Source organism: Pseudomonas sp. FYR_2 (assembly GCF_043106425.1).
Lineage (GTDB): Bacteria > Pseudomonadota > Gammaproteobacteria > Pseudomonadales > Pseudomonadaceae > Aquipseudomonas > Aquipseudomonas monteilii.
On the sequence record NZ_JBICMM010000037.1, the window covers coordinates 1 to 57,671 of the forward strand.

Genomic DNA, 57,671 nt, shown 5'->3' on the forward strand with positions numbered 1-57,671 from the left:
GGCGCCGATGGCCTGTTCAGCGTCACCCTTAACCCTGCCCAGGCCAATGGCGAAGCGTTGGACGTTCGGTTGGTGGACGCAGCTGGCAACACTTCTGCGCCGCTGCAATTCGATGCCCCGGATATCACACCACCTGCGGCGGTGAGCAACATCGTGGTCGGCAGTGGCGGCCTGGGCCTGAGCGGGCGTGGCGAAGCCGGCGCCACCGTCGAAGTGCGTGATGCCAACGGCACGGTGATCGGCACAGGCGTAGTGGGTGCCAACGGCACCTTCCTGATCGACCTTGACCCGGCCGCGCAGCCCGGCGAACAACTGAGCCTTGTGCAGACCGACCCCAGCGGCAACGCCTCCGAAACGCTGCAGTTCGAAGTCCCGGTAACCACCGCCCCGGCCAGCCCCAGCGACCTGGTGTTCGCCGAGGACGGCACCCGCATCAGCGGCACGGCGCCTGCCGGCACCCGCGTGGAAGTGCACGACGCCAACGGCACGCTGATCGGCAGTGTCGTGGCCGGCCCAGATGGCAGCTTCACCGTCGTTCTGGCCCCGGCCCAGGCCAATGGCGAACTGCTGGACGTCGTGGCCATCGACGATGCGGGTGTATCGTCACTACCCACGCAAATCACCGCGCCAGACATTACCGCGCCGACGGCCCCGAGCGAACTGGCCGTCAACCCCGATGGCACTGTCGTCACCGGCCGTGCCGAACCGGGCAGCACCGTGCGGGTACTGGCCGCCGATGGCACTACCGTGTTGGGTAGCGTCGTGGTTGGCGCAACCGGCAGCTTCAGCATCACCCTCAACCCACCGCAAGTCGACGGCGAAGTGCTGCAAGTCACCGCCACCGATGCGGCAGGCAACACCTCGACGGCAGGCTCAGTCACCGCGCCAGACATCGACGGTGGCGACATCACGCCACCCGACGCACCCACCAATCTGGTGGTCGGCCTGGCCGGCAGCCAGCTGAGCGGGCGTGGCGAAGCCGGCACCACCGTGCAGGTACGTGACGCCGCAGGTACTGTGCTGGCAACCGGTACGGTCAGCCCCGACGGCACATTTACGGTGACCTTGGCTCCTGCCATGAACAACGGCAGCACCTTGCAAGTCACCCTCACCGATGCCGCTGGCAACGTCTCGCAACCCGGTTCAGTCACTTCGCCGGACTTGCAGGCCCCTGCGCAACCTACTGACCTGGCACTGGCCGAGGGCGTCACCTTCACCGGACGCGGCGAACCCGGTGCCACCGTGCAGGTGCGCAATAGCGCCGGCACGGTGATCGGCACCGGCCTGGTCAACGCTGACGGTACCTTCAGCGTCACTTTGTTCCCCGCCCAGGCCAATGGCGAGGCGTTGGATGTGCGGGTGGTGGATGCCGCCGGCAACAGCTCGGCGCCACTGCAGTACGATGCCCCCGACATCACCCCGCCTGCTGCTGTCAGCAATGTCGTGGTCGGTGCCAATGGCCTGGTGCTCAGCGGTCGCGGCGAAGCGGGTGCAACCGTCGAAGTGCGTGATGCCGGCGGTACCGTCATCGGCACCGCCACGGTCGGCGCCAACGGCACCTTCACGGTCAATCTCGACCCTGCAGCCCAGCCAGGCGCCGTGCTGAGCCTGGTACAAACCGACCCGAGCGGCAACGCGTCCGAAGCCTTGCAGTATGAAGTGCCAATGACTACTGCCCCCGATAGCCCAAGCGGCCTGGTGGTTGCCGCCGATGGCACCAGCCTCACCGGCTCTGCCCCGGTGGGCAGCCGTGTGGAAGTGCGTGATGGCAATGGCATCCTGGTAGGCAGCGTGGTGGTGGGCGGCGATGGCACCTTCACCGTCATCCTCAACCCGGCCCAGGCCAACGGCGAACTGCTGGATGTAGTGGCCATCGACGGCACAGGGGCATCGTCGCTGCCGGTGCAGGTCAGCGCGCCAGACATCACCGCGCCAGCCGCGCCAAGCGAACTCGCGATCAATGCCAACGGCACCGTTGTCACCGGCCGGGCCGAAGTGGGCAGCACCGTGCGCGTGCTGGCTGCCGACGGCACTACGGTGCTGGGCACGGCGGTGGTGGGTGCGACCGGTAGTTTCAGCATCACCCTCACACCGGCACAAGTGGACGGTGAAGTGCTGCAAGTCACCGCCACCGACGCCGCCGGCAATGCCTCCGGCGCCGGTAGCGTCACGGCGCCCGACATCGACGGTGTCGATACCACGCCCCCCCTGCCACCGACCAACCTGGTCGTTGGCCTGGCCGGTGGCCAGCTGAGCGGCCGTGGCGAAGCGGGTGCCACCGTGCAGGTGCGCGATGCCCAAGGCAACGTGCTGGCCAGCGGCACGGTCAACCCGGATGGCACCTTCCAGATCGCCCTGACGCCACCCGTCAACGATGGCAGCACCCTGCAAGTGGTGCTGACCGATGCCGCCGGCAATGCCTCCACGCCAGGCACGGTGGCCTCCCCAGACCTGCAGGCGCCTGCTCAGCCCACCGGCCTCGAGCTGGCCAGCGGCGTTACCTTGACCGGTAGCGGTGAACCTGGCGCCACTGTGCAGGTACGCGACACCTCAGGCACCGTGATCGGCACCGGTGTGGTCAATCCAAACGGCAGTTTCAGCATTACCCTGTCCCCCGCCCAGGCCAATGGCGAAGTCCTCGACATCCGCCTGGTGGACGCCGCCGGTAATACCTCTACGCCGCTGCAATTCAATGCCCCGGACATCACCCCGCCTGCGCAAGTCAGCAATATCGTGGTCGGTGCCGATGGCCTGACCCTGAGCGGTCGCGGTGAGGCCGGTGCCACCGTTGAGGTGCGGGACACCAATGGCACACTGATCGGCACAGGTACGGTGACCGGCAACGGCACCTTCGTGCTCGACCTCGACCCGGCCGCGCTGCCGGGCGAACGCCTGAGCCTGGTGCAGACCGACCCTAGCGGCAACGCTTCCCAAGCCTTGACCTTCGACGTACCGCTGGTGACCACACCGGCCAGCCCGAGCGACCTGGTGTTCGCGGCGGACGGCACCAGCATCAGCGGTTCGGCGCCAGTCGGCAGCCGTGTGGAAGTGCACGATGCCAATGGGAATCTGGTCGGCAGCATCGTGGTGGGTGCCGGGGGCACCTTCACCGTTGTGCTCACCCCAGCCCAGGCCAACGGCCAGCTGCTGGATGTGGTCGCCATCGACACCAACGGGGCCTCATCACTGCCGGCGCAGGTGACTGCGCCGGATATCACCGCCCCTGCCGCACCAAGTGAGCTGGCCGTCAGCGCCGATGGCAGCGCAGTGACCGGGCGCGCCGAAGCCGGCAGCACCGTACGCGTGCTGGCCGCCGACGGCACTACCGTGCTGGGCAGTGTCGTGGTGGGCCCCAGCGGGGCCTTCAGCATTGGCCTCACCCCGCCGCAAGTGGCAGGCGAACAGTTGCAGGTAACCGCCACCGATGCCGCAGGCAATGCCTCCACGGCCGGTACCGTTACCGCGCCGGTCATCGATAACGGCGGCGATACCACGCCGCCGGCGCCAGCCACCAACCTGGTGATCAGCGCCGATGGCCGCATGGTTTCCGGCCGCGGCGAAGTGGGTGCCACCGTCAAAGTGCTCGACGACCAGGGCCAGGTGCTGGTGAGCGGCACCGTTCAACCCGATGGCAGCTTCAACGTGCAATTGCCAACCCCAGTGGTGGATGGCTCCTCCCTGCAGGTGACCTTGACCGATGCTGCCGGCAACGTCTCCACACCTAGCCCACTGACTGCGCCAGACCTTGTGGCCCCCCTGCAACCAACGGGCCTGGTGTTGACCAATGGCGATACCCTGGCCGGCACTGCCGAAGGCGGCGCCCGGGTAGAGGTGAAAGACGCCTTGGGCAACCTGATCGGCAGCGCCATCGCCCAGCCGGATGGCAGCTTCAGCCTGACCCTGAACCCGCCACAGGCCAATGGCGAAACACTGTCCATTACCGTGACCGATGCGACAGGTAACACCTCTGTACCGCTGAGCTATGTGGCCCCGGACATCACGGCGCCGACACTCGTCACTGACGTGTTAGCCGCCGATGGCAGCCTGGCCGTGTCTGGCCGTGGCGAACCCGGTGCCACGGTGGAAGTGCGTGATGCGCAGGGCACGGTGCTCGGCACCGGCACCGTCGCGCCAAATGGCACCTTCGTGGTCGACCTCGAAACGCCGTTGGTGGCGGGCGAAACCCTGGTGCTGGTACAGACCGATGCCGCCGGCAATACCTCGGTAGGGCTTAGCGTGACGGTTGCCGATGCACCGCTGCCTGAGAGCCCGAGCGGTGTCGTGGTGAGCGCAGATGGCGCCAGCGTCTCCGGTACCGCACCGACGGGCACGCAGGTGCAGGTGCGTGACGCGCAGGGCAATGTGCTGGGCAGCGCGCAGGCAGGCCCGGACGGCAGCTTCACCATCAGCCTGACCCCGGCTCAAGCCAACGGCGAAACCCTGGATGTGGTGGCTGTGGATGGTGCCGGAAACGCGTCACTGCCGACCCAGGTCACCGCCCCTGACATCACGCCACCCAATGAAGCCACCCAACTGCAACTGAGCGCCGATGGCAGCCTGCTCACTGGCCGCGGCGAGCCGGGCACCACCGTGCAGGTCATCAGCGCGCAGGGTGTCGTGCTGGGCAACGCCCAGGTCGGCGCTGACGGTGTGATCAGCGTGGCGCTCAACCCACCGCAAACCGACGGCCAGGAACTGGACGTGGTGCTGCGCGACGCGGCCGGCAATACCTCGACCGCCACCGTCATCGCACCCGATCTGGATGGCCCGCTGCAACCTTCCGGGATGGCCATCGATACTGCAGGCATTCACCTGACCGGCCTGGGCCAAAGTGGCTCCATCGTCACCGTGCGCGATACCAACGGCAACGTGCTGGGCACCGCCATAGTGGGTGCAGACGGACACTTCGATGTCACCCTCAATGCGCCACAGCGCAATGGTGAGAGCCTGAGCGTCGAGGCCACCGACAACCTGGGCAACAGCGCCGGGCCGGTAAGCTTCACCGCCCCCGATTCCACGCCGCCGCAGGCGGTCACCAACCCGACCATCGATGGCACAGGCACCACCGTCACCGGTAGCGGCGAACCTGGCGCCACCGTGACCGTACGCGGGCCGGATGGCAGCGTGCTGGGCAGTGCCGTGGCAGGGCCGAACGGTGCATTCGAAATCACCCTCACTCCGCCACAGACCAACGGCCAGGCGCTGACCGTGGAGCAGCGTGACCCAACCGGCAACCTGTCGGCGGCGGCCGACCTCCCGGCACCGGACACCGAGTTGCCGGCGACCCCGACCGGCCTGACCCTGTCTAGCGATGGCAGGACCATTACCGGCAGTGGCGAGCCGGGTGCGCAGGTGAGTGTGACCAATACAGCAGGTACCGTACTGGGCACCGCCACGGTTCAGCCAGACGGCAGCTTCCTGGTGAGCATCAACCCGCCCCAGCTCAATGGCCAGACGCTGTCTGTGAGCCAGGCGGACAGCGCCGGCAACGACTCGCCCGCCGGCACCGTGACCGCGCCTGACTTCGAGGCGCCGCTGCCGGCGCAAGGCCTAGGCCTGGATCCGACCGGTACCCTGCTCAGCGGCCAAGGCGAGGCAGGCACCACCGTAGAGGTTCGCAACGCGGCAGGCGACCTGCTGGGTACTATTCAGGTGGCGCCCGACGGCACGTTCGAAGTACTGCTCGCCCCCGCTCAGACCAACGGCGAAGTATTGTCGGTGGTCTTGATTGATGGCGGCGGCAATACCTCGCCATCGGCCAGCTTCACCGCCGATGACAGCAGCGCGCCAACAGCGCCGGGCGGCCTCACCATCACCCCAGGCGGCAACGCCATCCAGGGTACTGGTGAAGCTGGGTCCACGGTGGAAGTGCGGCTTACCGACGGCACCCTGGTAGGTACCATTGTCGTACCGACAGGTGGCAGCTTCACAGTGCCACTCTCGCCCGCCCAACTGGACGGTCAGTCACTCAATGTGACCCTGACCGATACGGCCGGCAATGTGTCCCTGCCCGGCCAGATCAATGCGCCGGACATCACGCCACCGGCAGCGCCCACGGGTGTGCTGGTCAGTCCGGACGGCAGCACCGTCACCGGCAATGCGCCTGGCGCCACCTCAGTGTCCGTGAACGACGGGAATGGCAATGTGGTTGTGGTGGCCGTCAATCCGGACGGCAGTTTCAGCGTACCGCTGAATACCCCGCTGACCAATGGCCAGACTGTCACCGTGGTGGTGACCGATGCAGCCGATAATGACGCTGCTCCGGTCTCCGTCAACGCCCCGGACACCACCAACCCGGATGCGGCCACCGGCCTGACCGTGAGCCCGGATGGCAGCACCGTGGGGGGTAGCGCGGAACCTGGCAGCACCGTGGAAATCCGCAATCAGGATGGTAGCGGCGTGCGCGGCACGATAACCGTCGGGCCAGACGGCACCTTCGTGGTGGACGTCAACCCACCGCTGACCAGCATTGAAACCGTCGATGTGGTGGTGATCGACCCTGCCGGCAACGAATCCCTCGAAGTGCCACTTGCCGGCCCGACCGGCACCGAGGTGGCCACACCTTCGGCCCTGTCCATCAGTGCCGACGGCTTCCTGCTGACCGGCCAGGGGACGGTAGGCTCGCTGATTACCGTGACCTCCGGGGGCACCACCCTGGGCACCGCCACGGTCGGCAGCGACGGCACCTTCCGTGTGTTCTTCCAGAGCGCCCAGCTCAACGCCCAGATCTTGCAGGTCAGCGCCAAGGCTACCGTCGATGGCCTGCCTTCGGTGCCAGCCATTGTCGTGGCCAACGACACCACCGCGCCAAACGCACCGACCCAAGTCGTACTCAATGCCACCGGCAGCACGCTGACCGGCCAAGGCGAAGTGGGTGCTACCGTGCGCGTGACCGATGCGCAGGGCAACCTCCTGGGAACCGCGCCCGTCGGCAGCAACGGCCTGTTCAGCATCGATTTCTCGCCAGCTGTCGCCAACGGCCAGAACCTGATCGTGACCCAGGCCGACGCGGCGGGTAACGTCTCGCTCGCGGCCACCCTGCAAGCCCCTGACCTGCAGGCACCGCTGGCCGCCAGCAACCTCAGCCTCAACAGCGCGGCCACCGTGCTCAGCGGCGAGGGTGAAGCCGGCGCCACCGTGACCGTACGCGATGCCAGTGGCGCCATCCTGGCCACCGGCACCGTCAACCAGAGTGGGCAGTTCCAGATCACCCTGCCCAGCGCGCAAACCAGCGGCAGCGCGCTGCAAGTCACCCTCAGCGATGCCGCCGGTAACATTTCCGGCCCGGCCAGCCTGGCGACGCCAGACCGCACGCCGCCTGCCGCCATCACCAACCCGGTGCTGAGCCAGGACGGCCGGCAGCTATCCGGCAGCGGCGAAGTGGGGGCTACCGTGCAGGTGCGCAACGCCGCTGGCACTTTGCTGGGCACGGCCACGGTGGGCGCCGACGGTCGCTTCACCGTGACCTTCGACACCCCGCAAGCCACCGGCCAGGCCATCGGCGTGACCCAAGTGGATGCCGCCGGCAACACCTCGCCAGCCGTCAATGTGGCAACCCCGGACCTGACCCCACCGGCCCCACTCACCAACGTGGTGCTGAACAACAACGGCCTGACCCTGACCGGCCTCGGCGAAGCCGGTGCCACAGTCACCGTGCGCGGCCCGGATGGCACCATCATCGGCACAGGCCTGGTGGCCGCCAACGGCAGCTTCACCCTCACCCTCAACAGCGCCCAGCTCAACGCCCAGCACCTGAGCGTTACGCAGACCGACGCGGGCAACAACACCTCTGCCGCCGTGGCCGTTACCGCGCCGGACTTCACCCCACCGGCTGCACCGACTGCACTGGCCCTCGCCGCCACCGGGCTGCAACTGTCCGGTAACGCCGAAGCCGGCAGCACCGTGACCGTGCGCGATGCCAGCGGCAATGTGCTGGGCACGGCGACCACCGGCAGCAACGGGACCTTCCAGGTCACCCTGAACAGCGCCCAGACCAACGGGCAGACCCTGCAGGTAACGGCTACCGACGCGGCTGGCAACGTTTCACCGGCCGCGCCTTACACCGCAGCCGATACCACGCCGCCGGCGGCCGTGACCAACCTGGCGGTGTCTGCCAGTGGCACTACCCTGACAGGCAATGGCGAAGCCGGTGCGACCGTCACCGTACGGGCACCCGACAACACCGTGCTGGGCACCGCCACGGTCGGCAGTGACGGCCACTTCAGCGTCACCCTGTCACCAGCCGCGATCACCGGTGAAAGCCTGAGCGTGGTCCAGGCGGACGCCGCACAGAACGTCTCCCCGGCACAAAACGTCACCGCGCCGGGCCTTCTGGCACCGGCGACACCGGACAACCTGGTACTGGCTGCCGACGGCCTGTCGGTGACCGGTACCGCTACGGTAGGCAGTACGGTCAAGGTGTATGGCCCCAACGGCGTATTGCTGGGCAGCAGCCCGGTAGCCAACGACGGTACCTTCACCGTCAACCTCGGCAGCGCCCAGGCCAACGGCGAACGGTTGGAGGTAAGCGCCACCGGCAGCGACGGCGCAGTGTCGCTGCCGGCGACCCTGCAGGCACCGGACACCACCGCACCGCAACCACTGACCAACCTGGTGCTGTCCAACGACGGCCTGATACTCACTGGGCGCGGTGAGCCAGGTGCCACGGTCACCGTGATCGGCGAAGGGGGGATCGACCTGGGCGCCGCCTTGGTGGATGCCAGCGGCAACTTCAGCGTCAACCTCAGCGCCCCGCAGATCAACGGTGAACAGCTCAGCGCCAGCCAGTCCGATGTAGCCGGCAACGAGTCCAACAGCGTCAGCCTGACTGCCCCCGACCGCGTGGCGCCAGATGCGGCTGGCAACCTGGCCTTCGCCGGCGGTGGCAGCCTGCTCAACGGTACCGGTGAAGCGGGGGCCGCTGTTCGCGTGCTGGCCGCCGACGGCACGGTGCTGGGCAACGCAACGGTCCGCGCCGACGGCACCTTCCAGGTCAACCTCGCCTCGCCTCAGGCCAACGGCCAGCAGGTGCAGGTGGTGCTGACCGATGCCGCCGGCAACCAGTCCGCCGCCAGCGCCATCACTGCACCGGACACCACTGCACCCGCAGCACCCACCGCGCTGGCAATATCCAGCGATGGCGTGACCATCACCGGCCGCGGCGAAGTGGGCGCGCTGGTCACCGTCACCAACCCGGCAGGCCAGCCCATCGGCAGCGCCACCGTCGATGCCAGCGGGCACTTCACCATCACGCTGAGCCCGGCCTTGGGTAACGCCGAGCTGCTCAGCTTCACCCAGGCCGATGCCACCGGCAACGTGTCGGCCGTGGCCACCCTGCAAACCCCGGACTTCACACCGCCAGCTCCCCTTACCGCCGTGGTGATCAACGCCGACGGCAGTGTGGTCAGCGGCCTGGGCGAAGCAGGCGCGACGGTCACCGTCAGCAATGCCGCCGGCACCGTGCTGGGTACCGGCACAGTGCTGGCAGACGGCACCTTCCGCGTCGAGCTATCGCCCGCGCAAATCAACCACCAGGTGCTGTCGGTGCAGCAGGCCGACCCACCCGGCAACATCAGCTTGCCGGTCACCGTTCAAGCACCGGACCATACGCCACCCGCCGCCGCAACCGCGCTGCAGCTCAGTGTGGCAGGCGATGAACTGGGCGGTGTCGGCGAAGCGGGCGCTACCGTGCGCGTGTATGTCGGCACCACACAGATTGGCACTGCCGTGGTGGCTGCCAATGGCACCTTCGTGGTCGAACTCAATACCCCGCAACTGAATGGCCAACTGCTGCAGGTCACCCTGACCGACAGCAGCGGCAACGTATCGACGGTCAGCACGGTCACGGCACTGGACATCACCCCGCCGGCCACCGTGATCGCCAGCCTCAACGACAGCGGCACCCAACTGATCGGTACCGCCGAAGCCGGCACCCGCGTCACCGTGGTCAACAACAACGGCGACCTGCTGGGCCAGGTGACAGTCGACCCGGACGGCACCTTTGTGCTCGACCTGAACAACCCGCAAATCAATGGCCAGGTACTGACGGTGATCGCCCAGGACGCCACCGGCAACCCGTCGGCGCCCTTGCAGGTAACCGCACCAGACCTGACAGCGCCGGTGCAGCCAGGCAACCTGCTGCTCAACCCGGCAGGCACGTCGATGACCGGTACGGCGGAAGCCGGCTCCACCATCACTGTTCGCGGCCCTGACAACAGCATCGTGGGTACGGTGGTGGTGGGTGGCAACGGCGAGTTCACCGTTGTCATCAATCCGGCACAGAACAACGGCCAACTGCTGACCGTGGTGTCTACGGACGCGGCCGGCAATGCCTCGGTACCCGCCAGCTACCAAACCAACGACACCTCGCCACCCGCCGTGGTGACCAACCTGGCGATCGACAATACCTATAGCTCGTTGACCGGCAGGGGCGAAGCCAATGCCACGGTCACCGTCAGAGTCGGTGGCCCTACCGGCACCGTGATCGGGACCGGCGTGGTGGACGCCGCTGGCAACTTCCAGATAAACCTTTCGCCGACGCCGGGCTCAGCCGCCTTCCTCTCCGTGAGCCAGTCAGACGGTACCAATACCTCTGACGCCGTGACATACGTCACCCCTCTGGTGCCGCCCCCCGAACCACCGACCAATGCGATTCTGGGCAGCGACGGCCTTACCTTGACCGGTACGGCCGCAGCCGGCGCAAGCATTCGCGTCTACGATGCCGCAGGCAACCTGATCGGTTCAGGCCTCGCCAACATCGGAACGGGTAGCTTCAGCATCACGCTGAACGCGGCTCAACTCAACGGCCAGCACATCTCGGTGACGGCAGTTTCGCTGGTGGGCGGCGAATCGCAGCCGCTCTTCCTGCAAGCGGCCGACATCACTCCACCGGCCAACCCGGTGGTTACCAGCCTGTCGGCCAATGGCCTGGTGCTCACCGGTACCGGTGAGGCCGGAGCCACGGTGACCGTGCGCGATGCCAGCAACAACGTGCTTGGAACGGCGTTGGTGAATGGCGGTGGCGTGTTCACCGTCAACCTCAACGCGGCGCAGCTCAATGGCCAGGTACTGGGCGTGAGCCAGACCGACGCTGCAGGGAACACGTCTGGCAGCACCAGCTACACGGCCGTTGATGTCCAGCCGCCAGCCGTGCCGACCAACGTGACCATCAACAGCCTAGGCACGGTGCTGACCGGTAACGGCGAAGCAGGTGCTACCGTCACCGTGCAAGGCCCGAGTGGCCAGGTGGGTACCGGCGTGGTGCAAGCCAACGGCACCTTCAGCATCACCCTGACCTCGCCACAGAATGACGGGCAATTGCTGGTGGTGCGCCAGACCGATGCAGCCGGCAACCTGTCCGCCAGCACCAGTTTGACTGCACCGGACACCACGCCACCCGCAGCACCGGTGGCGGCCATCAATGCCAACGGCACCTCGGTCAGCGGCTCTGGCCAGGTCGGCAGCACCGTCACCGTGCGCAACAGTGCCGGCACTGTCCTGGGCACCGCAACGGTGGGCGCCAATGGTCTGTTCGTGGTCAGCCTCACGGCCGCACAAATCGACAACCAGGCGCTCAGCGTCACCCTGACCGACAGTGCCGGCAACGTGTCTACCGCTACCGCGCTGACCGCACCAGACCTGACCCCGCCCGCAGTGGCCGGCAACCTGCAGATCAGTGCCGACGGCAGTACCCTCACCGGTACCGGCGAAGCAGGCGCCACCGTCACTGTGCGCAGCGCCAGCGGTACCGTGCTGCAAACCGCGACCGTACAACCGAACGGCAGCTTCACCGTGACCCTGAGCCCGCCTCAGGACAACGGCCAGGTCCTTTCGGTCGGCCTCACCGACACGCGTGGCAACGTATCGGGCAACGTCACCATCACCGCGCCCGATGTGGATGCCAACGCCCCGGTCATTGCCAGCGACAACCTGGCAACGGCAACGGTCAACCTGGTACCGGTCACCGCGACCAAGACCTACACCGACAGCTTCACCACGCTGCTGTCGGGCTTCACCAAGACCTACACCTGGACCGTAGCCGCTGGCACCACGGTGGACCCGACCCTGACACTGACCACCAACAGCGTACTGGCGCTGCTCAACAACTCCACATTCACCCTGCAAGTGAAAGACGCGACGGGCGCTTGGGTGACGCTGGCTACCGGCAACACCCAGGGCCTGCTCGACCTGATCGTGCTGCCGCTGGGGCTGCAGGTCGATATCGGTACACTGCAAGCCGGTGACTACCGCCTGACCGTGGGCAGTGGCGGCATTGGCCTGATCACCAACGTGACCACTTCGCTGGACATCACGGCCACCAGCCTGACCCAGTTCACCGGGGCTGGCACCGCCACCACCGGCAACGTCATCACCGATGTGGGCACCGATGGCACTGTGGACGCACGTGGCCCGGACAGCGCCGCCGTGCTCCAGGTGTTCAAGGACGGCAGTTATGTCGCGGCCGGCAGCGCCACCACGGTACAAGGCCTGTACGGCACACTGGTGATCCGTGCGGACGGCAGCTACACCTACACGCCAAACGGCAGCCCGAGCAGTGTCGGCAAGGTCGATGTGTTCAGCTATCAGCTGGTGCACGCGAACGGCCTGTCCGACTCTGCCAACCTGTATGTACGTATCGACAGCCCGCAGGCCACGGAGGTGTGGAGCAACATCAACTACGGTGCGCCGGCCACGGTGGTGGATGCCGTCAACGACGTCGGCTTCAGCTACCTGACCCTGGTCAACCGTGTGGACACCAGCAGCAGCTCGCTGGGCACGCTGAGCCTGCCGGTGATCGGCACGCGCCAGGCTACCTACACCACCTCGGTTGCTGCCGATACCACGGCCAACCTGCAGGTGGTGGTCAACTCCACCAACCTGTTGAGCCTGCTCAACGGCACCACCATCGAGTTGCTCAAGCTCAATCCGGCCACCGGCCAGTATGTGCTGGTGCAGTCGGTGCCTGGCAGCTCATTGGTCAGCCTGCTGGGTGGCGGTGCGGCTTATACCTTCCAGAACCAAGGGACGGGCACCTACCACATACGCGTTACAGCGGGCGGCATAGGCTTGCTCAGTTCCCTCACCACCAGCGTGAACGCCACCACCACGCACCTCACCGAGTTCGTGGTCAGCAGCGCGACCACGGCAACCGGCAACCTGCTCGCAGATGACACCGTGGGTTCAGCCTTGACCGTGCTGAGTGTGCTGACGGCAGCCAACACCTTCACCATCCCGGGCTATAACGGAGTGAGCGTGGCGGGTACCTACGGCACGCTGCTCGTGCATGCCGACGGCAGCTACACCTACACCCTCAACTCTGGGCTCACGTCGACAGCCATCGGCCAGCACGACACCTTCACCTACGAGCTGACCCACCCCAACGGCACCACCGACACCGCTACGCTCACCATCAATCTGGACAACGCCGCCGGCCTCACCAGCACGATGTCGTTGCTCTCCGATACCGGTGACGAAGGGGTAGCACTCGCCAGTGTGGCCGCTTCGGCTTCCACAGAGGTGATCGCCGGCACCGACGGCAATGACCATCTCGATGGCAGCCAGGGTGGCCATATCACCCTGCAGGGTGGCGCAGGGGACGACACCCTGGTGGTGGTTGACCAGAACTTCGCCAGCGTCGAGGGTGGCACAGGGACCGACACCCTGCTGTGGGACGGCGGCGATGCCAGCATCGACCTGGGCAACCTGGCCGACCGGGTGCATGACATCGAAGTCATCGACCTCAACGACACCAGCGCGGTCGCGCTGACCCTGAACCTGGCGGACGTGGTGGCCATCACCGAAACCGGCAACGACACACTGATCATCAAGGGGGACGACAAAGACACGGTTCACATGACAGACAACTGGACGCTGGTCGGGAACCAAACCGCCGACGGTATCGACTATAACCAATACACGGCCCAGGAGGATCCGAGCCATCACCTGTGGGTGCAGAACGGTATCCATGTGGTCTGAGGCCGCTGCAAACCCGCCGGGCACGCGCCCGGCGGCATGGACGACCAGCAAGTAAGGGAACTATGTGAAGCGAAGCAGTCCGCTGTCACCGCTGTTGCTGGGCGCCTTCGGGTTCCTGGTGCTGAACTTCCACCCGGCCGCCCAGGCAGCCGACGACATCGACCCACAACTGCGCCAGATCGGGCCATCGCTGCTACGCGATGCGCCCGAAGCGGTGCCCGCCCGCCCCGCTATCGGCATGGCCCCAGTGGCCAGTGGCGAGCGCCTGGGGCTGACCGACGCGGTGCTGCAAGCCGCGCAATGGCATCCCAGCATCGCCGAAGCCATCGGCAACCTGTACAAGCAGGGTGAAGGCATCAACGTCGCCCGTGCGGGGTATTACCCGCAGATTTCCGGCGGTATCCGCACCGGTTATGACACCGGTTACGGCGGTGACCGGAACAGCCAGGCACTGAACCTGTCGCTCAAGCAGATGCTCTACGACTTCGGCAAGGTCGACAATGCCGTCAGCGCGGCCCAGGCCGCCGCCGCCCGTGCCCAGGCCAACATCCTGCTGGTGGTCGACGAACTGGCCCGCGACACGGCCTACGCCTGGATCGAAACCCGACGCTACGAACAACTGATGACTATCGCCCGCGACCAGATTCGCGGGGTCGGCGACATTGCCAGGATGGCCCGCCAGCGCAGCGACATGGGCGCCAGCACCCGCTCCGACGTGGTGCAAGCCGAGTCCCGCGTGGAAAGCGCCCGCGCCACGCTGGAGGAATACCAGTCGCAATACGAACGTTGGCGTTCCACCCTGGCGGCCCTGATGGGGCGCGTTACCCCGCCAGCGCTGACCGAGCAAGCACCGCCCGAGCTGAACCAGGCCTGCAAACGGCCCTCGCAGGGCGATGACCGCCTGCCCGCCGTGCTGATGGCCCTGGCCCAGCGCGCCCAAGGTCAGGCCGAACTGGCCCAGGCCAAGGCCGAAGCCTACCCGACCCTGTCGTTGCAACCCCAGGTCAACCACTACCTGGACGACGACTACAACCGCGACAACGCACGCCTGGACCGCACCCAGGCCGGCATCTACCTGAACGTCGAAGTGCCCATCTACCAGGGCGGCGCCATCAGCGCCCGCACCCGCGCTGCCGGCCATGCGCTGACCGCCGCCGACTCTGCCGAGGATGCGGCACGCCTGCAGGCCCGTCGCGGCCTGGCCGAGGCCATGGCGCAAACCTCCGGGCTCGGGCGACGGCTGACGTCGCTGGAGGCACGCCAGGTCAGCATCCAGGAGGCGCGCATGCTCTACGGCCGACAGTACCTGGACCTGGGCACGCGGCCCCTGCTCGACCTGCTCAACGCCGAGCAGGAGATCTACCAGTCACGCTTCGAACTCGCCGGCACCCGCTCCGACCTGCTGCGCCTGGATGTCGACTGCCTGTACAACACCGGCGCCCTGCGCACGGCCTTTGGCCTTGAGGGGCGCAACCTGCAAGGGGTGGAGATCCAGCCATGACCGATTCCATCAATGTGACCCTGCCCAACCAAGCGCCCGCTGCTGCGCCCGAAGCGGCTCACCGGCCAGACCTTGGGCCATGGCTGGAGGTGATGCTGCAAGTAGCGCATCACTACCGCCTGGACGTGTCGCCACAACGCATTCGCCTGGCCGCCGTCGAGGACGCCCGCCCGCTGGACGAAATCCTCCGCCACATGGCGCGCCAGGCTGGCCTGGCCCTGCGCTTCGTGCGCTTCGATGCCAAGGGCTTGCGGCAATGGCGAACCCCGTTGGTGCTGGAGCTGGACGATGGCCAGCTGGCGGTGGTCGAGTCGGTCACTGAAGAGGACGACCTGGCGGTGGTATTTGCCGGCGACCAGGGCCTGACCTCACGCCTGCCGCGTGACAGCCTCAAAGGCCGCATTAACCGTGTCGCCCTGCTGCGCCCGGCGCGGCCGCTGCGCGACGTGCGCACCGACGGCTACACCGCGCCCTACGACCGCCACTGGTTCGCCCGCATCGTGCTGCGCGACCTGCGCCCGTATGGGCAAGTGATGGTCGCCTCGCTGGTGGCTAACGTGCTGGCCCTTGCGGGGGTGCTGTTCTCGATGCAGGTGTATGACCGGGTAATCCCGGCCGAATCGCTGCCCACCCTGTACGTGCTGTTTGGCGGTGTGGTGCTGGCGTTGGTGTTCGACTTCAGCATGCGCCTGCTGCGCCTGAAGGTGACCGACCTGCTCGGCAAGCGCGCCGACCTGCGGGTGAGCGACCTGGTCTACGGGCATGCCTTGCGCCTGCGCAACTCGGTGCGGCCGAAGTCCACAGGGTCGTTCATCTCGCAACTGCGCGAGCTGGAATCGATACGCGACCTCATCACCTCCAGCACGGCCACGGTATTGGCCGACCTGCCGTTCTTCCTGCTGTTCCTGCTGGTGTTCTGGTTGATCGGCGGTGTGCTGGTGTTCATCCCGCTGGTCGCACTGCTGGCCATGGTAGTGCCCGGGGTGCTGGCACAGCGGCGCCTGGCGCGGCTGGCCAACGCCTCCATGCGCGAGTCGGCGCTGCGCAACGCCATGCTGGTGGAAAGCATCCAGGGCCTGGACGAAATCAAGGCACTGCAAGCCGAAGCGCGCTTCGAGCGGCAATGGAACCAGTACAACGCGGCCTGCGCCCACACCAACCTGCGCCTGCGCACCCTCACCAATGGCCTGGTGACCTGGACGCAGAACGTACAGGGCGCCGTGTTTGCCGTGGTCATCGTGATCGGCGCGCCCATGGTGATCGCCGGCGACCTCACCACCGGTAGCCTGGTGGCGGCGTCGATGCTGTCGTCACGGATGATGGCACCGCTGGCGCAACTGACCCATGTACTGACCCGCTGGCAGCAGGCCAAGGTGGCCCTGCAAGGGCTGGACAAGCTGATGCAGTCCCCGGTCGACCACCCCGAAGGCGAGGCCCGCGTACACCTGCCAGCCATTCGTGGCGAGTACCGCCTGCGCCAGGCCAACTTCCGCTACAGCGAAGAATCGCCACCGGTACTGAATATCGGCCAACTGGACATCCAACCGGGCGAGCGCATTGCCGTGCTCGGGCGCAATGGCGCCGGCAAGTCGACCCTGCTGCAAGCCCTGGGCGGGGCCATGGACCTGGTGCAAGGCGAAGTCAGCCTGGACGGCATCGCGATGGCCCACCTCGACCCTGCCGACCTGCGCCGTGACGTCGGCCTGCTGCCGCAATACGCTCGGCTGTTCCACGGCACCCTGCGGGAAAACCTCACCCTGGGCGCCGGCCAGGCCAGCGACCAGGAACTGGTGGCCGCGCTGGCGGCCACCGGCGCACTGGACTTCGTGCGCCGCCTGCCCAAGGGCATGGACCACCTGATTCTGGAAGGTGGCCTGGGTTTGTCGGGCGGCCAGCGCCAGGCCCTGGTGCTGTCGCGCCTGCTGGTGCGCCAGCCACAGGTTTTGCTGCTGGACGAACCCACCGCCTCGCTGGACGACATGACCGAGCGCAAGCTGCTGGATAACCTCGAACGCTTCTGCCAGGGCCGCACCCTGGTGATCGCCACGCACCGCCTGAGCGTACTGCAACGGGTCGACCGCATCCTGGTGCTCGACGGCGGGCGCATTGTCATCGATGACACGCGCGATGCCGCGCTGGCCAAACTGCAAGGAGCCCAGGCATGAGCAACCATGAACTTCCGGCCTCCTATCTGGATGGGCAGGACGACCAGGCGGTGTTCCGCGCCGGACGTATCATCACGATTTGCGCAGTGATGCTGGCCGCGTTCCTGGCCTGGGCCGCCTGGTTCGAGGTGACCGAGGTGTCCACCGGCACCGGCAAGGTCATCCCCAGCTCGCGGGAGCAGGTGATCCAGTCCTTCGAGGGCGGTATCGTGGCGCAGATGAGCGTGGCCGAAGGCGACTTGGTCGAGCGCGGCCAGGTGCTGGCACAGCTCGACCCGACCAAAACCGCCTCCAGCGTTGGCGAAAGTGAAGCCAAGTACCGCGCCGCCAAGGCCAGCCAGGCCCGCCTGCAGGCGGAGGTAACCGGCAAGCCGCTGACCTTCCCCGACAGCCTGCGCGACTCGCCCGAACTGATCGACGCCGAAACCGCGCTTTACCAGACCCGCCGCCGCGGTCTGGAGCAAACCCTGGCGGGCATCCAGGACTCACTGCAACTCGTGCGCAGCGAACTGAAGATCACCGAAAACCTGGCCAAGATGGGCGCTTCCAGCCGGGTTGAAGTGATCCGCCTTAACCGCCAGCGTTCAGAGCTTGAACTGAAAGCCAACGAAGCCCGCTCCGACTACCTGGTGCGGGCCCGGGAAGAACTGGCCAAAGCCAGCGCCGAGGCCGACAGCCTGTCGGAAGTGGTGCGCGGGCGCAGCGACTCGCTTACCCGCCTGACCTTGCGTTCGCCGGTGCGCGGCATCGTCAAGGACATCGAGGTCAACACCCTGGGTGGCGTGGTGCAGCCCGGGGGCCAGGTGATGAAGATCGTGCCGATGGACGAACGCCTGCTGATCGAAACCCGCATCGCCCCGCGTGACATTGCCTTCATCCACCCGGACCAGGCGGCCAAGGTCAAGATCAGTGCCTATGACTATTCGGTGTACGGCGGGCTGGATGGCAAGGTGGTGGGCATTTCGCCGGACACCTTGCAGGATGAAGTGAAGCCCGAGATCTACTACTACCGGGTGTTCATCCGTACCGAGCAGGACAGCTTGCAGAACAAGGCCGGCAAGCACTTTGCAATTGTACCGGGGATGGTGGCCACGGTGGATATCCGCACCGGGGAGAAGACCATTCTGGATTACCTGATCAAGCCACTGAACCGGGCCAGGGAGGCCCTGCGCGAACGCTAGAGTACGACGTGATTTTTGTGTTGCTGGTGCGACCGAGCGCCGCCCGCGCGGCGCATCGCGAGCTCCTACGTTTGTTTCCGGCCAATTTTTTCTGTGGGATTTGTGCGCGAACGCCTTGGCGCATGGCTCGATATCGTGTCGTACAAACAAGGCGGGCGCGCGGGCCTGGCACAGCCATAACTGGCCCGAAAAAAACGTAGGAGCGAGCGCAGCTCGCGATGCGCCGCGCGGGCGGCGCTCGGTCGAGTCGACAACAAAAAAAAAAGGCGAACCCATCAACTTCCATCACCACCCTAAAGCCATCCACCAAAGGGCCGATAACCGGTTATCCCCCGTTCCCCACCGAAGGTCACCATGGCCACGCAAAATGCCCGCGCGGACTCGCTGTCCCTGCTGCTGTTCACCCTGCGCAGCGGCAAGCTGATGGCAATCAACCTGCTCAAGGTCAGCGAGATCATCCCCTGCCCGCCGCTGACCAAGCTGCCCGAGGCGCATCCCCACGTAAAAGGCGTGGCGACCCTGCGCGGCCATTCGCTGTCGGTCATCGACCTGTCCCGCGCCATTGGCGAGCGACCTCTTGCCGACCCGGACGCCGGCTGCCTGATCGTCACCGAGATCAGCCGGTCGCGCCAAGGCCTGCATGTGCAGGCGGTCAGCCGCATCGTGCATTGCCTGAGCACCGACATCAAACCGCCGCCCTTTGGTTCAGGCAACCGCTCGTTCATCACCGGCGTAACCCGGGTGGACAACACCCTGGTGCAGGTGCTGGACATCGAAAAAGTCATCCATGCCATCGCCCCACCCGTGGCCGAACCGCCCCATGGCACCTTGAGCGAAGAAGACGCCAGCCTGCTGGCCGCCGCCAATATCCTGGTGGTGGACGACAGCCAGGTAGCCCTGCAGCAGTCAGTGCACACCCTGCGTAACCTGGGCATCGAATGCCACACTGCGCGCAGCGCCAAAGACGCCATTAACGTGTTGCTGGAACTGCAGGGTACGTCGCAGGAGATCAACATCATCGTTTCCGACATCGAAATGAGCGAAATGGACGGCTACGCCTTCACCCGCACCCTGCGCGAAACCCCCGATTTCCAGCACCTTTACGTGCTGCTGCACACCTCGCTGGACAGCGCCATGAGCAGCGAAAAGGCAACCCAGGCCGGGGCCAACGCCATCCTTACCAAGTTCTCCTCACCGGAGCTGACCGATTGTCTGGTGGTGGCCGCGCGTACCGTGGTGTTCACCGAGCGCTGATATATTCAGCGACAACTTCCCCGGCTTGCCGCCGGGGGTGAGTCGGGCATAATTCGCGCCCCTCGTAAAAAAACTGCCGGAACCGCGTATGAAGTTCTTCAGCTCCATCCTGATCAGCTGCGTCCTTTTCAGCGGTAGCGCACAGGCCTCCAGCAGCCAGGCCTGGAACGAGCAGCGCCAACAGATGCTCAAGGCCTGCCTGGCTGCCAGCCAGTTCAAGGACGCCCACGCCCGTGGCAAGCCCGCCGAGTTCGATGACCAGGTGGGCATGAACGCCCTGCTGATCGAAGGCGTGTACCCACAGAAGCACATGCAGCAGCGCACCGGCACCGAGTTGTGCCTGTACGATCGCCAGCACCAGCGTGCCTTTGTCAGCGAGTGGAGCCCGGAGGCCAAGTGAGCGACAGCTTGCGATTCGGCTGTACCGGTTGCGGCAAGTGCTGCACGGGCCACCATGTACCGTTGACGCTTGATGAAGCGCGACGCTGGGCGGACGATGCCGGTCAGGTAGTGGTGCTGATCGAGGCGTTCATCACCGACGGCCCCGGCATGCCGGCTGATCAGCGCGAACATGTACTGCGCCGCTCCCATCCCGTGCACTGCGGCGACGGCGAAGCACGCGTGTCGGTGACCTTTGCCGCCTTCAACCCCGGGCGCTGCCGCAACCTCGACGACAACGACCTTTGCACCATCTACGACCAGCGCCCGCTGGTCTGTCGCATCTACCCGGTGGAAATCAACCCACACATTCCGCTGCGCCCGGACAACAAGGACTGCCCGCCAGAAGCCTGGCAGCAGGGGCCGGAACTGATCCACGGTACGCAACTGGTCGATGCGGAGCTGGAAGCGCTGGTACAAGCCTCGCGGCAGGCCGACCGGGATGACATTGCGGCTAAGGTGGCGGTGTGCCAGGCGCTGGGCATGACCACCAGTGCGCTCAAGGGTAATGGTTTTACGGCTTACCTGCCGGACATGGGGGCGTTTGCCACTGCGCTGGCGCAGGTGCATGGGGATGACGGGGGACAGTGGACCTTGCATGTGCAGGATGAGGCGCTGGTCGCGAGCTTGCAGGGGCTTGGTTTGCGCACTACCAGCGAAACTCCGGTGTATTACGCGTTCATTGGCTTCTAGCCTGACTCACTGCGAAAAGGCATACACGGTAATTGTGGGAGCGGGCGTGCCCGCTCCCACAGGAATCGCGCAAACTTTCACACAAGCCAGTAGCGCACTGACCTTAAGGCCCGAAACTGACAGCGCTGTCAGCCAGCGGTCACGCTGCCGACCCGGTTCGGGGGCTATAAAATTGAGTACAGACTACCGTTCCCTCCCCTCTGGCCAAGGTGCCCGCACCGATGCGACGTCCGTCCCGCTCTGTCATCCTCGCTGCCCTGGCGCTTCTTGCCCTGGTGGTCGCGGGCAGCTGGTACAGCCAGCGCCAGCCTGCACCCGCTGCCCGTGCGCAGGCGGCCATCCCCGTGCGCGTGGTCAGCGTCGGCCAGCAAGACGTGCCGCGCTACGCCAGCGCCATCGGAACAGTTCAGTCACTGCACAGTGTTGAAGTACGGCCACAAGTCGAAGGTGTACTCACCCAGGTGCTGGTCAAGGAAGGCCAGTGGGTCAAGGAAGGCGACCTGCTCGCCACCCTCGACGACCGCAGCATCCGCGCCAGCCTCGACCAGGCCCGCGCCCAGCTCGGCCAGAGCCAGGCACAGATCCAGGTGGCTGGCGTCGACCTCAAGCGCTACCGCCTGCTCAGCAGCGATGACGGCGTCTCGAAGCAAACCCTCGACCAGCAACAGGCGCTGGTCAACCAGTTGCAGGCCACGGTCAAAGGCAACCAGGCGGCCATCGCCAACGCCGAGGTCCAGCTTTCCTACACGCAGATCCGTTCACCTGTCACCGGGCGCGTCGGCATCCGTAATGTCGACCCGGGCAACCTGGTACGCACCAGCGACACCCAAGGCTTGTTCAGCGTCACCCAGATCGACCCCATCGCCGTCGAATTCGCCCTGCCGCAGCAGATGCTGCCAACCTTGCAAAGCCTGCTCAAGGCACCCACCCCGGCGCTGGTGCAGGCCTACATGGACGCCGACGGCGACCGCAGCCTGCTCGGCGAAGGCCACCTGGCACTGATCGACAACCAGATTTCCGGCACCACCGGTACCGTGCGGGTAAAAGCCGAGTTCGACAACAAGGACGGCCACCTGTGGCCGGGCCAGCTGGTCACCCTTCGCCTGCGCACCGCCGTGGAAGAAAACGCCCTGGTGGTGCCGCCACCGGTGGTGCAGCGCGGCGTCGACGGGCACTTCGTCTACCGCTTGGACGGCGACAAGGTCACCAGCGTGCCGGTGAAGGTGCTGTACCAGGACAGCGGGCTGAACATCATTGCCGGGGTCAAGCCAGGCGAGCGCCTGGTGCTTGATGGCCAGTCAAGGCTCAAGCCGGGCGCGCGGGTCGAGGTCACGCCTGATGCTCCTGCGCCGTCGGAAATGGCCGACCGCCGGAGCCAGCCATGAACACGCGCAACGGTGTTTCCGCCTGGTGCATCGACCACCCCATCGCCACCCTGCTGCTGACCTTCGCCCTGGTGCTGCTGGGGGCCATCGCCTTCCCGCGCTTGCCGGTGGCGCCGTTGCCGGAGGCAGACTTCCCGACCATCCAGGTGACTGCCCAGCTGCCCGGCGCCAGCCCGGAAACCATGGCCTCATCGGTGGCCACGCCGCTGGAGGTGCAGTTCAGCGCCATCCCCGGCATGACCCAGATGACCAGCAGCAGCGCGCTGGGGTCGACCACCCTGATCCTGCAGTTCACCCTCGACAAGAACATCGACACCGCTGCCCAGGAAGTGCAGGCCGCAATCAACACCGCCACCGCCCGCCTGCCGCAAGACCTGCCCAACCCGCCGACCTGGCGCAAGGTCAACCCGGCCGACAGCCCAGTGCTGGTGCTGACGGTCAGCTCTGACCAGATGCCCGGCAACGACCTCAGCGACTACACCGAAACCCTGCTGGCCCGCCAGCTGAGCCAGATCGACGGGGTGGGCCTGATCAACATCACCGGCCAGCTGCGCCCGGCAATCCGCGTGCAGGCGCAGCCCGAGAAGCTGGCCGCCATCGGCCTGACCCTGGCCGACCTGCGTCAGGCCATCCAACAGACCAGCCTGAACCTGGCCAAGGGCGCGCTGTACGGCGAGCACAGCGTGTCGACCATCGCCGCCAACGACCAGCTGTTCCACCCCGAGGACTACGCGCAACTGATCGTCTCATACCGCGACGGCGCCCCTGTGCACCTGAAGGACGTGGCCAAGGTGATCAACGGCGCCGAGAACGCCTACGTCAAAGCCTGGTCCGGCGACCAGCCAGGGCTGAACCTGGTGATCTTCCGCCAGCCCGGCGCCAACATCGTCGATACCGTGGACCGCGTGCTGGCCGCCCTGCCCAAGCTGCAAGAGATGCTGCCGGCCTCGGTCGAAGTGTCGGTGCTGCAAGACCGTACCCAGACCATCCGCGCCTCGCTGCATGAAGTCGAACTGACCCTGATGATCGCCGTGGCCCTGGTCATCGGGGTGATGGCGCTGTTCCTGCGCCAGTGGTCGGCGACCATGGTGGTATCCAGCGTGCTCGGCGTTTCGCTGATCGCCAGTTGCGCACTGATGTACGTGCTCGGTTTCAGCCTGAACAACCTCACCCTGGTGGCCATCGTCATCTCGGTGGGTTTCGTGGTCGATGACGCCATCGTAGTGGTGGAGAACATCCACCGCCACCTGGAAGCCGGCGATGATAGCCGAACGGCGGCGCTCAAGGGCGCCGGGGAAATCGGCTTTACCGTGGTGTCGATCAGTTTCTCGCTGATTGCCGCATTCATTCCGCTGCTGTTCATGGGCGGTGTGGTCGGGCGGCTGTTCAAAGAGTTTGCCCTGACCGCCACGGCCACCATCCTGATTTCGGTGGTGGTTTCGCTCACCCTGGCGCCAACCCTGTGCGCGCTGTTCATGCGCCGCCCACCCGCTGAACACAAGGGCGGCTTTGGCGAACGCTTGGTCAAGTGGTACGAAAAGGGTCTGAACCGCGCCCTCGCCCACCAGCGCCTGACCCTGGGTGTGTTTGGCGTGACCCTGGCGTTGGCGGTGGCTGGCTACGTGGCCATCCCCAAGGGCTTCTTCCCGTTGCAGGACACCGGTTTCATTCTGGGCACCAGCGAAGCGGCGGCGGATGTCTCGTACCCGTCGATGATCGAGAAGCATCAGGCGCTGGCCAGAATCATCGGAGCAGACCCGGCCGTGCGCGCGTTCTCCCATTCGGTGGGCGTTACCGGCAGCAACCAGACCATCGCCAACGGCCGTTTCTGGATCGCCCTCAAGCCGCGCGGCGAGCGCGATGTGTCGGCCAGCGAACTGATAGACCGGCTGCGGCCCAAGCTGGCCCAGGTACCGGGCATTGTCCTGTACATGCGCGCCGGCCAGGACATCAACCTCAGCTCCGGCCCGTCCCGCACCCAGTATCAGTACGTGCTCAAGAGCAACGACGGCGAGGCCCTGAACCTGTGGACCCAGCGCATGACTGACCGGCTGCGGGAAAGCCCGGCGTTCCGCGACCTGTCCAACGACCTGCAACTGGGCGCCAGCGTTACCCGCATCGACATCGACCGCCAGGCCGCCGCGCGCTTCGGCCTGACCACCACCGATGTCGACCAGGCCCTGTACGATGCCTTCGGCCAGCGGCAGATCAGCGAATTCCAGACCGACACCAACCAGTACAAGGTGATCCTTGAACTGGATGCGCAACAACGTGGCAAGGCCGAGAGCCTCAACTACTTCTACCTGCGCTCGCCGCTGAGCAACGAGATGGTGCCACTGTCGGCCGTCGCCCACGTGGCGCCGCCCAGCACCGGGCCGCTGTCGATCAGCCACGACGGCCTGTTCCCGGCGGCCAACCTGTCGTTCAACCTGGCCCCCGGCGTGGCACTGGGTGATGCAGTAAGCATCCTCGACCGCACCCAGCGGGAGCTGGGCATGCCCGACACCATCAGCGGCAACTTCCAGGGTGCGGCCCAGGCGTTCCAGAGTTCGCTGTCGAGCCAACCGTGGTTGATCCTGGCCGCGCTGGTGGCGGTGTACATCATCCTCGGCGTGCTGTACGAAAGCTTCGTCCACCCGCTGACCATCATTTCCACCCTGCCCTCGGCCGGCCTGGGTGCGCTGATATTGCTGTGGGCCATGGGCCAGGACTTCAGCATCATGGGGCTGATTGGCGTGGTGCTGCTGATCGGCATCGTCAAGAAAAACGGCATCCTGCTGATCGACTTTGCCCTTGAAGCCCAGCGTCATCAGGGCCTGACGCCGGAACAGGCGATTCATCAAGCGTGCCTGACGCGCTTCCGTCCGATCATCATGACCACCCTGGCCGCCTTGCTCGGCGCGGTGCCGCTGATGTTCGGTTTCGGCACCGGTGCCGAGTTGCGTCAGCCACTGGGCATTGCAGTGGTGGGTGGCCTGCTGGTGAGCCAGGCCCTGACGCTGTTCACCACCCCGGTCATATACTTGGCCCTGGAGCGCCTGTTCCATCGCCGCCAGGCTGCCCGTGCGGCAGCGCCAAGTGCCAGCTAGGACAAGACCATGCGTGTGCTGATCATCGAAGACGAAGAAAAAACCGCCGACTACCTGCATCGTGGCCTGAGCGAACAGGGCTTTACCGTGGACCTGGCGCGGGACGGCATCGACGGCCTGCACCTGGCCCTGGAAGGCGACTACGCGGTGATCGTGCTGGATGTGATGCTGCCCGGCCTGGATGGCTATGGCGTGCTGCGCGCCTTGCGCGCGCGCAAGCAGACGCCGGTGATCATGCTGACCGCTCGCGAACGGGTCGAAGACCGCATCCACGGCCTGCGTGAGGGTGCCGACGACTATCTGGGCAAGCCGTTCTCGTTTCTTGAACTGGTCGCCCGTCTTCAGGCCCTTACCCGCCGTAGCAGCAGCCACGAACCGCTCCAGGTGCAGGTGGCAGACCTGTGGATCGACCTGATGGCGCGCAAGGCCACCCGCGCCGGCCAGCGCCTGGACCTGACTGCCAAGGAGTTCTCGCTGCTGAGCGTACTGGCCCGGCGGCAGGGTGAAATCCTGTCGAAGACGGCGATTGCCGAGCTGGTCTGGGACATCAACTTCGACAGCGATGCCAACGTTGTGGAAGTGGCGATCAAGCGCCTGCGCGCCAAGCTGGACGGGCCTTTCGACAACAAGCTGCTGCACACCATCCGAGGCATGGGCTATGTCCTGGAAAACCGTGCGGGGTAATTCCATCGCCCTGCGTCTGTCGGCGCTGTTCATCCTGGTCGCACTGGGCGTGTTCGTGTTGATCGGCTCGGCACTTTACCGCCAGGTCGACCACAGCCTGGACTTGCTGCCGCAAGCCGAACTGGACGCACGCTTCAGCGTGCTCGAATCCACCCTCAACCGCTTCGGTACGCCAGACCACTGGGCCAAGATCAACAACAAGCTCAACCTGCTGAGCGAAGAAGACAAACGCATCCGCTTCTGGGTGGTCAGCAGCAACCCGGCCTACGAGTACGGCCACCCCAGCGAGCTGGTACGCGCCTTCGCCGAAGGCCCGCAGGGTATGCGCGACCTGCGCCTGCCGGACCGCCCCTACCCTTACAAGGTGCTGGTCAGCGAACTGCCAGCACTGGGCGAGCGGCCACCGCTACGCTTTCTGATCGGCATCGACACCGAAACCTTCTGGCAGGCGCAGCACAGCCTGCTGGTGGCGATTGTCGGGTTGGCGGTGCTTGGCGTACTGCTGGCCTCAGTGCTGGGCTACTGGGTGGCGCGCATTGGCCTGCGCCCGTTGCTGGCGTTGTCCAACGAGGCCCAGGCCCTGGCCCCGCCACGCCTGGACGGGCGCTTGAAGACCCACGCGCTGGCCCCGGAACTGGCGCAGTTTGCCGGCGCCTTCAACGCTGCGCTCGACCGTGTCAGCCAGGCCTACTCGCGGCTGGAAGCCTTCAATGCTGACGTTGCCCATGAACTGCGCTCCCCACTCACCAACCTGATCGGCCAGACCCAGGTCGCACTCACCCGAGGCCGCAGCGCCGAGCATTATTTCGAAGTGCTGCAATCCAACCTGGAAGAGCTGGAGCGCCTGCGCAGTATTATCAACGACATGCTGTTTCTGGCCAGTGCCGACCAAGGCAGCAAGGCCACTGCCCTGACCCAGGCCTCGCTGGCCGAGGAAGTGGCGACCACGCTCGACTACCTGGACTACATCCTCGAAGACGCACAGGTCAGCGTGAACGTAAGCGGCGATGCTCACGCCCCCATCGAAAAAGCCCAACTACGCCGGGCGTTGATCAACCTGCTGAACAACGCCGTGCAGCATACGGCGCCGCACCAAGAGATCCGCGTGCAGATCGATGCCGGGCCGGAGCAGGTCAGCATCGCCGTGAGCAACCCGGGGCCGGCGATTGACGATGAGCACCTGCCGTTGCTGTTCGAGCGCTTCTACCGGGTGGATGCGGCGCGCAGCAACAGCGGTGGGGGTAACCATGGGTTGGGGTTGGCCATCGTCAAGGCGATTGCGCTGATGCATGGGGGAGAGGTGTTTGTGCGCAGTGCAGCGGGGGCCAATACCTTCGGTATTCGCTTGCCGATCCATACCTGACTGCAGAACGCGGTCCCTGTGGGAGCGGGCGTGCCCGCGAACACGGGCGAAGCCCGTGCCATACACTGCGGTGCCTGCTTCGCGGGCTCGCCCGCTCCCACAGAGAACCGTGAAAGCGCTCTAGACTGCGGATTTGCGGCGAAAGCCCTATTGGTTGTTCATAGATCGTTACCTTTTGCGCAACAGTGCTTATCGCACTCAGGTCTGTTTCCAGTGTATTGAAAGGACTAACTTTACCCCCGTCCTCATTAGCACTTGCACCGCAAGAAGGTAGTTTCAAATGTCCAACAGTATGGGTATTGCCAGCGTCTTCGTCCTGTCTTCCCTGTTGTTGTCGCCCCTGGCCATGGCCGAAGAATCCAGCGCTTTCGTCACCCGTAATGCAGAGCTCGCCGCCGTCCACCAAGAAGCCCGCGACGTTGTAGCTGCAAACAAGTCTGACGCCGCCAAAGATGCAAAACAGACAGCCTCCAAAGTTTCTGTCGATGCCAATGCCGACAGCTGATCAAGCGCTGTCGCTGCTCCAGATTTCCCTTGGCTACGCCATGGGCACCACCGGTGCCGATATGTTAGCCTTTTAAAGCCGCTGCCAATCAGCGGCTTTTTTTATGTGCTTTAACGCTCAGCCCGGCTGTAACGTCTACTTATAAGAAAGACGCACATTCAAAAATAAAAACTGCCCCACCGTCACATCAAAGGAGCTAGTACCGGTGCCTTCCGCGTTTCGTTTAACCCCGCTGTTCATTGCGTTGACTGCAACGATCCCTTTCGCCGCCCAGGCAGATGAAGACAAGGCTGATGGCTTCATCGAAGGGTCGTCGTTCAACCTGCATTTCCGTAATGCCTACTTCAACCGCGACAACCACAACGCCGGCGTGCGCGACACCCGCGAGTGGGGCCAGGGCGCGGTTGCGCGCTTCGAGTCGGGCTACACCCCGGGTGTGGTCGGCGTTGGCCTGGACGCCCATGCCATGCTGGGCCTTAAGCTCGACGGCGGTGGCGGCCATGCCGGCACCAGCATCCTGCCCGAGCATATCAAGGATGACGGCGAGCTGGGCGCTGCCCCGCACTCGTTCTCCACGGCGGGCGCTGCAGTCAAGCTGAAAGCCTTCGACACCGAGCTGAAAGCCGGTGACCTGTTCCTGACCAACCCGGTGATCGCTGGCGGCGAAACCCGCATGCTGCCGCAGACCTTCCGTGGCGTGAGCCTGACCAACACCAGCATCGACAGCCTGCTGCTCGAAGGCGGCCAGGTGAGCTTCACCCACCCGTACAACCAGAGCGGCCATCGCCGTATCGACACCTACTACGGCGCGCTGAACGAACACGACAAGAGCAAGCACCTGAACTGGGCCGGCGCGTCGTGGAGCGGTACCGAAAACATCACCGCCAACCTGTACGCCGCCGAGCTGAAGGACATCTGGAACCAGTACTACGCTGACTTCGACTACACCTACGTGGTCAACGACCTGGTCAGCCTGAACCCGGGCGTGCACTTCTACCACACCCAGGACACCGGCCAGGCCCTGCTGGGCAAGATCGACAACAACACCTACAGCGTTCACTTCACCGTCAACGCCGGGTTCCACAGCGTCACCGCCGCCTACCAGCGGGTCAACGGCAACACGCCGTTCGACTACATCAACCTGGGCGACAGCGTGTACCTGGACAACTCGCGCATGTACTCGGACTTCAACGCGCCGAACGAGCGTTCGTGGAAGCTGCAGTACGACTATGACTTCGCCGGCGTCGGCGTGCCTGGCCTGACCACCTCGCTGTCGTACTCGCGCGGTGAAGCTGACCTGACCAAGGCGGTGAAAGACACCACCCACTATGACTATTACCGTGAAGATGGCAAGAACGCCATGCACTGGGAACGTGACCTGGACGTGAAGTACGTGTTCCAGGAGGGTGACCTGAAAGACCTGTCGGTGCTGGTGCGCTATGCCACCCACCGTGGTAGCCAGGGTTATGCGTCGATCGACAGCAACAGCGACAACGATGAAGTGCGGGTGATCGTGGATTACCCACTGAACGTGTTCTGATCCCGTTTTTTAAGCTTCATACATAACCCCTGTGGGAGCGGGTTTACCCGCGAAGAAGGCACCGCGGTGTTGGGCACCGGCTTCGTCGGTGTTCGCGGGTGAACCCGCTCCCACAGGGTCTGGTGTGAATCTGAAATACAGCACACTGTGATTCCGTCGGACAAATCTTGTCCGACAATCCGTGCTTCCCTAAAATGTCGCCGCCGCGAATGGCCCTGCCCACGCAGTAGCGAGCATGCCCACCCGATTACCGCGTTTCGCATTCCTCAGGTCGCACCCCGAGCTGACCCTCAATCTGGGCAGTTGCCTTGCCGTGCTCGCCATCGTCGCCATCGTCAGCTACCTGCTGGCGCGTGAACGCGATAGCGTCGAGCTGTCGGCCATTCGCTCGTCCAACAACATCGTTCAGTTGATCGAAAGCGACATCCTGCGCAACGCCGAACTCTACGATCAGTCCCTGCAGGGCCTGATCTGGGCTGTCGGACGCAAGGAACTGCCGGAAATCCCCGGCCCGCTACGCCAGCGCCTGCTATTCAATGAAGCCTTCGTCGACCGCAAACGCGGTGATGTGCTGTGGCTGGACAAACAAGGCAACGTAGTGGGCGACTCCACCAGCAGCGTGCCGCGCAAGGCCAACTTCGGCGATACCGGGGTGTTCAAGGCGCATCAGAACAACGCCAATCTCGGTTTGCTGGTGGGCCCGCCGTTCAAGGCCAAACTGGGCGACCTGGACTGGTGTATCAGTTTCAGCCGGCGTATCTCTGGCCCCAATGGCGAATTCGCCGGGCTGGCGGCAGGGGCACTGCGCCTGTCGTACTTCAGCGAATTGTTCCAGCGCCTGGACATCGGCGACGACAGCAGCATCAACCTGTTCAATACCGACGGGCAGTTGCTCGCCCGCCAGCCCTCGCGCACGCAAGACCCACTAATCGGCACCAACTATGCCGGGCGGCCCAACTTCAAGCGTATTCTCAGCGAACAGAGTGGCAACTTCACGGCACGCTCCGGGAGCGACGGCAACTCACGCATCTACACCTTTGCCCGTGTCGCGCAGTTGCCGCTGATCGTACTGGTGGTTCACTCGGCAGACGAGGTGTTCCAGTCATGGCGACGTACCGCGATTCTAGTCAGCGTCGCTACCGGCGTGCTCTGCGTGGGCATTCTCTGGCTGACCCTGCTGCTGGGCCGCGAACTGCGCCGCCGTCAGGATGCCGAGCAAGGCCTAGCAACCCTGGCTGCCACCGACAGCCTGACAGGCCTGGCCAACCGTCGCCGCCTGGACCAGGTGCTGCGCCATGAATGGGCTCGCGCGCAACGCAACCGCAAGCCCCTGGCCGTGCTGATGGTGGATGTGGACCATTTCAAGGCGTTCAACCAGCGCCATGGCCATGCCGGTGGCGACCATGCCCTGCGTGAAGTGGCCAAAACCATAGAAGCGTGCATCCGCCGCCCGGCCGACCTGGCTGCACGTTATGGCGGGGAGGAGTTTCAAGTGGTGCTGCCGGAAACCGACCTGGCCGGCGCCCGACTACTGGCCGAACGCATACGCGCCAGTGTCGAGGCGCTAGCGCCGTTTGCCGATGATGCCCACGCGGTGACGGTGAGCATCGGTATCGGCCTGTCCGGCACCCAGCACGACCTGGCCAGGGTGCTGGGCGCTGCGGACGAAGCGCTCTACCGGGCCAAGGCCATGGGCCGCAACCGGGTAGAGGGGCCTGAGGCTTAAGAACGGGCGCGGGCAGCGTTGCGCAGGGCCTTGACCTGGTCATGGTTGCGCTGCACGCCTTGCAGCTGTTTTTCCACCAGGCTGTAGGTCATGTCGCTGGCGGTGCGGCCCAGTTTCACCAGCTTTTCGCGGGCTTCCTTGTAGGCTTTGAGCGCGTGATCCTCGCCCCGCTCCACCTCGTTGAGTACCGCTTCATCATCCTTGCCGGTGACCATCGACTTCAGGTTGACCCAGCCACGGTGCAGGTCGCCGCTGATGCTGGTGGAGGTTTCCGGGTCGCCGCCCAGACGGCGCACTTCGCTTTGCAGTTCGCCTGCGGCATTGGCGCACTCACCGGCACGCTGGACGAAGAACGCTTTCAACTCTGGGTTCTTCACATCATCGGCCGAGGTCTTGAAGCCTTTCTCGCCATCCTTGCTGTACTCGATCAGGTCGTTGAGCACATCGATCACGTCTTTGTTGGGGTTGCTCATGGTACGAACTCCTTGGCAGTTGATAGTCATCTGTAAGGGAGCAGTGTTCGTGCCAAGCCTTATACAAAAAATAATTCCATTATTTTCAATAAGTTATGCAATTAAGATGAACACTGATGAGGGCGTTCTGCATGATTGCCGCTTGGGCCCTCGTGCAGATTGCAGTATGGTCGGCGCTTTTCCACAGCCAGGTGCATCAAAGATGAAGCCGGAAACCCTCGAACTGCTGGTGACCCGGACCATGCCGTTTGGCAAGTATCAGGAACGGATCATTGCCGACCTGCCGGGGGACTACCTGGCGTGGTTTGCGCGCAAGGGCTTTCCGGCGGGGGAGCTGGGTGGGTTGCTGGCGTTGATGCATGAGATCGACCACAACGGGTTGGGTGATCTGTTGGTGCCTCTGCGGCAGAAACATCGGCGGTGACCTGTGCTGGCCCCTTCGCGGGCTTGCCCGCGAAGAGGCCAGTAATGCCTCCAGAAGTCTCTAGCCTTTTACAGGAGCCTCCGCCAACTCCACCCGCTCGCTCTTCTTGATCACCGCATACACCACCGCCGTCACCAGGCTACCCGCCACAATCGCCAGCAGGTAAAGCAGTGCATGGTTGATCGCATTGGGAATCAGCAGCACGAACAAGCCGCCATGCGGCGCCATCAGCTTGCAACCGAAGTACATCGACAGCGCCCCGGTCAATGCGCCACCCACGACACTGGCCGGAATCACCCGCAACGGGTCCTTGGCAGCAAACGGGATCGCCCCTTCGGAGATGAAGCACAGCCCTAGCGCCAACGCCGCCTTGCCTGCCTCGCGCTCGCTCTGGGCGAACTTGCGCCGGGCCAGGAAAGTGGCGATGCCCAGGCCTATCGGCGGCACCATGCCGGCGGCCATGGTCGCCGCCATCGGTGCGTAGCTCGACGACGCCAGCAACCCCACCGAGAAGGCATAGGCGGCCTTGTTGATCGGCCCGCCAAGGTCGACGCACATCATGCCCCCCAGCAACAGCCCCAACAGGATGGCATTGGTGGTGCCCATGCTGTCGAGGAAGTGCGTAAGCCCTTCGAGCATGGCCGCCACCGGCTGGCCCACCACGTAGATCATCACCAGGCCGGTGAACAGGCTGGCCAGCAGCGGAATGATCAGGATCGGCTTCAGCGCTTCCAGACTGGTAGGCAGGCGTGCCCAGCGGGCAATGGCCTTGGCACTGTAACCGGCAAGAAAGCCCGCGACGATGCCACCGATGAAACCGGCCCCCAAGGTGCTGGCCAGCAGGCCACCGATCATGCCCGGCGCAAGCCCCGGGCGGTCGGCGATGGACCAGGCGATGTAGCCCGCCAACAGCGGTACCATCAGCTTGAACGCGGCCTCGCCACCGATCTGCATCAACGCCGCCGGCAAGGTGCCCGGCTCTTTATACGCCTCGATGCCGAACACGAACGACAGGGCAATCAGCAGCCCACCGGCCACCACCATGGGCAGCATGAACGACACCCCGGTCAGCAGGTGCTTGTACACACCGGTCTTCTCGCCCTTTGTCGTACTGGCAGCCGCTGCGGCATCGGCGGTGCTTTCCACCTTGGCTTCGGCCAGGGCCTTGTCCAGCGTGGCGCGGGCTTGCTTGAGGGCGATGCCAGTGCCACAACGGTAGATCCGTTTGCCGGCAAACCGCGCAGTGGGCACTTCGATGTCAGCGGCCAGCAGCACCACATCCGCCTCTGCGATGGCCTCGGCAGACAAGGGATTGCGCGCCCCGACCGAACCCTGGGTTTCGACCGTGAGTTGATAGCCCATCTGCTGTGCCGCTTGCAGCAAGGCTTCTGCGGCCATGAATGTGTGCGCGACGCCGGTCGGGCAAGCCGTGACCGCAACGATTTGCGTGACAGCGCTGCCAACAACGACTGGGGCGTCTGATGCCGCCACCAACGGCTGGGCATTGGCGGCTGCCTCATCGAGGAAGCCTTCACGGTCGGCCAGCGCCTGGGAAGGTGTGCTCTGGTACACACGCTTGCCGACGAAGCGGGCCAGGTCCACTGCGCCAGTGCTGACGACCAGCACCCAGTCGGCCTCGGCGATCTGCTGCGCACTCAGTTGCCGCTCGGGGTGCCCGGCCTCCTGCACTTCGACACTGGTACTCCAGCCACGCCGCTGGGCAGCGGCGGACAACAAGCGTGCGCTCAGCACACTCGACACCTGGCCGTTGGGGCAGGCGGTGACAATGGCAATGTTCATCGGCAACCCTCTTGTTGTTCTGTCAGTTGCACGGCAGCTTCCAGACGCGCCAGTTGCTCGCGGTCACGGATGCCGAAGCCAACCTGGGTGACGGCCTGGGCGGCAATCGCGGTGGCGCGGGTCAACGTCTGCGCAGGCAGCTCGCCCTGCAGCAGGCCATGGACCATGCCGGCTACCAGCGAATCCCCCGCCCCCACCGTGCTGGCGACCCGCACCTTGGGTGGGCTGGCGTGTACGGCCAGGTCGCGGGCGAACCAGCTGACCCCCTGCTCACCTGCAGACACCACCACATGTTCGACGCCGCTGGCCAGCAGGTGCTCGGCGGCTGCACGTTGCTGCGCCGGGTTATCCACAGCCAGGCCGAGTACCTCGCCCAACTCTTCGGTATTGGGCTTGACCAGCCAAGGTGCGCTTTGCAGGCCCGCACGCAAGGCTTCGCCGCTGCTGTCCAGCGCGACCTTCAGGCCCGATGCCTTCAACTGGTCGAGTAACTGGCGGAACCACTCGGCATTGATGCCACGCGGCAGACTACCGGCCACCACCACCGCATCATGGCCTTGGGCGACCTGTTCCAGGCGGCGCAGCAACGCGCTACGCGCTGCCTCATCCACCTCCGGGCCCTGGCCGTTGATATCGGTGACGCGGCCATCGGCCTCGACCAGCTTGATGTTGCTGCGGGTTTCGCCCGGCACGCGAACAAAGCAGTCGGCAAAGCCGCGCCACTGGATCAGCGCTTCGAATGGCTGCAGGTTGTCCTGCCCGAGAAAGCCGCCGACGGTCACGCTGTGCCCCAGGTCGGCCAATACCTGGGCAACGTTCAGCCCTTTACCCGCAGCGTGGCTCTGTTGCACCTGGCTGCGGTTGACTTGCCCCGGGCGCAGGGTGTCCAGGCCGATGGTGATATCCAGCGCCGGGTTCAGGGTGAGGGTAAGGATCTTGGCCATTTCAGAAACGCTCCACCAGCGCGCGAACCGCCGCAGCGCTGTCTTGTTGCAGGGCCTCGCGCGCCAGGGCGCGGGCCGTCTGGTGATCGGCCTGGCGAACCAGGGCCTTGACTTCGGCGATGCTGCGCGCAGACACGCTGAGCTCGTCAACGTCCAGCCCCAGCAGCACAGGCACCGCCTGCGGGTCGGCCGCCAACTCGCCGCACACGCCTACCCACTTGCCATGGGCATGGGCAGCGCGCACGGTCATGTCGATCAGGCTGAGCACGGCCGGGTGCAAGCCATCGGCCTGGGCCGAAAGGCTTGGGTGGCCACGGTCGATGGCCAGGGTGTATTGAGTCAGGTCGTTGGTGCCGATGCTGAAGAAGTCCACTTCACGCGCCAATTGCGGCGCCAGCAAGGCCGCCGAAGGCACTTCGACCATGATGCCCAGTTGCAAGTCGGCCACCGGGGTTTCTGCACGCAAGCGCTCGACCATGGCCCGCGCCTCGCGCCACTCGTGTACCTGGCCAACCATCGGGAACATGATACGCAGCGGGCGATTGTCGGCAGCCTGCAGCAAGGCACGCAGCTGGTCTTCCATGATGTGCGGGCGCTGCAGCGTCAGGCGCACGCCACGCACGCCGAGGAAAGGGTTTTCTTCGGCGGCGATCGGCCAGTACGGCAGCGGCTTGTCGCCGCCGACATCGAGGGTGCGCACCACCAGCGGTCGCCCGTCCAGGCCATCGAGCACGCGGCGGTACTCGGCTTCCTGGGTCGCCACGTCCGGGGCCTGGGGGTGTGCCATGAAAATCAGTTCAGTGCGTAGCAGGCCGACGCCTTCGGCGCCCTGCTCCACCACCTTGGCGATGCCATTGCTGTCCCCGATGTTGGCGAACACCTCGACAGCGTGGCCATCGCGGGTCACGGCGGGTTCGAGGCGGTTGGCCCAGGCGGCCTGCAGGCGTTGCTCGCGGGCATCACGCTCGGCCAGGGCGCGTTGCAATTCTTCTTCCGGCGGCGCCACGTTGACCACGCCGCGCTGGCCATCGAGCAAGAGCGGCGTGCCGGGCTCAAGCAGCAGGACCGCAGCCCCCGCGCCCACCACTGCAGGAATGCCCAGCGCACGGGCGACGATGGCACTGTGGGCAGTGGCGCCTCCTTGAGCGGTGACGATGCCGGCGACCCGGCTTGGGTCCAGCCGCGCCACATCGGACGGGCCGACTTCGGTCATCACCAGTACGTAAGGTTGCTCCGGCTCAACCTGGGCCTGCACACCGCACAATTGCGCCAGCACGCGGCGGCCGATGTCGCGCAGGTCGGCGGCGCGTTCGGCCAGCAAGGCATCGTGCAACGCCTCTTGCTGACGGGCTGCGGCTTCGATTACCGCCATCCAGGCTGCCGCAGCACTTTCGCCTTGGGCAAGGCGCTGTTCGACATCGTCGGTCAGGGCCGGGTCGGCGAGCATTTCCTGGTGGGTGACGAAGATCTCGCCAATGGCTTTGTCGCTGCGCGTCACCAAAGCCTGCAGGTCGCTGTCCACCGCCGCTATGGCCTGACGCAGCTTTTGCCGCTCCAGAGCACTGGATTCGCCACGTAGCGGATAATCGAACTCACGCTCGACACACACATGCGCCGGGCCGCTGGCAATGCCGGGGGCAGCGCCCACGCCCTGGATACGGCTACCGGCCACGGGGGCTTGCAGCACGTCGGCCGCAACGCTGGCAATGGTTGCTTCACGTTGCGCCAGCGGCTCAACCTCTTCGCCCAGGCCCTGTTCGATGGCCGCCAGCAGCACCGGCAAGGCATCGGCGGCGATGCCCGGTTCGGCCACCAACTCCAGCGTCTGGCCTCGGCGGGCGCCCAGGCTGAGCAGCTTGCTCAGGCTCTTCACCGACACCGCCGGCTGCGCACTGTCGACCACGCGCACGCGGATCTCGCCCTCGAAGCCTTTGGCCAGTTGCGCCAACACCTTGGCCGGACGCGCATGCAAGCCATGCGGGTTGGCCAGCACGATGCGCGCACTGGGCCAATCTGCTGGCGCCTCGCCCCCCAGCACTTCCAGTACCGCACGGCTGCTGGTGGCCTGGTAGAGCATTTGCCCACGCCCTTCGATCAGCACTTCGCACAGGCGCTCAAGCAAAGCCTGATGGGCCGCGCCGAGGCTGGCCAGGCAGAACAGGCCATTGAGCGGCTGGTCACGGTAACGCAGTGGCTGCTGCGGGGTGATGAAGGCCAGGCCCGGTTGGCGCACCTGACGCTCGCTGTGCAGCCACCACAGGCCCTCGCCCAATGGCAGCGGCTCGGCCTGTTGCAGCACGGCGGCAAAACCGCTGTCGACACAGTCGGCGCGCTGCAGCAGGCGGGCACCGCGCCAGGCCAGTTCGTCGAAATCCTCAGCGGGAACGTTCAGGCCGACCAACTGCGCGTCCAGCGCCAGTTCCTGAGGCGCACCTTGCAGCAACTTGAGCAGCGCTTCGGCAGAGCTGGCCCGGCGTAGCGCTTCGGCCAGGTCGGTCTCACCCAGGGCACGGGTGAGCAGCTGCAGCAGGCGCAGGTGTTCATCGGAGCGTGCAGCAATGCCAATGGCCAGGTAGACCCTTTGCCCATCCCCCCAGTCTACGCCTTCGGGAAACTGCAACAGGCGCACGCCCGTGGCATGCACCAGATCGCGGGTTTGTGGCGTGCCATGGGGGATGGCGATGCCCTGGCCAAGGAACGTTGAGCCTTGGGCCTCTCGGGCCTGCAGCCCTTGCAGGTAACCCTCGGCGACCAGGCCGTCAGCGACCAGCCGGTCCGCCAGCAGGCACAACGCCTCGGCCTTGTCGGCGGCCGTCTGGCCCATGGCTATCTGCTCCTTGGCGAGCTCGAGCATGACCTTCTCCTTTTGCAGTTCCCGGTCGGGTACTGGAGTATTGTTGTGAAATTCACATGAAGGGCCAGTTCACAAGCTTCAAGTCTCAAGCTACAAGCTGTATGAAAAAAGCGAACCATGCACAGGCCGCATCTTCTTGTAGCTTGCAGCTAGCAACTTGCAGCTGTTCCGCCGAGGCAGAAAATTCGGCGGCTGAAACGTTTAATCTGACCAGGCGGCCACGTTACTCGATAATCTGCCCGGTAAAAAGCCCCATCCTGTCGGACAATTGCGACAATGGTCGTCTGCGCGTGATGCCTGCGCTGGGTCAAAATGCCCGGTCCGGCCTTACAGCCAGCCCCGGAAATAACAAGGAAAATTCGGTGAAACTCAGCGATATCGCCCGCCTGGCCGGTGTGTCCGTGACCACAGCCAGCTATGTCATCAACGGCAAGGCTGAACAGCAGCGCATCAGCAACACCACCGTCGAGCGCGTGCGTGCAGTGGTCGAAGCCCATGGCTTTACCCCAAACCCGCAGGCCGCTGGCCTGCGCAGCCGGCACACCCGCACCCTGGGCTTCATTCTCCCGGATCTGGAGAACCCCAGCTACGCCCGCATTGCCAAGCAGCTGGAGCAAGGCGCCCGCGCCCGTGGCTACCAGTTGCTGATCGCCAGCAGCGACGACCAGCCCGACAGCGAGCGCCAGCTGCAGCAACTGTTCCGTGCCCGCCGCTGCGACGCGCTGTTCGTCGCCAGCTGCCTGCCACCGGAAGACGACAGCTACCGCGATTTGCAGGACAAAGGCCTGCCGGTGATCGCCATCGACCGCCGCCTGGACCCTGCGCACTTCTGCTCGGTGATCAGCGACGATCGTGATGCCAGCCGCCAACTGGCCGCCAGCCTGCTCAGTGCCGCCCCGCGCAGCATTGCCCTGATCGGCGCCCGCCCTGAGCTGTCTGTCAGCCAGGCGCGTGCCGGCGGCTTCGACGAGGCGCTGCAAGGCTATGCCGGTGAAGTGCGCCGCTATCAGGGTGAAGCGTTCAGCCGCGCGTGCGGCCAGCGCCTGATGCAACAGCTGATCGACGACCTGGGCGGTCTGCCGGATGCCTTGGTGACGACCTCGTACGTACTGCTGCAAGGGGTGTTCGATACCCTGCAGGCGCGCCCTGCCGATTCGCGCCAACTGCAGCTGGGCACCTTTGGCGATAACCAGTTGCTCGACTTCCTGCCACTGCCGGTCAATGCCATGGCCCAGCAGCATGGCCTGATTGCCGCCACCGCGCTGGAGCTGGCACTGGCCGCCATCGAGGAAAAGCGCTACGAGCCGGGTGTGCATGCCGTTGGTCGTACCTTCAAGCAACGCATCACTGCAGCCTGACCATGCGCCTGATTGACACCCATACCCACCTGGACTTCCCCGACTTCGACACCGACCGCCCGCGCCTGCTGGCCAATGCGGCAGCGCGTGGGGTGGAACGCATGGTGGTGCTGGGGGTGTACCAGGCGAATTTCCAGCGGGTGTGGGACCTGGCCTGCACCGATCAGCGCCTGTTCGCGGCACTCGGCCTGCACCCGGTCTACCTCGACCAGCACCGCCCGGAGCACCTCGTTCAGTTGCGCGAATGGCTGGAACGCCTGCGCGGCGATACACGGCTGTGCGCCGTGGGTGAATTTGGCCTGGACTACTACCTTGAAGACCTGGACAAAACCCGCCAGCAGGACCTGTTTGAAGCGCAACTGCAGATGGCCTGCGACTTCGAGCTGCCTGCGCTGTTGCATGTACGCCGCAGCCATGCGCAAGTGATTGCCACGCTCAAGCGCTACAAACCGGTGCGGGCGGGGGTGATCCATGCGTTTGCCGGCAGCTACGAAGAGGCGCGCGAGTACATCAAGCTGGGCTTCAAGCTCGGGCTTGGCGGCGCCGCGACGTGGCCACAGGCACTGCGGCTACGCAAGACCCTGGCGCGGCTGCCGCTGGAGAGTGTGGTGCTGGAGACCGATGCGCCAGACATGGCGCCGGTGATGTACCCGGGTGTGAGGAACAGCCCGGAGCATTTGCCAGAGATTGCCGGGGCGCTGGCCGAGGTAATGGGAATTGATGTCGGGGAGCTGGCAGAAGCTAGCAGCCGCAATGCTTGTGAGTTGTTCGGCTGGTAGATGCTTTGTTGCCTGTCATGGCCTCTTCGCGGGCACGCCCGCTCCCACAGAGACCGCGGCAACCCTGAGTTCGGCGCCGTACCTAAGGGAGCGGGCGTGCCCGCGAAGAGGCCAGCAAATTCAGTTCAGACCAGCACCGTCCACAGCGCAAACCCGGCATACCACAGCACCGCACAACGCAGCAGCAGTTCCCACAAGCTGTCCAGCCGCCCCAACCCGCGCAGGCTGTCTTCTTCCTCGGGAATATCATCGGCAATGCGCCCGACCCTGGCCACCAGGTGCGCGGCACTGATGTGCCAGTTGAGCACCTCGTGCAACATCACGCGGGTGACCGAGAGGAAGTTGCCCACCAGAGCAAAGCTCAACGCCAGTACCCGCACCGGCAGCCAGTCCATGACGTGCCGCAGCTGTTCGGCCCGCGCCTTCAACGCAGGCTGCTTGCTGTGCTCGCCGCACAGCGCCAGCAGGCGATAAGCCAGCGCCGCCCCAGGCCCCAGCACGAAATACCAGAAGATCACCGCGAAAAAGCCCTGGTACACCTGCCACAGCAGGTTGCCCTGCACCCTTACCAGCAAGCTGTGCGGCTCGTCGGCGGCCAGCCCCAGGTCACGCTCTGCAACATGCAGCGCCGCCTGGTCATCACCACGCCGCCAGGCATCGCGGAACGGCCCAAGCGAGGCCTTGGCATCACCACGGCCCAGGCTATAGACCAGCACCAGCAGGTGCACCGGCAACGCCAACAGCCCATACGCCACCGGCTCCAGCACGTGCAGCAGCAACACCAGCAGCATGACCGGTGCCAGCACCAGAATGGCCAGCGTCCACCACGGATGTACCTTGCCGCTACGCTCCAGGCGCACCAGTTCGCCAAGGAAAAACCCGTCGCGCTGCACGCGGTGGCGCAGGGCCGAGAACTTCTCGACCCACAATGCCAGCAACAACACCAGAAAACTCATGCCTTGTCCTCGTTGTGCAACAACGCTTCGCGGTAGCGCGGCCAATCGAAGGACGGGCCGGGGTCGGTCTTGCGTTGCGGGGCAATGTCGCTGTGGCCCTGAATGCGGCTCAGGTCGATGGCCGGCCAGGCGCTACGAATGTGCCGGGTAAGTTGTTCCAGCACGGCGTACTGGGCGTCGGTATAGGCCTGGTCGTCAGTGCCTTCCAGTTCGATACCGATGGAGAAATCGTTGCAGCCTTCGCGCCCGTCAAAACACGAAACGCCAGCGTGCCAGGCGCGATCGAGCAACGACACGAACTGGGTCACCACCCCGTCACGCTCGACGAACAGGTGCGCCGACACGGTCAGGTGCTTGATGCTGTTGAAGTAAGGATGATCATCGGGGTCCAGGCGGTTCTGGAAAAACTGCTGGACCTTGCCGGTGCCGAAACAGGCTGGAGGCAGGCTGATGTTGTGGATCACCAGCAGAGAAATCGATTCGCCTTCAGGGCGGGCATTGAAGTTCGGCGAAGGGCAGTGGGTGATTCCGGTTCCGTGAAACCAGCCAGTGGCACGGTCCAATTGCATGGGGCAGATCCTGAAAACGCCGTGAACAGGTCAACAGTATGCCCTGCGCTCAACACCGTTTGCATGTGAATCATTGTAATGTTGCCGTCTACTGCACCCAAGGTTGCCGCAACCCGTCTAGCACCGCCCCCAGCGCCCGCTCGAACAACAAACCGTCATCCAGCATCCGTACGTCCCCTCGGCGCAATGCCTGGGCCAGGGCGGTGCTGTTCCACTCGCACACTTTCATGCCGGTACGGTTGGCGAATACCAGCCTGTCGTGACTACCGACGTGCGCCACCAGTTTGCAACGCAACGGTTCGCCGTCATCCATGACTTCAACCCAGCTGCCGATGCGCAAGCGCTGCACATGCTGCAGCGCTGCCGCCTGCCCATCGGCAAATTGCAGTGGTGCACAGGCCGGTTCTTCGGCCATCGCCAGCACGATGTCCTCGTCCACCCGCACTTCGGCAAAGGGCTTGTCATGGCCCGCCGGTAGCTCAGTGCCCGCACAGGCATGCAGGTGCAACTGCTCCAGTTGCAGGAAGAACTCTCGGGTTGCTGCCGAATCCAGCGCCACGCTGGCCAGGCCATCGCGCAGCGCCTTGAGCAGGCCCGGCACCTGCTGCAACAGTTGTTGCGGCTCATGCCCCGGGGTGATGCTGGCCAGTAGCGCATCCACGGTCTGCAGGGCATCGCGCCAGCCCTGGGAGGCTTCACCCTGCTTCAGCCAGGCCAACTGCAGTACCTGGCTCCAGGCTTGCACCAGCATCTGCACCACCACCAGGGGCAATACCCGACCGCGCAGGCGCTGGTTGAGCACCTGCTGCACCTGGTGCAGCGCCTGCAAGGCACGGGCCCGCCCCTCTTCGGCGTCGCGGGTGCGCTGTTCAAGCAGCTCGTTGCGCCGCCGTTCCTCCTGGTTGGATGCAAGAAACTCATCGAGAAGATCGGCAAACAGGCCAGCATCTTCGGCAAAATCATTGAGCAGGCGCTGGACTGTGCTTTCTACCCGCAGGTGAAGGCTGTCACGCAGGCCTTCGCTGCCGCACGCCCAGCCAATGGCCGCGCCCGCAATCTCGTTGATCAGCCGGCGCCCAGGGTGGCTGGCCCGGCTGAACAGCCCCTTGTCCAGCAAGGCTACCTTGAGCAAGGGAATATGCAGGCGCACAAGCAGTGCGCGCAGGCTGGCGGGCAGGTTGTCATCACGCTGGATGAACGCGAACACCAGGCCGACCAGATTGATCACGTCCTCATCGTCCACGGCGATGCGCCGGCGCGTGCCGCTGCGCACACTGACCCGCAACAGCAGTTGCTCAAGCTGCTGGCCAAGCTCGAAGTCATCTGCCTCGTGAGTGGCGGGTACATAGTGTTGCAAGTGCGACAGCAGGCGTATCAGGTCGGCCGTGCTGATCGGCTGGGCAGCAGCCACCGCCTGCAATCGCGGTGCGAACTGCCCGCGCAGCGGGGCCAGCAGAATTTGCAATGAGGCGAAATACGCTTGCCCTGCCGCGTCTGCCCCAACGTCCTGGCCTTGGCTCAACGGCCCTCGTCGTGTGCGCAAGCGCCTGTCTTCGGCGCGCCGGCGCGGTGCAGGCTGCAACTCCGGCAGTACGCCGGCTGCGGCCAATAGCTGGTTGGCGTCGGCATAGAGGATGTCGGCATCACGCAGCACATAGAGCTCGAACAGCTTGAGCAGCACCAGCTTGACCCGTAAACCAACCCCCAGGTTGCGCCCCGCGTCCAGGAAGTACCCGCACAAAGCGGCCGGGCCCAACGGGTTGTGCTGCTCATGCAGGGGGCGATCGAGCAGCGCCTGCAAGCGCAGGCGCAGTTGCTGCAGGGCAATACCATCGCGTGACAGCACCCGCGCAACCATGCCCTCCATGGCCGCAGCCCGTTCCCGTTGGGCCTTGCTCCGCAAGCTGCACGGTTCGGCCAGGTGCGCCAGCGGGTCGGGCTGGCCGATGCGTGCGTAGGTGTCATGGAAGGTATCAAGAAAGCCGCGTTCGATGCTTTTGCGCTTGAGCCTCAGATCACGCATGGCTTCGAAGTACAGATGCTGGTCATAACGGTCGAAGGCCTTGTCAGCCATTTCGAAGAGCGTGTCATCGGCGTTGTCGAACAGGTCCTGCAAGCCTTGGCGCAACTGCAAGGCAGCCTTGTCGCGCACCTGCAGCAACAACACCGGAAGGCAAGGAAGAGGCATACGCCCCCCTGGGTCGATGGCCGCCGCCAAGGGCACCACCTTGCCTTCTTTCTGCATCCTGGACTCCTTGCAGGGTGTCTTGCCCGACAGGGGCTGATGATCGTCAAAGCTATGACGCCAAATACTGGGCGCTATTATCGGTAAAAAATCGCATCGCTGCCAGCGCCGTTTCGCCGAGCGGTTAATGACCCGAATGGGCTTGAATGGCTCACAACGCCGACCAACGGACATCGCCAAGGCGGCTGTACACACCAGCCCCCTGCCCTATAATCGCGGGCATCTAGCTAGTGGAGCCGAACATGCCGAACCTACGCCTCGCCGACCTGACCGCTGAAATCGAAGCCAACGTGCGCCGTGCACTGTTGGAAGACATCGGCAGTGGCGATATCACCGCGCAGCTGATCCCGGCCGAGCGCCTCGCCAAGGCGACCATCATCACCCGCGAAGACTGCGTGATCGCCGGTACCGCCTGGGTCGATGCCGTTTTTCGTCAGCTCGACCCACGCGTGGCGGTGCACTGGCAGGTGGCGGACGGTGAGCGGGCGACTGCCAACCAGCCGCTGTTCCACCTCGAAGGCCCGGCCCGTTCGCTGCTGAGCGGTGAGCGCAGTGCGCTGAACTTCCTGCAGATGCTGTCGGGGGTAGCCACCCGTGCGCGCTTCCTGGCCGACCTGGTGGAAGGCACCCAGGTGCGCCTGCTGGACACCCGCAAGACACTGCCGGGCCTGCGCCTGGCGCAGAAGTACGCGGTAACCTGCGGCGGCTGCGACAACCACCGCATCGGCCTGTACGACGCGTTCCTGATCAAGGAAAACCACATCGCTGCCAGCGGCGGCGTGGCCGAAGCCGTGGCCGCTGCACACCGTATTGCGCCAGGCAAGCCGGTTGAGATCGAAGTGGAAAGCCTGGATGAACTGCGCGAGGCGCTAGCCGCTGGCGCAGACATCATCATGCTTGATGAGCTGAACCTGGACGAAATGCGCGAAGCAGTGCGCATCAACGCGGGCAAGGCCAAGCTGGAGGCCAGCGGCGGGGTCAACGAAACAACCCTGCGTGTGATTGCCGAAACCGGCGTGGACTACATCTCGATTGGTGCCATGACCAAGGATGTGAAGGCGGTCGACCTGTCGATGCGGTTGAGCCTGTAAGCTGATTGCGGGCAATAAAAAAACCGGCTTTTCAGCCGGTTTTTTTAGGGGTGTTACCCGATCAGAACGAGGCGTTGGCCAGGCCGTCCAGGTAACGTTCTACGTCCAGAGCAGCCATGCAGCCGGCACCCGCCGAGGTGATTGCCTGGCGGTAAACGTGGTCTGCCACGTCACCTGCAGCGAACACACCCTCAACGTTGGTGGCGGTAGCGTTGCCTTCACGGCCGCCGTTGACCACCAGATAGCCGTCTTTCAGGGTCAGCTGGCCTTCGAACAGCGAGGTGTTCGGGGTGTGGCCAATGGCGATGAACACGCCGTCGACCTTGATTTCGTCGCTGCTGCCGTCGTTGTTCTTCAGGCGCGCACCGGTCACGCCCATGTTGTCACCCAGCACTTCGTCCAGGGTGGCGTTGAGCTTGAGCTCGATCTTGCCTTCAGCCACACGGGCGTTCAGCTTGTCGACCAGGATCTTCTCGGCGCGGAAGGTTTCGCGACGGTGTACCAGGGTCACCTTGCTGGCGATGTTGGCCAGGTACAGCGCCTCTTCCACGGCCGTGTTGCCACCGCCAACCACGGCGACCGGCTTGTTGCGGTAGAAGAAACCGTCGCAGGTGGCGCAGGCCGAAACGCCCTTGCCCATGAAGGTTTCTTCCGACGGCAGGCCCAGGTAACGGGCGCTGGCACCAGTGGCGATGATCAGTGCGTCGCAGGTGTACTTGCCGCTGTCACCCTGCAGGGTGAACGGCTTGTTGGCCAGGTCGACGGCATTGATGTGGTCGAAGACGATTTCGGTTTCAAAACGCTCGGCGTGCTCTTGCATGCGCTGCATCAGGGCCGGGCCGGTCAGGCCGTGGGGGTCGCCCGGCCAGTTGTCGACTTCGGTGGTGGTGGTCAGCTGGCCACCGGCCTGCATGCCGGTGATCAGCAGCGGCTTGAGGTTGGCGCGGGCAGCATAGACTGCGGCGCTGTAACCGGCAGGGCCGGAACCGAGAATGATGACGCGCGAATGACGTACTTCAGACATGTCGAACTCCTGTCGAGCGGGCCGCACGGGCCGGCATCGGTGCACCGGCTGCGCCAGCTGGAAATTTAAAACGGACCCACGCAGCACTTGGGGAAGGCTACAACGCGCAGGCCCGAAAAGCGGAAAGTTGAGCGCACTGTAGCGAGGTCGCAAAGATTAAGGAAATATCCTTAGACAATCCACCTCATAGGCACCGTCTATTCGTTGATTTCATCGATATCCCAGACCCCGGCGCTTTTGTTACAGACCGTTTCCCGCTTGCCAGCTGCCTTTCGTCGGAGCGGCAAACTCGGTAAGGTCAGCGCGTTTTCCTTCTCTGCGGAGTCTCCCGATGCAAGCCCCTGTCCTCTCCGGCCCCCACTACCTGCGCGAAGGCCTGAAACTGGTGCTGAGCCCCAACCTGCGGTTGTTCGTGCTGCTGCCGCTGGCGGTCAACCTGCTGCTGTTCGGTGGCCTGATCTACTTCGCCGGCCATCAGTTCGGCCTGTGGCTGGACGCGCTCATGCCTACGCTTCCGGACTGGCTGAGCTTCCTCAGCTACATCCTCTGGCCGCTGTTCGTGGCCTTGCTGATACTGATGGTGTTCTTCACCTTCACCCTGGTGGCCAACATCATTGCCGCACCGTTCAACGGCTTTTTGGCGGAGAAGGTCGAGGTGGTGGTGCGCGGCCAGGATAACTTCCCGGCGTTCAGCTGGGGTGAGCTGGTGGCCATGGTGCCGCGCACTTTCAGCCGCGAAATGCGCAAGCTGGGCTACTTCCTGCCACGGGCTATTGGCCTGTTCATCCTGTCGTTCATCCCGGTGGTGAACGTGGTGGCCGCACCACTGTGGCTAATGTTCGGGGTATGGATGATGGCCATCCAGTACATCGACTACCCGGCGGACAACAACAAGATGAGCTGGCAGGACATGCTCGCCTGGCTGCGCAGCAAGCGTTGGCAGAGCCTGGGCTTTGGCGGGATTACCTACCTGGCGTTGATGATTCCGGGGGTGAACGTGGTGATGATGCCGGCGGCGGTGGCGGGGGCCACGTTGTTCTGGGTGCGGGAGCGCAACTGACCCCCGCCCCCATCAGATCAATCATTGCCTGGCCGGGGCTTCACTGCCCCAACCGGCTGGAAAACTGCCCCACCACATCCACCACCCGTTTCGCCCCGTCCTGGATTTCGACAATCACGCTACCCGTCTCGTCAGCCAGTGCCAGCCCCTGCTCGGCCTGGCGCTTGCTGGTGTCGATGATCGCCACCGCCGCCTGCGCCAGTTGCTCGTTCTGCTTCACCACCCGGGCGATTTCCTCGGTGGCGGTGCTGGTACGCGAGGCCAGTTGACGTACTTCGTCGGCAACCACGGCAAAACCCCGCCCCTGCTCGCCGGCACGGGCCGCCTCGATAGCGGCATTGAGCGCCAGCAGGTTGGTCTGCCCGGCGATGTCGCTGATGGTCTTGATGATGGAACCGATTACCCGCGACTGGGTATCCAGAGCCTGAATGCCCTCGGCCGCCTCCTGCATCGAGGCTTCCAGGCCACGCATCACGCTGACGGTCTGGGTAACCACATCGGTGGCCTTCTGGGCGCTGACATCGGTACCCAGCGAGGTGTTGTAGGCAACATCTGCTGCCTCGGCCACCGCCTGTTCCTGGTTGACCTGGTCGGTAATCACCGTGGCGAACTTGACCACTTTGTACAGCACGTCATGGGCGTCGAAGATCGGGTTGTACGAGGCCTCCAGCCAGATCACCCGGCCGTGGGCGTCGATGCGCTTGAAGCGCTCGGCAACGTATTCACCACGGCGCAGCTTGTCCCAGAACGCCTGATAGCCGGCCGAATTGGCCTCTTCCGGCTCGCAGAACATGCGGTGGTGCTTGCCGCGAATCTGTTCCAGGCGATAGCCGACGGTGGCCAGAAAACGGTCATTGGCAGTGAGGATGGTGCCATCCAGGCCGAACTCGATAACGGCGGTCGAGCGCATCAACGCCTTGATCAGGCTTTCATACTCGCGTGAGGTCTCGATGGTGCGGGTAAGGTCGCTAGAATGCAGGGTGAAGTACTTGATACGCCCTTCGCTGTTCTTCACCGGCTGCAGGATCGAGCGCAGCCAGGCTTCCTGGCCATTGCCGCGCAGCAGGCGGAAGGCACCGTTCAGGTGCTCGCCACGGGTGATCGCGCTTTTCATGCGTTGGTAGAAATCCAGCGACTTCACATGCGCGGGGACGATGTCCTCGATGTTGCGTCCAAGCAATTGTTCGGCACGGTAGAGCATCTCGCTCTCGAAGTTGCCGTTGACCATCTCGATCCGTCCCTGGGGGTCGAGTTGAAGTACCAGCATCTCGTTGTCGAGGCTACTCTTGACCTGTTCCACGGACATCAGGTCTTCGCGCAGTTGCCGGATTTCTTGCTTGAGCTTGCTGTTGAACATCACCGCACTCCTGGAGCGCATCACCTAGTCGAATGCATCTTCATCGGCTGCCGGTTGCACCTTCTTGAGTGCCGCACCAGGAAATATTCAAAAAGGCGCAAGCGTCGGCGGTCGGGCGTCATCTGCATGTCACATGGCCGTCACATTGGCGCAATCCAGCAGGCGGAAACTTTTTGTCATGAATACACCCGCCCTACGCGTTACCTTGGTCAGCGAAACCTTCCCACCCGAAATTAACGGCGTGGCCAACACCCTTGGCCGCCTTGGCGAAGGGCTGCGTCAACGCGGCCATGAGGTCGAGGTAGTGCGCCCGCGCCAAGCCGGCGAAGCACCCGTGCACAACGCCCCGCACCTGATGCTGTGCCGTGGCTGGCCGCTGCCTGGCTACCCCGGTTTGCAGTGGGGCGAGGTGTCGATGCACAAGTTGCTGCGCCGCTGGCGCCGGCAGCGCCCGGATGTGCTGTACATCGCCACCGAGGGGCCGCTGGGTCTCAGCGCACTGCGCGCGGCCAGGCGCCTGGGGATCGCGGTGGTCAGCGGTTTCCACACCAACTTCCCGCAGTACTCCGGCCAGTACGGCCTGGGTTTGCTGGCGCGCCTGCTCACCCACTACCTGCGCTGGTTCCATAGGCGCACGGCGATCACCCTGGTGCCCAGTGTCAGCCAGCGTCTGGAGCTTGAGCGCCGTGGGTTCGAGCGCCTGGAACTGCTCGCACGGGGTGTCGATGCCTGCCTTTTCAACCCGTCGCGGCGCAGCCAGGCGTTACGCGAAAGCTGGGGGCTCGCCCCGGACGATCTCGCCGTGGTGCATGTCGGTCGGCTCGCTGTGGAAAAGAACCTTGGCTTGCTGCGGCCTTGCCTTGAGGCATTGCGGAAGACTTATCCACAGAAACGCCTGCGTCTGATCCTGGTGGGTGACGGCCCGCAGCGCGCCGCCCTCCAACAGCAGATGCCGGATGCTGTGTTCTGTGGCGCCCAGCGCGGCGAGGTACTGGCCGAGCACTATGCCAGCGGTGACCTGTTCCTGTTCCCTAGCCTGACCGAAACGTTTGGCAATGTGGTGCTCGAAGCCATGGCCTCGGGGTTGGCGGTGGTTGCCTATGACGAGGCGGCGGCTGCGCAGCATATTCGCCATGGCCACAGCGGTGCGCTTGCCATGCCGGGGGACCAGGCAGCGTTTGTGGATGCGGCTTGCTGGCTGTTGGAAGAAGAAGAGACGTTGCGCCGGGTACGGCTGAATGCGCGACAGCATGCCAGCCGCCAAGGTTGGCCGGCGATTGTCGAGCAATTCGAAATCTACTTGGATGCAGCGTCAAAAAGGGATGCCATACGCCTACTGAGCACTGACTCAATGGCAATGAAGATCAAGCCTGAGTCACCCTCAACGCGCATCTAGACGAGTTTCATGCCTACCCGTTTCCTTGTAGGCTCTCAAGTTATCCCTTGCCTCCTCCAGTCTTACGATATTTCTGGCTTCTCGCACATGTTGATTGGTCAGCACATCAACAATATAGCTTTTGCCTTCAGCGAAAATTATCTTGCTGCCTTCACCGCCCCGCTCAGCGCTTTGTATCCGCGACTGCGTTATCTGGTTGTTCTGTTTTTGAAACTTCAGGCTCTCGTCTAACATGCGCTCACCGACTTTGACGTCCGCTGGGCTGAGTGTGTGTTTTGCCACCACGGCCCCACGGGAGCCTAGAGGTGGCTTTTCCAGCTGAGCGATTCCTTTAAAGATTCTTTCTCCATGCTTAGCTTTAACATATTCATACATTACAGAATCTGCCGCGCTCACGGCCTTTCTTCCAATATGGTTGAGCACACTCTTGAGCCGACTCAGGATATGGCCAGAAGGATCACTGTAGTTGACCGGATCACCCTTGCAATAGGCATAGGGGTTGACTCCAGCCGCCCCGAACGGGCTCCAGTCATCAGCGGCGGTGAAACGCATTAATACAGGGCTGAATAAACGATAGCCATTACCCAACAGATATCCGCCCAGCGCCGTCTCAGGTAGCTGACCCGCGAAACCAGGTATCCCGGGATGCGGCATGTCATGCCCGTACGGTGAATAGCAGCGCGCTTTCATATTCTGCTGCGGGTTAATCAAAAGAACGGATGCCAGCACATCACAGGCGAGCAAAACGGGCATTGGGGAATTTTCCAACAGCACGGCGTGGGCTTGTGCATCTGTACTTATCAGACGCCGCTGCGCTTGCACATCATGGATCAGCGCCAGACGGTCCTGTTGATAAAACAGCTTGATCGCCATCTTCCAAACCTCGTATCCCAGGTTACGGATCTAAAGTTTGGCGACACCTGCCCCTGACGGCTACTGGCAAAAATGTCAGTGCGCCTGCGTATGCAGGAAGGGCCGCGACGCGGCCCTGGATACTTACCCCAACGCCTTCTCGATCGCCTGCACAACCGCTGGATCATCCGGCGCCGTACGCGGCGAGAAGCGCGCCAGCACCCGCCCATCCTTGCCCACCAGAAACTTCTCGAAGTTCCAGGTGATGTCGCCGGGGAACTCAGCCCCCTCACCCGCCAGCAGGCGATACAACGAATGGCGCTGCGGCCCGTTGACCTCCAGCTTGCCCCCCAGCGGAAAGCTCACGCCGTAGTTGAGGCTGCAAAATTCCTGAATTTCCTTTTCGCTGCCTGGCTCCTGCCCGGCAAACTGGTTGCACGGCAGGCCAAGCACGTTGAAGCCCTTGTCCTTGTAAACCTGGTAGAGGTTCTCCAGGGCCTTGTATTGCGGCGTGAGCCCACACTTGGAGGCAACGTTGACCACCAGCACCACTTGGCCCTTGAACGGTGCCAGGGGCAGTTCCCCGCCGTTCAGCGCGTCCAGTTTCAGGTCGTGAAATGCACTCATGATGACATCCCCTCTCAGGTTCCCGGTTGCCGCAGGCGAATTCCGCCCACTAAAAAGGCGCTCGTCCAAACCGTCCACCTCCCGTAGGAAGGCAAATCGGCTTGCCCGAGCGCCTGGCGGCTTTCTGAGCTTAGCGCAGAAAATCAGTGGTGATGGCCACCTTCACCGTGGATGTGACGGTGAGCGATTTCTTCGTCGCTGGCGTCACGCACGTTGACAACCTTGACCTTGAAGGTCAGGCGCTGGCCGGCCAGCGGGTGGTTGCCGTCAACAGTGACGTCGTCGCCGTCGATGTCGCGGATGGTGACGATCTGCATCTGGCCATCCGGCGCCGAAGCGTGGAACTGCATGCCCACTTCCAGCTCGTCGACGCCTTCGAACAGGCTGCGGTTCAGGGTGCTGACCAGTTCGGCCAGGTATTCGCCGTAGGCGTCTTCCGGCTCGATGGAAACTTCCAGTTTGTCACCGGCCTGCTTGCCTTCCAGGGCTTTTTCCAGGCCCGGGATGATGTTGCCGGCACCGTGCAGGTAAACCAGCGGCGCGCCACCGGCGGAGCTGTCGATGGTCTCCCCGGCGTCGTTGGTCAGGGTATAGTCGATGGAGACAGCCTTGTTGGCGGCGATCAGCATGGGGCAAGACCTTTTGCAAAAGAATGTAGAGCGCACAAGTGTAACGAAGCCATCGTCCGATTGCGAACGTGCGGCGGACGAGCAGCGGCCCATCAGTCGGATCACCGGCTTCCACCAGGACGAAGAAGGCCACTGGGTGGCCGAACTGTCTTGTGGCCATACCCAGCACCTGCGCCACCAGCCACCGTGGCAGGCACGCCCCTGGGTGCTCGACCCGGCCCAGCGCGCGCAGCACATCGGCCAGCCTTTCGCATGCGGCTGGTGCGCACAAGGGGCCGATAGCGCTACCCTTGGCCGTTAATTTCTTGCACCGCTTATTTCGAGAAGCACGCATGCAGACATTTTTCATTGCGCCGACCGACTTCGGTGTCGGCCTGACCTCCATCAGCCTGGGCCTGGTGCGCACCCTGGAGCGCGCGGGCCTGAAGGTCGGCTTCTTCAAGCCGATCGCCCAGCCCCACCCGGGTGACACCGGCCCCGAGCGTTCCACCGAACTGGTGGCCCGCACCCATGGCATCAAGCCCCCGGTGCCCCTGAGCCTGGCCCATGTCGAGCGCATGCTCGGCGATGGCCAGCTGGACGAGTTGCTCGAAGAAATCATCCGCCTCTACCAGCAAGCCTGCGTCGGTAATGACGTGGTGGTGGTCGAGGGCATGGTGCCCACCCGCCACGCCAGCTATGCGGCGCGGGTCAACCTGCACCTGGCCAAGAGCCTGGATGCCGAGGTGATCCTGGTCTCGGCCCCGGAAAACGAAGTGCTGAGCGAACTGTCCGGCCGGGTCGAGTTGCAAGCCCAGCTGTTCGGCGGCCCGCGCGACCCGAAAGTGCTCGGCGTCATCCTCAACAAGGTGCGCACCGACGAAAGTATGGCCGACTTCGCCACCCGCCTGCGCGAGCACTCGCCCCTGCTGCGCGGCAACGATTTCCGCCTGCTCGGCTGCATCCCCTACCAGCCTGAATTGAACGCCCCGCGCACCCGCGACGTGGCCGAGCTGCTCGGTGCCCAGGTGCTCAATGCCGGCGACTACGAGCAGCGGCGCATGAGCAAGATCATTATTTGCGCGCGCACCGTGGCCAACACGGTGCCGTTGCTGACCTCGGGTACCCTGGTGGTCACCCCGGGCGATCGCGACGACATCATCCTTGCCGTCAGCCTGGCGGCGATCAATGGCGTACCACTGGCCGGGTTGCTGCTGACCAGTGACAGCAAGCCCGACGCGCGCATCCTCGGCCTGTGCCGCGGCGCGCTGCAGGCTGGGCTGCCGATCCTGTCAGTCAGCACCGGCTCGTACGACACCGCCAACCAGCTCAATTCACTTAACCGCGAAATCCCTGTGGACGACCGCGAGCGCGCCGAGTTTATTACCGACTTTGTGGCCAGCCACCTCGACGCGGCCTGGCTGCACCAACGCTGCGGCACCCCGCGTGAAATGCGCCTGTCGCCAGCTGTGTTCCGCTACCAATTGATCCAGCGGGCGCAACAGGCCAACAAGCGAATTGTCCTACCCGAAGGCGCCGAGCCCTTGCTGGTGCAGGCTGCGGCCATCTGCCAGGCCCGTGGCATTGCCCGCTGCGTGCTGCTGGCCAAGCCCGAGGATGTCGACGCCGTGGCACGCGCCCAGGGCATTACCCTGCCGCCAGGCCTGGAAATCCTCGATCCCGAGCTGATTCGCGGGCGCTATGTCGAGCCCATGGTCGAGCTGCGCAAAAGCAAGAACCTCAACGCGCCAATGGCCGAGCAGCAGCTGGAAGACCCGGTAGTGATCGGCACCATGATGCTGGCCCTGGACGAAGTGGACGGCCTGGTCTCGGGCCTGGTGCACTCCACCGCCAACACCATTCGCCCTGCCCTGCAACTGATCAAGACTGCGCCTGGCTCAAGCCTGGTGTCGTCGGTGTTCTTCATGCTGTTCCCCGAGCAGGTGCTGGTGTACGGCGACTGCGTGATGAACCCGCACCCGAGCGCTGCCGAGTTGGCAGAGATCGCCCGGCAGAGCGCCGAGTCGGCGCAGGCCTTCGGCATCGCACCACGGGTGGCGATGATCAGTTATTCCAGCGATTCAGCCAGCGATGAGGAAGTGGAGAAGGTGCGCGAAGCGACACGCCTGGCGCAAGGTGCAGCGCAGGCGTTGCTGATCGATGGGCCATTGCAGTACGACGCGGCGGCCAACCCGGCGATTGCACGGGACCTGGCGCCGGACAGCCCGGTGGCCGGCCGTGCCACGGTGTTCGTGTTCCCCGACCTGAATACCGGCAACACCACGCACAAGGCGGTGCAACGCAGTGCTGACGGGGTGAGCCTGGGGCCGATGCTGCAGGGGCTGCGCAAGCCGGTGAACGACTTGCCGCGCGGGGCTCAGGTTGACGATATCGTGCACACCATTGCGCTGACGGCGATTCAGGCCAGCGTAGTACGCTAGAAACAGGGGCTGCTGCGCAGCCCCGGCGATCAATCAGGGATACTGCTGAACCTGGCCTTGCTGCTGGTCATACTGCTGACCCGGAATCGGCTTCAGGTTCACTTCCACACGGCGGTTCTGCGCACGGCCATTGGCGTCGGCGTTGCTGGCGATCGGCTGGTCCGGGCCCATGCCACGTACCGAGATACGCGAGGCATCCACACCCTGCGAGGTCAGGTAGGTGCTGACCGCCTGCGCACGGCGCTGGGACAGGTCCATGTTGTGCTGGCGGCTGCCGGTGCTGTCGGTGAAACCGACCACTTCGATGGTGTTCTGGTTGAACTGCTTGAACGAACCGGCCAGGTTGTTCAGCGGCGAGTAGAAGCTAGGGGCGATGTTGGCCGAGTCGGTGGCGAAGGTGATGTTGCCCGGCATGATCAGCTTGATCTGGTCACCCTGACGTTGCACTTCCACGCCAGTGTTGGCCATTTGCGCACGCAGCTCTGCTTCCTGCTTGTCGGCGTAGTAGCCGTAACCGGCAGCAGCAGCACCCACCGCAGCAGCGCCGATCAGCGCACCCTTGCCACGGTTGTTGTGGTCGATGGCGGCACCGGCGATGGCGCCGGCCAGCGCGCCCAGGCCGCCGTACTTGGCGGTCTTGCTCATCCCCGTGGAGCCCTGCGCCTGACCCTGGTTGTCATAGGGGTTCTGGCCGGCACAGCCGGTCATCAGGGCAGCGGCAGTTGCGACGATAATCAGACGACGCATGGTGAACATGGACAAGCTCCTACTGAAATTCATAAATGCGGCAGATCTCAAAGGGATCTATGCCAGCCTTGGATTGCCTCGGCAACGAAAAATTCCATGAAAGTGCCTTCATGTGCCATCAGGCACGTACGAAGGGATTTTCGCGCATTTCATCGCCCAGCCGAGTATCGGGCCCGTGGCCAGTCACCACGATGGCCTCTTCGTCCAGCCGGTACAACCGCTCCTTGATGGAACGCACGATTGCCCGCTGGTCCCCACCCCACAAATCGGTGCGGCCAATGCCCCGGCGGAACAGGGTATCGCCCGCAATCAACAGCTTGGCATCGGCGAACCAGAAGCTCATCGAGCCCGGGGTATGGCCTGGCGTATGCAGGGCCACACCGCAACCGCAGGCCAGCTCTTCATCATCGCCCAGCCAACGGTCGGGTGACGGCACCGGAGTATAGGGAACGCCGAACATCTGGCACTGCATCTCCAGGTGGTCCCACAGCACCTGGTCGTCCTTGTGCAGGTGCAAGGTAGCGCCGGTCAGCTCCTTGAGCTTGCCCGAAGCGAGGAAGTGATCGAAGTGCGCGTGGGTGTGGATGATGCTCACCAGCGTCAGGCCGTGGGCCTGCAGGCGTGCCAGGATTTTGTCCGGGTCACCGCCCGGGTCGACGACGATGGCCTTTTTGGTCAAGGGGTCGCCGATCAAGGTGCAGTTGCATTGCAGGGGGCCTACGGGGAAGGTTTCGCGGATGAGGGTGGTCGGGGCAGTGTTCATGAAGGGCCTGTCTTGGACGCTGCAGCGCCTGTGAGATCGAGCGCCGCCCGCGCGGCGCATCGCGAGCTGGCGCTCGCTCCTACGTTTGTTTCGGGCCAATTGTACCAGCGAGATTCGCGCGCGCCCCCTCTGGCGCATACGTTGATACCGTGTCGTATGAAAAAAGGCAGTCGCGCGCGCCTCTAGCAGGGATAACTGGCCCGAAACAAGCGTAGGAGCGAGCGCCAGCTCGCGATGCGCCGCGCGGGCGGCGCTCGATCTCAAAGGCGCCACACATCTTAAGGCAGGAACAACCTGAACAACCCGCCCCCCAGCGCCCCGCCATTGGAAATTTCGATCCGCCCGCGCACCCCGCCGCTTTCATGCAACGCCGCAATCCGCGCCGCAAAATACAGCCCCAGGCCGGTACTGCCGCTGGTCGAGTCGATGCCCTGGATGTACTCCTCCTGGCGCTCGAGCATGTGTTTTGGATAACCCGGGCCATCATCGTTCACGCAGATGGCCAGCTGGTTGTCGGCCTCTTCGATCGTGATCAGCAAAGCGTGCCCGGCATAGCGGGTGGCGTTGGTGATGACGTTGGCGATCACCGAGGCCACCAGTTCGCGGTCGAAGAAACCCAGCGGGTTGTCGGTGTCGATGCGCCAGGTGGCGAGGATGTCGTTGTGCTTGAGCACTTCCTGGTGCGCCGCCAGCTGAGCTTCGATGAAATCGTCCAGTTCGTGGTAGTCCGGGCACACCGGCAACTGGTTGATACCCAGTTTGTACAGGCCCAGCAACTGCACCAGCATGCCGTTGAGGTGGCGAAACTCATGCTCCATGATGCCCTGCTCGGCACCACCGCGCAGCGCTTCGGGCAGGCGTTCTACCCACTGGTTGTGGGACTGGATCAGCGCCGACAACGAACTCTTGAGGTCGTGCACGGTGGAGGCGATCACCGTGGAAAAATCCAGCCCCTGATTGTCTTGATTCATGCGCCGAACACTCGGATGTGCAGTTTGCGGTAACGGTCATAGCGATTGTCGCTGGCAGGGATACCGGCCACGCTGGTCAAGGCGTCCTGGCATTCCTGCATGATCGCGGGCTGAGGGTTGTCACCGCCAATACGCAGCAGCGCCTGGGCGGTGTTGAGGGCGATGCTGATGTTCTTCGGCTGCATACCCAGCGCCTTGCGGAACAGTTGCAACGCCTCGCCAAGCTGCCCTCCTTGGTAACTGCGCACACCCTGGCGATTGAGGGTGACCGCTTCGGTAATGGCGTTGAGCACCGTGGGGTCGTCGGTCAGCTTGCCCACTTTCTCCATGACCTTGGGGTCATCACCATAACTTTCCACACAGCTTTTCAGCACGCCGATGGCGGCAGCTTCCTGCCCCATTGCCTGCAACTGTGCGGCAACGGTCAGGGCCGAATCGACCGAAAAAAACTGGTTCATCTTGTCCAGGCGCTGGATCGCCTGCTCGGTCAGCTTGGCAGCCGTTTCCGGGTCGCCCGCCTGCTGCAGGCTGGCGGCTTTCATCATCCGCGCACGCACCTGCAAACCCTGGTCTTCGGGGTTTTCCTTGGCCACTTCGCTGAGCGTGGTGTTGATCTCGACCCGGGTACGGGCGTCCAGACCGAAGCCTGCATTCTTGCTCATCAGGGCCTGCACCAGGCCCAGGTTGTTTTCGGCGTCCTTGTAGCGCGAGCTCTGCCCTTGGTTCACCGCATGGCGGAACGCCTTCGACGCGCTCTCGAAGTCTTCGTTTTCCAGCGCCAGCTTGCCCAGTGTCGACTGCCGACGCACCGACAGTGGCGACAGGCGTACCGCC

38 protein-coding genes and 1 pseudogene (1 of these 39 running past the window's edge) are annotated in these 57,671 nt (G+C 64.4%); 22 read left to right on the forward strand and 17 right to left on the reverse strand.

The window, feature by feature from the left end; all coding sequences use genetic code 11:
• From ACF8R4_RS14920 to ACF8R4_RS14985, 14 genes are all read left to right on the forward strand, one after another.
• Positions 1-13,974: BapA/Bap/LapF family large adhesin (locus ACF8R4_RS14920; protein WP_392492812.1), on the forward strand; the 13,974-nt coding region annotated here is incomplete at its 5' end.
• Between the two features lie 64 nt (positions 13,975-14,038).
• Positions 14,039-15,475, forward strand: coding sequence for a TolC family outer membrane protein (locus tag ACF8R4_RS14925; protein ID WP_060500182.1), 1,437 nt, complete (start codon positions 14,039-14,041; stop codon positions 15,473-15,475).
• Entirely contained in the window at positions 15,472-17,640 is a 2,169-nt protein-coding gene (locus ACF8R4_RS14930; protein ID WP_392492813.1) for a type I secretion system permease/ATPase, read from the forward strand. The genes ACF8R4_RS14925 and ACF8R4_RS14930 overlap by 4 nt, the downstream gene beginning before the upstream one ends.
• The gene (locus ACF8R4_RS14935; RefSeq protein WP_104833403.1) at positions 17,637-18,821 is read left to right on the forward strand and encodes an HlyD family type I secretion periplasmic adaptor subunit; all 1,185 of its coding nucleotides are present in this window, start codon (positions 17,637-17,639) and stop codon (positions 18,819-18,821) included. Before ACF8R4_RS14930 ends, ACF8R4_RS14935 begins: the two co-directional genes overlap by 4 nt.
• 354 nt (positions 18,822-19,175) lie before the next feature.
• A complete protein-coding gene (locus ACF8R4_RS14940) occupies positions 19,176-20,075 on the forward strand; it encodes a chemotaxis protein (protein ID WP_060500179.1) in 900 nt (299 codons plus the stop codon).
• A gap of 88 nt (positions 20,076-20,163) precedes the next feature.
• Complete coding sequence (locus tag ACF8R4_RS14945; RefSeq protein ID WP_060500178.1) at positions 20,164-20,475, forward strand: hypothetical protein; 312 nt, start codon at positions 20,164-20,166, stop codon at positions 20,473-20,475.
• Entirely contained in the window at positions 20,472-21,206 is a 735-nt protein-coding gene (locus ACF8R4_RS14950; protein ID WP_104833404.1) for a YkgJ family cysteine cluster protein, read from the forward strand. The genes ACF8R4_RS14945 and ACF8R4_RS14950 overlap by 4 nt, the downstream gene beginning before the upstream one ends.
• Positions 21,207-21,427: 221 nt before the next feature.
• Complete coding sequence (locus ACF8R4_RS14955; protein WP_104833405.1) at positions 21,428-22,591, forward strand: efflux RND transporter periplasmic adaptor subunit; 1,164 nt, start codon at positions 21,428-21,430, stop codon at positions 22,589-22,591.
• Positions 22,588-25,680, forward strand: coding sequence for a multidrug efflux RND transporter permease subunit (locus tag ACF8R4_RS14960; protein WP_104833406.1), 3,093 nt, complete (start codon positions 22,588-22,590; stop codon positions 25,678-25,680). Before ACF8R4_RS14955 ends, ACF8R4_RS14960 begins: the two co-directional genes overlap by 4 nt.
• Positions 25,681-25,689: 9 nt before the next feature.
• Positions 25,690-26,364, forward strand: a complete 675-nt coding sequence (locus tag ACF8R4_RS14965; protein ID WP_012270545.1) for a heavy metal response regulator transcription factor — start codon at positions 25,690-25,692, stop codon at positions 26,362-26,364.
• On the forward strand, positions 26,339-27,727 hold the full coding sequence (locus ACF8R4_RS14970) for a heavy metal sensor histidine kinase (RefSeq protein ID WP_060500174.1): 1,389 nt from the start codon (positions 26,339-26,341) through the stop codon (positions 27,725-27,727). The genes ACF8R4_RS14965 and ACF8R4_RS14970 overlap by 26 nt, the downstream gene beginning before the upstream one ends.
• Positions 27,728-28,007: 280 nt before the next feature.
• Positions 28,008-28,232 (forward strand): hypothetical protein, encoded by a 225-nt coding sequence (locus tag ACF8R4_RS14975; protein WP_104833408.1) that lies wholly within the window; start codon positions 28,008-28,010, stop codon positions 28,230-28,232.
• A gap of 205 nt (positions 28,233-28,437) precedes the next feature.
• Positions 28,438-29,772 (forward strand): OprD family porin, encoded by a 1,335-nt coding sequence (locus tag ACF8R4_RS14980; RefSeq protein ID WP_392492814.1) that lies wholly within the window; start codon positions 28,438-28,440, stop codon positions 29,770-29,772.
• A 235-nt stretch (positions 29,773-30,007) separates the two neighbouring features.
• A complete protein-coding gene (locus ACF8R4_RS14985; RefSeq protein ID WP_060500171.1) occupies positions 30,008-31,498 on the forward strand; it encodes a sensor domain-containing diguanylate cyclase in 1,491 nt (496 codons plus the stop codon).
• Here the strand turns inward: ACF8R4_RS14985 and ACF8R4_RS14990 are convergent.
• Positions 31,495-31,971 (reverse strand): PA2169 family four-helix-bundle protein, encoded by a 477-nt coding sequence (locus ACF8R4_RS14990; protein WP_060500170.1) that lies wholly within the window; start codon positions 31,969-31,971, stop codon positions 31,495-31,497. The genes ACF8R4_RS14985 and ACF8R4_RS14990 overlap by 4 nt on opposite strands.
• 202 nt (positions 31,972-32,173) lie before the next feature.
• On the opposite strand from ACF8R4_RS14990, the gene ACF8R4_RS14995 reads away from it, so the two are divergent.
• A complete protein-coding gene (locus tag ACF8R4_RS14995; RefSeq protein ID WP_392492815.1) occupies positions 32,174-32,395 on the forward strand; it encodes a DUF3820 family protein in 222 nt (73 codons plus the stop codon).
• Positions 32,396-32,455: 60 nt separating this feature from the next.
• Here ACF8R4_RS14995 and ACF8R4_RS15000 read toward each other — a convergent pair whose 3' ends face one another.
• Genes ACF8R4_RS15000 through ptsP form a run of 3 tightly spaced genes read right to left on the reverse strand, consistent with a single transcriptional unit; the run spans position 32,456 to position 37,993 of the window.
• A complete protein-coding gene (locus tag ACF8R4_RS15000) occupies positions 32,456-34,195 on the reverse strand; it encodes a PTS fructose-like transporter subunit IIB (protein ID WP_060500169.1) in 1,740 nt (579 codons plus the stop codon).
• Positions 34,192-35,139 (reverse strand): 1-phosphofructokinase, encoded by a 948-nt coding sequence (pfkB, locus tag ACF8R4_RS15005; RefSeq protein ID WP_060500168.1) that lies wholly within the window; start codon positions 35,137-35,139, stop codon positions 34,192-34,194. Before pfkB ends, ACF8R4_RS15000 begins: the two co-directional genes overlap by 4 nt.
• Before the next feature lies 1 nt (position 35,140).
• Positions 35,141-37,993, reverse strand: coding sequence for a phosphoenolpyruvate--protein phosphotransferase (ptsP, locus tag ACF8R4_RS15010; RefSeq protein WP_223623730.1), 2,853 nt, complete (start codon positions 37,991-37,993; stop codon positions 35,141-35,143).
• 362 nt (positions 37,994-38,355) lie between these two features.
• On the opposite strand from ptsP, the gene cra reads away from it, so the two are divergent.
• Entirely contained in the window at positions 38,356-39,351 is a 996-nt protein-coding gene (gene cra / locus ACF8R4_RS15015; protein ID WP_060500166.1) for a catabolite repressor/activator, read from the forward strand.
• Positions 39,352-39,353: 2 nt separating this feature from the next.
• Entirely contained in the window at positions 39,354-40,130 is a 777-nt protein-coding gene (locus ACF8R4_RS15020; protein ID WP_104833412.1) for a TatD family hydrolase, read from the forward strand.
• A 125-nt stretch (positions 40,131-40,255) separates the two neighbouring features.
• On the opposite strand, the gene ampE is transcribed toward ACF8R4_RS15020, so the two are convergent.
• The 3 genes from ampE to ACF8R4_RS15035 all read right to left on the reverse strand — a co-directional run bounded on the left by ampE (position 40,256) and on the right by ACF8R4_RS15035 (position 43,900).
• The gene (gene ampE / locus ACF8R4_RS15025; RefSeq protein ID WP_104833413.1) at positions 40,256-41,086 is read right to left on the reverse strand and encodes a regulatory signaling modulator protein AmpE; all 831 of its coding nucleotides are present in this window, start codon (positions 41,084-41,086) and stop codon (positions 40,256-40,258) included.
• Positions 41,083-41,655, reverse strand: coding sequence for a 1,6-anhydro-N-acetylmuramyl-L-alanine amidase AmpD (gene ampD, locus ACF8R4_RS15030; protein WP_060500163.1), 573 nt, complete (start codon positions 41,653-41,655; stop codon positions 41,083-41,085). Before ampD ends, ampE begins: the two co-directional genes overlap by 4 nt.
• Positions 41,656-41,743: 88 nt before the next feature.
• Positions 41,744-43,900, reverse strand: coding sequence for a DUF1631 domain-containing protein (locus ACF8R4_RS15035; protein ID WP_392492817.1), 2,157 nt, complete (start codon positions 43,898-43,900; stop codon positions 41,744-41,746).
• Between the two features lie 242 nt (positions 43,901-44,142).
• Here ACF8R4_RS15035 and nadC point away from each other — a divergent pair, with 242 nt between their 5' ends.
• On the forward strand, positions 44,143-44,991 hold the full coding sequence (gene nadC, locus ACF8R4_RS15040; protein WP_027615751.1) for a carboxylating nicotinate-nucleotide diphosphorylase: 849 nt from the start codon (positions 44,143-44,145) through the stop codon (positions 44,989-44,991).
• Between the two features lie 61 nt (positions 44,992-45,052).
• On the opposite strand, the gene trxB is transcribed toward nadC, so the two are convergent.
• Entirely contained in the window at positions 45,053-46,015 is a 963-nt protein-coding gene (gene trxB / locus ACF8R4_RS15045; protein WP_003247318.1) for a thioredoxin-disulfide reductase, read from the reverse strand.
• A 331-nt stretch (positions 46,016-46,346) separates the two neighbouring features.
• On the opposite strand from trxB, the gene cysZ reads away from it, so the two are divergent.
• On the forward strand, positions 46,347-47,075 hold the full coding sequence (cysZ, locus tag ACF8R4_RS15050) for a sulfate transporter CysZ (protein WP_156867371.1): 729 nt from the start codon (positions 46,347-46,349) through the stop codon (positions 47,073-47,075).
• Positions 47,076-47,115: 40 nt separating this feature from the next.
• Here cysZ and ACF8R4_RS15055 read toward each other — a convergent pair whose 3' ends face one another.
• Positions 47,116-47,547 carry a methyl-accepting chemotaxis protein gene (locus tag ACF8R4_RS15055; RefSeq protein WP_371105378.1) on the reverse strand — a complete coding sequence of 144 codons (432 nt, stop codon included), beginning with the start codon at positions 47,545-47,547 and terminating at the stop codon, positions 47,116-47,118.
• A gap of 156 nt (positions 47,548-47,703) precedes the next feature.
• Positions 47,704-48,453 (reverse strand): annotated as a pseudogene (locus ACF8R4_RS15060) (PAS domain-containing protein); the annotation flags it as partial.
• 157 nt (positions 48,454-48,610) lie between these two features.
• On the opposite strand from ACF8R4_RS15060, the gene ACF8R4_RS15065 reads away from it, so the two are divergent.
• Positions 48,611-49,828 (forward strand): glycosyltransferase family 4 protein, encoded by a 1,218-nt coding sequence (locus ACF8R4_RS15065; RefSeq protein WP_392492819.1) that lies wholly within the window; start codon positions 48,611-48,613, stop codon positions 49,826-49,828.
• On the opposite strand, the gene ACF8R4_RS15070 is transcribed toward ACF8R4_RS15065, so the two are convergent.
• From ACF8R4_RS15070 to ACF8R4_RS15080, 3 genes are all read right to left on the reverse strand, one after another.
• A complete protein-coding gene (locus tag ACF8R4_RS15070; RefSeq protein WP_200929094.1) occupies positions 49,814-50,701 on the reverse strand; it encodes an RHS repeat-associated core domain-containing protein in 888 nt (295 codons plus the stop codon). The two genes, ACF8R4_RS15065 and ACF8R4_RS15070, sit on opposite strands and share 15 nt — an antisense overlap.
• Positions 50,702-50,824: 123 nt before the next feature.
• On the reverse strand, positions 50,825-51,307 hold the full coding sequence (locus tag ACF8R4_RS15075; protein ID WP_060500156.1) for a glutathione peroxidase: 483 nt from the start codon (positions 51,305-51,307) through the stop codon (positions 50,825-50,827).
• A gap of 143 nt (positions 51,308-51,450) precedes the next feature.
• The gene (locus tag ACF8R4_RS15080; RefSeq protein WP_060500155.1) at positions 51,451-51,936 is read right to left on the reverse strand and encodes a peptidylprolyl isomerase; all 486 of its coding nucleotides are present in this window, start codon (positions 51,934-51,936) and stop codon (positions 51,451-51,453) included.
• Between ACF8R4_RS15080 and ACF8R4_RS15085 the strand changes: the two genes are divergently transcribed.
• Both ACF8R4_RS15085 and pta read left to right on the forward strand, forming a co-directional pair.
• Positions 51,935-52,237 carry a DUF3565 domain-containing protein gene (locus ACF8R4_RS15085; protein ID WP_025754816.1) on the forward strand — a complete coding sequence of 101 codons (303 nt, stop codon included), beginning with the start codon at positions 51,935-51,937 and terminating at the stop codon, positions 52,235-52,237. The two genes, ACF8R4_RS15080 and ACF8R4_RS15085, sit on opposite strands and share 2 nt — an antisense overlap.
• Before the next feature lie 31 nt (positions 52,238-52,268).
• Positions 52,269-54,356 (forward strand): phosphate acetyltransferase, encoded by a 2,088-nt coding sequence (gene pta, locus ACF8R4_RS15090; RefSeq protein WP_060500154.1) that lies wholly within the window; start codon positions 52,269-52,271, stop codon positions 54,354-54,356.
• A 33-nt stretch (positions 54,357-54,389) separates the two neighbouring features.
• On the opposite strand, the gene ACF8R4_RS15095 is transcribed toward pta, so the two are convergent.
• From ACF8R4_RS15095 to ACF8R4_RS15110, 4 genes are all read right to left on the reverse strand, one after another.
• Positions 54,390-55,112, reverse strand: a complete 723-nt coding sequence (locus ACF8R4_RS15095; protein WP_016501466.1) for an OmpA family protein — start codon at positions 55,110-55,112, stop codon at positions 54,390-54,392.
• Between the two features lie 109 nt (positions 55,113-55,221).
• Positions 55,222-55,866 carry an MBL fold metallo-hydrolase gene (locus ACF8R4_RS15100; RefSeq protein ID WP_392492821.1) on the reverse strand — a complete coding sequence of 215 codons (645 nt, stop codon included), beginning with the start codon at positions 55,864-55,866 and terminating at the stop codon, positions 55,222-55,224.
• 278 nt (positions 55,867-56,144) lie between these two features.
• On the reverse strand, positions 56,145-56,837 hold the full coding sequence (locus ACF8R4_RS15105; protein WP_104833420.1) for a sensor histidine kinase KdpD: 693 nt from the start codon (positions 56,835-56,837) through the stop codon (positions 56,145-56,147).
• Positions 56,834-57,671, reverse strand: the 3' portion of a protein-coding gene (locus ACF8R4_RS15110; protein WP_060500151.1) for a tetratricopeptide repeat-containing response regulator. Its footprint extends 770 nt past the window's final position; only the last 838 of its 1,608 coding nucleotides appear in the window; the start codon falls outside the window, past its right edge — the gene reads right to left on this strand; its stop codon occupies positions 56,834-56,836. Before ACF8R4_RS15110 ends, ACF8R4_RS15105 begins: the two co-directional genes overlap by 4 nt.

Bases quoted from the DNA above. Each gene is read 5' to 3' on its own strand.
- ACF8R4_RS14930 (WP_392492813.1), top strand. From the start codon at position 15,472: ATGACCGATTCCATCAATGTGACCCTGCCCAACCAAGCGCCCGCTGCT.
- ACF8R4_RS14935 (WP_104833403.1), top strand. From the start codon at position 17,637: ATGAGCAACCATGAACTTCCGGCCTCCTATCTGGATGGGCAGGACGAC.
- ACF8R4_RS14940 (WP_060500179.1), top strand. From the start codon at position 19,176: ATGGCCACGCAAAATGCCCGCGCGGACTCGCTGTCCCTGCTGCTGTTC.
- ACF8R4_RS14945 (WP_060500178.1), top strand. From the start codon at position 20,164: ATGAAGTTCTTCAGCTCCATCCTGATCAGCTGCGTCCTTTTCAGCGGT.
- ACF8R4_RS14955 (WP_104833405.1), top strand. From the start codon at position 21,428: ATGCGACGTCCGTCCCGCTCTGTCATCCTCGCTGCCCTGGCGCTTCTT.
- ACF8R4_RS14960 (WP_104833406.1), top strand. From the start codon at position 22,588: ATGAACACGCGCAACGGTGTTTCCGCCTGGTGCATCGACCACCCCATC.
- ACF8R4_RS14965 (WP_012270545.1), top strand. From the start codon at position 25,690: ATGCGTGTGCTGATCATCGAAGACGAAGAAAAAACCGCCGACTACCTG.
- ACF8R4_RS14970 (WP_060500174.1), top strand. From the start codon at position 26,339: ATGTCCTGGAAAACCGTGCGGGGTAATTCCATCGCCCTGCGTCTGTCG.
- ACF8R4_RS14975 (WP_104833408.1), top strand. From the start codon at position 28,008: ATGTCCAACAGTATGGGTATTGCCAGCGTCTTCGTCCTGTCTTCCCTG.
- ACF8R4_RS14985 (WP_060500171.1), top strand. From the start codon at position 30,008: ATGCCCACCCGATTACCGCGTTTCGCATTCCTCAGGTCGCACCCCGAG.
- ACF8R4_RS14990 (WP_060500170.1), bottom strand. From the start codon at position 31,971: ATGAGCAACCCCAACAAAGACGTGATCGATGTGCTCAACGACCTGATC.
- ACF8R4_RS14995 (WP_392492815.1), top strand. From the start codon at position 32,174: ATGAAGCCGGAAACCCTCGAACTGCTGGTGACCCGGACCATGCCGTTT.
- ACF8R4_RS15000 (WP_060500169.1), bottom strand. From the start codon at position 34,195: ATGAACATTGCCATTGTCACCGCCTGCCCCAACGGCCAGGTGTCGAGT.
- pfkB (WP_060500168.1), bottom strand. From the start codon at position 35,139: ATGGCCAAGATCCTTACCCTCACCCTGAACCCGGCGCTGGATATCACC.
- ptsP (WP_223623730.1), bottom strand. From the start codon at position 37,993: ATGCTCGAGCTCGCCAAGGAGCAGATAGCCATGGGCCAGACGGCCGCC.
- ACF8R4_RS15020 (WP_104833412.1), top strand. From the start codon at position 39,354: ATGCGCCTGATTGACACCCATACCCACCTGGACTTCCCCGACTTCGAC.
- ampE (WP_104833413.1), bottom strand. From the start codon at position 41,086: ATGAGTTTTCTGGTGTTGTTGCTGGCATTGTGGGTCGAGAAGTTCTCG.
- ampD (WP_060500163.1), bottom strand. From the start codon at position 41,655: ATGCAATTGGACCGTGCCACTGGCTGGTTTCACGGAACCGGAATCACC.
- ACF8R4_RS15035 (WP_392492817.1), bottom strand. From the start codon at position 43,900: ATGCAGAAAGAAGGCAAGGTGGTGCCCTTGGCGGCGGCCATCGACCCA.
- nadC (WP_027615751.1), top strand. From the start codon at position 44,143: ATGCCGAACCTACGCCTCGCCGACCTGACCGCTGAAATCGAAGCCAAC.
- trxB (WP_003247318.1), bottom strand. From the start codon at position 46,015: ATGTCTGAAGTACGTCATTCGCGCGTCATCATTCTCGGTTCCGGCCCT.
- cysZ (WP_156867371.1), top strand. From the start codon at position 46,347: ATGCAAGCCCCTGTCCTCTCCGGCCCCCACTACCTGCGCGAAGGCCTG.
- ACF8R4_RS15055 (WP_371105378.1), bottom strand. From the start codon at position 47,547: ATGCGTGGCCTGGAAGCCTCGATGCAGGAGGCGGCCGAGGGCATTCAG.
- ACF8R4_RS15065 (WP_392492819.1), top strand. From the start codon at position 48,611: ATGAATACACCCGCCCTACGCGTTACCTTGGTCAGCGAAACCTTCCCA.
- ACF8R4_RS15070 (WP_200929094.1), bottom strand. From the start codon at position 50,701: ATGGCGATCAAGCTGTTTTATCAACAGGACCGTCTGGCGCTGATCCAT.
- ACF8R4_RS15075 (WP_060500156.1), bottom strand. From the start codon at position 51,307: ATGAGTGCATTTCACGACCTGAAACTGGACGCGCTGAACGGCGGGGAA.
- ACF8R4_RS15085 (WP_025754816.1), top strand. From the start codon at position 51,935: ATGGGGCAAGACCTTTTGCAAAAGAATGTAGAGCGCACAAGTGTAACG.
- ACF8R4_RS15080 (WP_060500155.1), bottom strand. From the start codon at position 51,936: ATGCTGATCGCCGCCAACAAGGCTGTCTCCATCGACTATACCCTGACC.
- pta (WP_060500154.1), top strand. From the start codon at position 52,269: ATGCAGACATTTTTCATTGCGCCGACCGACTTCGGTGTCGGCCTGACC.
- ACF8R4_RS15095 (WP_016501466.1), bottom strand. From the start codon at position 55,112: ATGTTCACCATGCGTCGTCTGATTATCGTCGCAACTGCCGCTGCCCTG.
- ACF8R4_RS15100 (WP_392492821.1), bottom strand. From the start codon at position 55,866: ATGAACACTGCCCCGACCACCCTCATCCGCGAAACCTTCCCCGTAGGC.
- ACF8R4_RS15105 (WP_104833420.1), bottom strand. From the start codon at position 56,837: ATGAATCAAGACAATCAGGGGCTGGATTTTTCCACGGTGATCGCCTCC.